52 protein-coding genes (1 of these 52 only partly in view) are annotated in these 57,096 nt (G+C 59.5%); 32 read left to right on the top strand and 20 right to left on the bottom strand.

The genetic code is table 11. The annotated features are described in order from the left end of the window. The 10 genes from PMI36_RS19435 to PMI36_RS19480 all read left to right on the top strand — a co-directional run. Positions 1 to 1,579, top strand: the 3' portion of a protein-coding gene (locus PMI36_RS19435) for a hybrid sensor histidine kinase/response regulator (RefSeq protein ID WP_008070402.1). It extends 710 nt beyond the left edge of the window; the window shows 1,579 of its 2,289 coding nt (coding positions 711-2,289); the start codon falls outside the window, past its left edge; it ends in the stop codon at positions 1,577 to 1,579. Next, the gene (locus PMI36_RS19440) at positions 1,576 to 2,586 is read left to right on the top strand and encodes a chemotaxis response regulator protein-glutamate methylesterase (protein WP_008070400.1); all 1,011 of its coding nucleotides are present in this window, start codon (positions 1,576 to 1,578) and stop codon (positions 2,584 to 2,586) included. Before PMI36_RS19435 ends, PMI36_RS19440 begins: the two co-directional genes overlap by 4 nt. A gap of 48 nt (positions 2,587 to 2,634) precedes the next feature. Continuing rightward, positions 2,635 to 3,636 carry a response regulator gene (locus PMI36_RS19445; RefSeq protein WP_008070399.1) on the top strand — a complete coding sequence of 334 codons (1,002 nt, stop codon included), beginning with the start codon at positions 2,635 to 2,637 and terminating at the stop codon, positions 3,634 to 3,636. Positions 3,637 to 3,915: 279 nt separating this feature from the next. Next, a protein-coding gene (prfB, locus tag PMI36_RS19450; RefSeq protein WP_095920368.1) for a peptide chain release factor 2 occupies positions 3,916 to 5,011 on the top strand; the annotation gives its coding sequence in 2 pieces (ribosomal slippage) (positions 3,916 to 3,987 and positions 3,989 to 5,011; 1,095 coding nt in all). 102 nt (positions 5,012 to 5,113) lie between these two features. Next, on the top strand, positions 5,114 to 6,616 hold the full coding sequence (lysS, locus tag PMI36_RS19455) for a lysine--tRNA ligase (protein ID WP_008070398.1): 1,503 nt from the start codon (positions 5,114 to 5,116) through the stop codon (positions 6,614 to 6,616). A gap of 103 nt (positions 6,617 to 6,719) precedes the next feature. Beyond that, entirely contained in the window at positions 6,720 to 7,436 is a 717-nt protein-coding gene (locus tag PMI36_RS19460; protein WP_008070397.1) for a TetR/AcrR family transcriptional regulator, read from the top strand. A gap of 157 nt (positions 7,437 to 7,593) precedes the next feature. After that, on the top strand, positions 7,594 to 8,148 hold the full coding sequence (locus tag PMI36_RS19465; RefSeq protein ID WP_008070395.1) for a hypothetical protein: 555 nt from the start codon (positions 7,594 to 7,596) through the stop codon (positions 8,146 to 8,148). Between the two features lie 36 nt (positions 8,149 to 8,184). Then, positions 8,185 to 9,462 (top strand): flavohemoglobin expression-modulating QEGLA motif protein, encoded by a 1,278-nt coding sequence (locus tag PMI36_RS19470; protein WP_008070393.1) that lies wholly within the window; start codon positions 8,185 to 8,187, stop codon positions 9,460 to 9,462. A 148-nt stretch (positions 9,463 to 9,610) separates the two neighbouring features. Further along, the gene (locus PMI36_RS19475; protein WP_008070391.1) at positions 9,611 to 10,525 is read left to right on the top strand and encodes an alpha/beta hydrolase; all 915 of its coding nucleotides are present in this window, start codon (positions 9,611 to 9,613) and stop codon (positions 10,523 to 10,525) included. Continuing rightward, on the top strand, positions 10,522 to 10,851 hold the full coding sequence (locus PMI36_RS19480; protein ID WP_008070390.1) for a hypothetical protein: 330 nt from the start codon (positions 10,522 to 10,524) through the stop codon (positions 10,849 to 10,851). Before PMI36_RS19475 ends, PMI36_RS19480 begins: the two co-directional genes overlap by 4 nt. A 204-nt stretch (positions 10,852 to 11,055) precedes the next feature. On the opposite strand, the gene PMI36_RS19485 is transcribed toward PMI36_RS19480, so the two are convergent. The 3 genes from PMI36_RS19485 to PMI36_RS19495 form a co-directional block, all read right to left on the bottom strand. Next, positions 11,056 to 11,844: an OmpA family protein gene (locus PMI36_RS19485; RefSeq protein WP_008070387.1), complete on the bottom strand. Its 789-nt coding sequence runs from the start codon at positions 11,842 to 11,844 to the stop codon at positions 11,056 to 11,058. A gap of 56 nt (positions 11,845 to 11,900) precedes the next feature. Beyond that, positions 11,901 to 12,314, bottom strand: a complete 414-nt coding sequence (locus PMI36_RS19490) for a DUF4398 domain-containing protein (protein ID WP_008070386.1) — start codon at positions 12,312 to 12,314, stop codon at positions 11,901 to 11,903. 363 nt (positions 12,315 to 12,677) lie between these two features. After that, positions 12,678 to 13,022, bottom strand: coding sequence for a hypothetical protein (locus PMI36_RS19495; RefSeq protein WP_007897668.1), 345 nt, complete (start codon positions 13,020 to 13,022; stop codon positions 12,678 to 12,680). 207 nt (positions 13,023 to 13,229) lie between these two features. Here PMI36_RS19495 and ppc point away from each other — a divergent pair, with 207 nt between their 5' ends. The 7 genes from ppc to PMI36_RS19530 all read left to right on the top strand — a co-directional run bounded on the left by ppc (position 13,230) and on the right by PMI36_RS19530 (position 20,750). Then, positions 13,230 to 15,860: a phosphoenolpyruvate carboxylase gene (ppc, locus tag PMI36_RS19500; protein ID WP_008070385.1), complete on the top strand. Its 2,631-nt coding sequence runs from the start codon at positions 13,230 to 13,232 to the stop codon at positions 15,858 to 15,860. Between the two features lie 302 nt (positions 15,861 to 16,162). Then, a complete protein-coding gene (adk, locus tag PMI36_RS19505) occupies positions 16,163 to 16,810 on the top strand; it encodes an adenylate kinase (protein ID WP_008070384.1) in 648 nt (215 codons plus the stop codon). Positions 16,811 to 16,903: 93 nt separating this feature from the next. Beyond that, complete coding sequence (gene tsaB / locus PMI36_RS19510) at positions 16,904 to 17,578, top strand: tRNA (adenosine(37)-N6)-threonylcarbamoyltransferase complex dimerization subunit type 1 TsaB (RefSeq protein ID WP_008070383.1); 675 nt, start codon at positions 16,904 to 16,906, stop codon at positions 17,576 to 17,578. A gap of 297 nt (positions 17,579 to 17,875) precedes the next feature. After that, positions 17,876 to 18,181: a hypothetical protein gene (locus PMI36_RS19515; protein WP_008070381.1), complete on the top strand. Its 306-nt coding sequence runs from the start codon at positions 17,876 to 17,878 to the stop codon at positions 18,179 to 18,181. Continuing rightward, positions 18,181 to 19,041 carry a DUF72 domain-containing protein gene (locus PMI36_RS19520; RefSeq protein WP_008070379.1) on the top strand — a complete coding sequence of 287 codons (861 nt, stop codon included), beginning with the start codon at positions 18,181 to 18,183 and terminating at the stop codon, positions 19,039 to 19,041. Before PMI36_RS19515 ends, PMI36_RS19520 begins: the two co-directional genes overlap by 1 nt. Positions 19,042 to 19,230: 189 nt before the next feature. After that, entirely contained in the window at positions 19,231 to 20,052 is an 822-nt protein-coding gene (locus tag PMI36_RS19525; RefSeq protein WP_008070376.1) for an isocitrate lyase/PEP mutase family protein, read from the top strand. A 2-nt stretch (positions 20,053 to 20,054) separates the two neighbouring features. Beyond that, a complete protein-coding gene (locus PMI36_RS19530; protein ID WP_008070375.1) occupies positions 20,055 to 20,750 on the top strand; it encodes an extensin-like domain-containing protein in 696 nt (231 codons plus the stop codon). Between the two features lie 3 nt (positions 20,751 to 20,753). Here the strand turns inward: PMI36_RS19530 and PMI36_RS19535 are convergent, their stop codons facing one another. Then, the gene (locus PMI36_RS19535; protein WP_008070372.1) at positions 20,754 to 21,374 is read right to left on the bottom strand and encodes a hypothetical protein; all 621 of its coding nucleotides are present in this window, start codon (positions 21,372 to 21,374) and stop codon (positions 20,754 to 20,756) included. Positions 21,375 to 21,467: 93 nt separating this feature from the next. Between PMI36_RS19535 and PMI36_RS19540 the strand changes: the two genes are divergently transcribed. Next, entirely contained in the window at positions 21,468 to 22,250 is a 783-nt protein-coding gene (locus tag PMI36_RS19540; RefSeq protein WP_008012270.1) for a class I SAM-dependent methyltransferase, read from the top strand. Between the two features lie 135 nt (positions 22,251 to 22,385). Here the strand turns inward: PMI36_RS19540 and PMI36_RS19545 are convergent, their stop codons facing one another. After that, positions 22,386 to 23,030 (bottom strand): TetR/AcrR family transcriptional regulator, encoded by a 645-nt coding sequence (locus PMI36_RS19545; protein WP_008070370.1) that lies wholly within the window; start codon positions 23,028 to 23,030, stop codon positions 22,386 to 22,388. Between the two features lie 93 nt (positions 23,031 to 23,123). On the opposite strand from PMI36_RS19545, the gene PMI36_RS19550 reads away from it, so the two are divergent. The 3 genes from PMI36_RS19550 to PMI36_RS19560 all read left to right on the top strand — a co-directional run bounded on the left by PMI36_RS19550 (position 23,124) and on the right by PMI36_RS19560 (position 28,608). Then, positions 23,124 to 24,224 carry an efflux RND transporter periplasmic adaptor subunit gene (locus PMI36_RS19550; protein ID WP_008070368.1) on the top strand — a complete coding sequence of 367 codons (1,101 nt, stop codon included), beginning with the start codon at positions 23,124 to 23,126 and terminating at the stop codon, positions 24,222 to 24,224. Positions 24,225 to 24,230: 6 nt separating this feature from the next. After that, positions 24,231 to 27,302, top strand: coding sequence for an efflux RND transporter permease subunit (locus PMI36_RS19555; protein ID WP_008070365.1), 3,072 nt, complete (start codon positions 24,231 to 24,233; stop codon positions 27,300 to 27,302). Between the two features lie 919 nt (positions 27,303 to 28,221). Beyond that, positions 28,222 to 28,608 (top strand): DUF6124 family protein, encoded by a 387-nt coding sequence (locus PMI36_RS19560; RefSeq protein WP_008070363.1) that lies wholly within the window; start codon positions 28,222 to 28,224, stop codon positions 28,606 to 28,608. A gap of 67 nt (positions 28,609 to 28,675) precedes the next feature. Here the strand turns inward: PMI36_RS19560 and PMI36_RS19565 are convergent, their stop codons facing one another. From PMI36_RS19565 to plsB, 3 genes are read right to left on the bottom strand one after another with little or no spacing between them, the layout of a single operon-like run. Continuing rightward, entirely contained in the window at positions 28,676 to 29,365 is a 690-nt protein-coding gene (locus PMI36_RS19565) for a DUF4197 domain-containing protein (protein ID WP_008070361.1), read from the bottom strand. A 55-nt stretch (positions 29,366 to 29,420) separates the two neighbouring features. After that, positions 29,421 to 29,819, bottom strand: a complete 399-nt coding sequence (locus PMI36_RS19570; protein ID WP_008070359.1) for a YbaY family lipoprotein — start codon at positions 29,817 to 29,819, stop codon at positions 29,421 to 29,423. A gap of 51 nt (positions 29,820 to 29,870) precedes the next feature. Beyond that, positions 29,871 to 32,375: a glycerol-3-phosphate 1-O-acyltransferase PlsB gene (gene plsB / locus PMI36_RS19575; protein WP_008070356.1), complete on the bottom strand. Its 2,505-nt coding sequence runs from the start codon at positions 32,373 to 32,375 to the stop codon at positions 29,871 to 29,873. A gap of 165 nt (positions 32,376 to 32,540) precedes the next feature. On the opposite strand from plsB, the gene PMI36_RS19580 reads away from it, so the two are divergent. Further along, complete coding sequence (locus tag PMI36_RS19580) at positions 32,541 to 32,750, top strand: cold-shock protein (RefSeq protein ID WP_008070354.1); 210 nt, start codon at positions 32,541 to 32,543, stop codon at positions 32,748 to 32,750. Positions 32,751 to 32,890: 140 nt separating this feature from the next. On the opposite strand, the gene PMI36_RS19585 is transcribed toward PMI36_RS19580, so the two are convergent. From PMI36_RS19585 to PMI36_RS19600, 4 genes are all read right to left on the bottom strand, one after another. After that, positions 32,891 to 33,268, bottom strand: coding sequence for a hypothetical protein (locus tag PMI36_RS19585; protein WP_008070352.1), 378 nt, complete (start codon positions 33,266 to 33,268; stop codon positions 32,891 to 32,893). A gap of 84 nt (positions 33,269 to 33,352) precedes the next feature. Next, positions 33,353 to 34,162, bottom strand: coding sequence for a putative RNA methyltransferase (locus tag PMI36_RS19590; RefSeq protein ID WP_008070350.1), 810 nt, complete (start codon positions 34,160 to 34,162; stop codon positions 33,353 to 33,355). Beyond that, entirely contained in the window at positions 34,162 to 35,313 is a 1,152-nt protein-coding gene (gene dapE / locus PMI36_RS19595) for a succinyl-diaminopimelate desuccinylase (protein WP_008070348.1), read from the bottom strand. The genes PMI36_RS19590 and dapE overlap by 1 nt, the downstream gene beginning before the upstream one ends. A gap of 219 nt (positions 35,314 to 35,532) precedes the next feature. Further along, a complete protein-coding gene (locus PMI36_RS19600; protein WP_008070347.1) occupies positions 35,533 to 38,124 on the bottom strand; it encodes a glycosyltransferase in 2,592 nt (863 codons plus the stop codon). A gap of 288 nt (positions 38,125 to 38,412) precedes the next feature. Between PMI36_RS19600 and tcdA the strand changes: the two genes are divergently transcribed. Then, positions 38,413 to 39,225, top strand: a complete 813-nt coding sequence (gene tcdA / locus PMI36_RS19605; RefSeq protein WP_162130623.1) for a tRNA cyclic N6-threonylcarbamoyladenosine(37) synthase TcdA — start codon at positions 38,413 to 38,415, stop codon at positions 39,223 to 39,225. Positions 39,226 to 39,344: 119 nt separating this feature from the next. Here tcdA and PMI36_RS19610 read toward each other — a convergent pair whose 3' ends face one another. The 8 genes from PMI36_RS19610 to map all read right to left on the bottom strand — a co-directional run bounded on the left by PMI36_RS19610 (position 39,345) and on the right by map (position 48,518). Then, positions 39,345 to 39,749 carry a SufE family protein gene (locus tag PMI36_RS19610; protein WP_008070345.1) on the bottom strand — a complete coding sequence of 135 codons (405 nt, stop codon included), beginning with the start codon at positions 39,747 to 39,749 and terminating at the stop codon, positions 39,345 to 39,347. After that, entirely contained in the window at positions 39,746 to 40,951 is a 1,206-nt protein-coding gene (locus tag PMI36_RS19615; RefSeq protein ID WP_008070344.1) for an aminotransferase class V-fold PLP-dependent enzyme, read from the bottom strand. The genes PMI36_RS19610 and PMI36_RS19615 overlap by 4 nt, the downstream gene beginning before the upstream one ends. Before the next feature lie 142 nt (positions 40,952 to 41,093). Continuing rightward, complete coding sequence (gene dapD / locus PMI36_RS19620) at positions 41,094 to 42,128, bottom strand: 2,3,4,5-tetrahydropyridine-2,6-dicarboxylate N-succinyltransferase (RefSeq protein ID WP_008070343.1); 1,035 nt, start codon at positions 42,126 to 42,128, stop codon at positions 41,094 to 41,096. Between the two features lie 33 nt (positions 42,129 to 42,161). Then, the gene (locus PMI36_RS19625; RefSeq protein WP_007907995.1) at positions 42,162 to 42,524 is read right to left on the bottom strand and encodes an ArsC family reductase; all 363 of its coding nucleotides are present in this window, start codon (positions 42,522 to 42,524) and stop codon (positions 42,162 to 42,164) included. Positions 42,525 to 42,789: 265 nt separating this feature from the next. After that, positions 42,790 to 43,521: a M12 family metallopeptidase gene (locus PMI36_RS19630; RefSeq protein ID WP_008070342.1), complete on the bottom strand. Its 732-nt coding sequence runs from the start codon at positions 43,519 to 43,521 to the stop codon at positions 42,790 to 42,792. Positions 43,522 to 43,690: 169 nt separating this feature from the next. Beyond that, positions 43,691 to 44,890 carry a succinyldiaminopimelate transaminase gene (dapC, locus tag PMI36_RS19635; protein ID WP_008070340.1) on the bottom strand — a complete coding sequence of 400 codons (1,200 nt, stop codon included), beginning with the start codon at positions 44,888 to 44,890 and terminating at the stop codon, positions 43,691 to 43,693. 97 nt (positions 44,891 to 44,987) lie between these two features. Continuing rightward, positions 44,988 to 47,690: a [protein-PII] uridylyltransferase gene (locus PMI36_RS19640; protein ID WP_008070339.1), complete on the bottom strand. Its 2,703-nt coding sequence runs from the start codon at positions 47,688 to 47,690 to the stop codon at positions 44,988 to 44,990. 45 nt (positions 47,691 to 47,735) lie between these two features. Next, on the bottom strand, positions 47,736 to 48,518 hold the full coding sequence (gene map, locus PMI36_RS19645; RefSeq protein ID WP_008070337.1) for a type I methionyl aminopeptidase: 783 nt from the start codon (positions 48,516 to 48,518) through the stop codon (positions 47,736 to 47,738). A 373-nt stretch (positions 48,519 to 48,891) separates the two neighbouring features. Here map and rpsB point away from each other — a divergent pair, with 373 nt between their 5' ends. The 9 genes from rpsB to PMI36_RS19690 all read left to right on the top strand — a co-directional run. Further along, positions 48,892 to 49,629 carry a 30S ribosomal protein S2 gene (gene rpsB, locus PMI36_RS19650; protein WP_007907989.1) on the top strand — a complete coding sequence of 246 codons (738 nt, stop codon included), beginning with the start codon at positions 48,892 to 48,894 and terminating at the stop codon, positions 49,627 to 49,629. Positions 49,630 to 49,821: 192 nt separating this feature from the next. Next, the gene (gene tsf, locus PMI36_RS19655) at positions 49,822 to 50,685 is read left to right on the top strand and encodes a translation elongation factor Ts (protein ID WP_008070331.1); all 864 of its coding nucleotides are present in this window, start codon (positions 49,822 to 49,824) and stop codon (positions 50,683 to 50,685) included. A gap of 210 nt (positions 50,686 to 50,895) precedes the next feature. Continuing rightward, the gene (pyrH, locus tag PMI36_RS19660) at positions 50,896 to 51,639 is read left to right on the top strand and encodes a UMP kinase (RefSeq protein ID WP_003172271.1); all 744 of its coding nucleotides are present in this window, start codon (positions 50,896 to 50,898) and stop codon (positions 51,637 to 51,639) included. After that, a complete protein-coding gene (gene frr / locus PMI36_RS19665) occupies positions 51,636 to 52,193 on the top strand; it encodes a ribosome recycling factor (protein WP_007907979.1) in 558 nt (185 codons plus the stop codon). Before pyrH ends, frr begins: the two co-directional genes overlap by 4 nt. Positions 52,194 to 52,206: 13 nt before the next feature. Then, complete coding sequence (gene uppS, locus PMI36_RS19670; protein ID WP_008070330.1) at positions 52,207 to 52,962, top strand: polyprenyl diphosphate synthase; 756 nt, start codon at positions 52,207 to 52,209, stop codon at positions 52,960 to 52,962. Further along, the gene (locus PMI36_RS19675) at positions 52,962 to 53,768 is read left to right on the top strand and encodes a phosphatidate cytidylyltransferase (RefSeq protein ID WP_008070328.1); all 807 of its coding nucleotides are present in this window, start codon (positions 52,962 to 52,964) and stop codon (positions 53,766 to 53,768) included. Before uppS ends, PMI36_RS19675 begins: the two co-directional genes overlap by 1 nt. Beyond that, positions 53,765 to 54,955: a 1-deoxy-D-xylulose-5-phosphate reductoisomerase gene (gene ispC, locus PMI36_RS19680; protein ID WP_008070326.1), complete on the top strand. Its 1,191-nt coding sequence runs from the start codon at positions 53,765 to 53,767 to the stop codon at positions 54,953 to 54,955. The genes PMI36_RS19675 and ispC overlap by 4 nt, the downstream gene beginning before the upstream one ends. A gap of 52 nt (positions 54,956 to 55,007) precedes the next feature. Next, the gene (gene rseP / locus PMI36_RS19685) at positions 55,008 to 56,360 is read left to right on the top strand and encodes a sigma E protease regulator RseP (RefSeq protein WP_008070323.1); all 1,353 of its coding nucleotides are present in this window, start codon (positions 55,008 to 55,010) and stop codon (positions 56,358 to 56,360) included. Between the two features lie 72 nt (positions 56,361 to 56,432). After that, a partial coding sequence (locus PMI36_RS19690; protein WP_008070321.1) for a POTRA domain-containing protein occupies positions 56,433 to 57,096 on the top strand: 664 nt, incomplete at its 3' end.

Genomic DNA, 57,096 nt, shown 5'->3' with positions numbered 1-57,096 from the left:
CAAGGACCATGCCTTGAGTCTCGAAGCCCAGGAAGCCTTGGGCGATGCCCGCCGATTGTTGGCCGAGTCTCAGCAATTGCTGGTGGAAAAAAACGCCGAGCTGGACGAGTTCGCCTGGCACGCCAGCCAGCGTGCGCAGGTGTTGTACGACACGGCGCTGGCCTGTCGCATGCGGCCATTCGCCGACGTGCTGAGCGGGCAAGTGCGCATGGTCCGCGACCTCGGTCGCAGCCTGGGCAAACAGGTGCGACTGGAGATCGAGGGCGATAAGACCCAGGTCGACCGCGACGTACTGGAAAAACTCGAAGCACCGCTGACGCACCTGCTGCGCAATGCGGTCGATCACGGCATCGAAACCCGGGAACAACGACTATTGGCCGGCAAACCGGAAGAAGGCGTGATCCGTTTGCGAGCGTCCCATCAGGCCGGTCTGCTGGTGTTGGAACTCAGCGATGACGGTAATGGTGTTGATCTGGAAAAGCTGCGCCGCAACATCGTCGAGCGGCAGTTATCCCCAGCCGAAACCGCCGCCCAGTTGAGCGAAGAAGAGCTGCTGACGTTCCTGTTTCTGCCGGGTTTCAGCCTGCGCGACGCGGTCACCGAAGTTTCCGGACGCGGCGTCGGGCTGGATGCGGTTCAGCATATGGTTCGCCAATTGCGCGGTGCCGTGGTGCTGGAGCAGACAGCGGGCGAGGGCAGTCGTTTCCATCTCGAAGTGCCGCTGACGCTGTCGGTGGTGCGCAGCCTGGTGGTGGAAGTCGGTGACGAGGCGTATGCCTTCCCGCTGGCGCACATCGAGCGCATGTGCGACCTGGCGCCGGAAGATATCGTGCAGGTCGAAGGCCGGCAGCACTTCTGGTACGAAGGCCGGCATGTCGGGCTGGTCGCCGCCAGTCAGCTGTTGCATCGCCCGGCGAGCCAGAATAACGCGCAAACCCTCAAAGTCGTGGTCATCCGCGAGCGCGAGGCGATCTACGGGGTGGCAGTCGAGCGCTTTATCGGCGAGCGAACGTTGGTGGTACTGCCGCTGGACGAGCGCTTGGGCAAGGTGCAGGACATTTCCGCCGGGGCCTTGCTCGACGACGGCTCGGTGGTGCTGATCGTCGATGTCGAAGACATGCTGCGTTCGGTGGACAAACTGCTCAATACCGGGCGTCTGGAGCGCATTGCCCGGCATGCCAATCAGGCCGTCGAAGCGGCGCGTAAACGGATTCTGGTGGTGGACGACTCGCTGACCGTTCGTGAGTTGCAGCGCAAGCTGCTGCTCAATCGCGGCTATGACGTCGCGGTGGCGGTGGACGGCATGGACGGCTGGAACGCCCTGCGTTCGGAGGACTTCGATCTGTTGATCACCGACATCGACATGCCGCGCATGGATGGCATCGAGCTGGTGTCTTTGGTGCGCCGCGACAACCGTCTGCAATCCCTGCCGGTGATGGTGGTGTCCTACAAGGACCGCGAAGAAGACCGCCGCCGTGGACTGGACGCCGGAGCCGACTATTATCTAGCCAAAGCGAGTTTTCATGATGACGCTTTGCTGGATGCAGTGGTTGAGCTCATTGGAGGCGCGCGGGCATGAAAATCGCTATCGTCAATGACATGCCCATGGCGGTAGAGGCGTTGCGCCGCGCTTTGGCGTTCGAACCGGCGCACGAGGTGGTCTGGGTCGCCAGCAATGGGGCCGAGGCGGTGCAACGTTGCACCGAATACACCCCGGATCTGATCCTGATGGATTTGATCATGCCGTTGATGGACGGTGTGGAAGCGACCCGGCGAATCATGGCCGAGACCCCGTGCGCGATTGTCATTGTCACTGTCGACCGCGAGCAGAACGTGCACCGGGTGTTCGAAGCCATGGGCTACGGCGCGCTCGATGTGGTTGATACCCCGGCTATTGGGGGCGGCAATCCCCAGGAAGCCGCCGCACCGTTGCTGCGCAAGATCATGAACATTGGCTGGCTGATTGGCGAGCAGAGCAATCGGGTGCGATCGGCACCGAGCTCGCACCGCCACTCGTCCTCGCGCCAGCATTTGGTGGCCATCGGTTCATCCGCTGGCGGGCCGGCGGCGCTGGAAGTGCTGCTCAAAGGCCTGCCTCGAGATTTTTCGGCGGCCATCGTGCTGGTCCAACATGTGGATCAGGTGTTCGCCGCCGGTATGGCCGAATGGCTTGCCAGCGCCAGTGGCCTGGACGTGCGCCTGGCTCAGGAAGGCGAACCGCCGCAAAGCGGCGTGATCCTGCTGGCCGGCACCAACCATCACATTCGCTTGCTGAAAAACGGCACGCTGGCCTACACCGCCGAACCGGTCAACGAGATCTATCGGCCTTCGATCGATGTGTTTTTCGAAAGTGTGGCCAGTTACTGGAGCGGTGACGCTGTGGGCGTTCTGCTGACCGGTATGGGGCGCGACGGCGCGCAGGGGCTTAAACTCATGCGCCAACAGGGCTACCTGACCATCGCTCAGGACCAACAAAGCAGTGCGGTGTATGGCATGCCGAAGGCGGCCGCGGCCATTAACGCGGCTGTGGAAGTTCGCCCACTGGACAAGATAGCGCCACGATTGCTGGAAATCTTCTCAAAATGACTATCATTAGCAGCAATCGTGGCCAAGGCAGTACTCAGGTGACCGCACATGAATGAATTACAGCTCGACGACTTCAAAACCGATGAAAACGCCGCCATGGTGTTGTTGGTGGACGATCAGGCGATGATCGGCGAGGCAGTGCGGCGTGGTTTGTCGAACGAAGAAAACATCGACTTCCATTTCTGTGCCGACCCGCACCAGGCGATCGCCCAGGCGATTCGCATCAAGCCGACCGTAATCCTTCAGGACCTGGTCATGCCTGGCCTCGACGGCCTGAGCCTGGTGCGTGAATACCGTAATCACCCGGCGACCAAGGATATTCCGATCATTGTCCTGTCGACCAAGGAAGACCCGCTGATCAAGAGCGCGGCGTTTGCCGCCGGCGCCAATGATTACCTGGTCAAACTGCCGGACAACATCGAACTGGTGGCGCGCATCCGCTATCACTCGCGCTCCTACATGACCCTGCTGCAGCGTGACGCGGCGTATCGCGCGCTGCGGGTCAGCCAGCAACAGTTGCTCGACACCAACCTGGTGCTGCAACGCTTGATGAACTCCGACGGCCTGACCGGGCTGTCGAATCGCCGGCATTTCGACGAATACCTGGAGCTGGAGTGGCGGCGTTCGCTGCGGGACCAGACTCAATTGTCGCTACTGATGATCGATGTCGACTACTTCAAGTCCTTCAACGACAGCTTTGGCCACCTCGAAGGCGATGAGGCCTTGCGCAAAGTCGCCACGGCGATTCGCGACGCCAGCTCCAGACCTTCGGACTTGCCGGCCCGTTACGGCGGCGAGGAGTTCGTCCTGGTCCTGCCCAACACCTCGCCGGGCGGTGCGCGAATGGTCGCGGAAAAACTGCGCCAGACCGTGGCCGGGTTGAAGATCCCGCACATTTTCCCGACCGAGGGTTCGAGCCTGACCATCAGCATCGGCCTGTCGACCATGATTCCGCAGCCGGGCAGTGACTGCCGGCAATTGATCTCGGCGGCGGACAAGGGGTTGTACCTGGCAAAGAACAATGGGCGCAATCAGGTGGGGATCGAGTAGCCCTGTAGCAGCTGCCGAGCCTGCGAGGCTGCGTTCGGCGGCGCAGCCGTCGTAAAATCAGACAACGCGGTCGTTCAGGAAAGCCGCGTACACAGGGTTTGCGAGGACTTCGTCCTCGAACGCAGCCTCGCGAGCTCGGCAGCTGCTACAGGCACCCGCGTTATTCCTGCGTTCAACCCCAAACCATTCGCCGCTAAAGCCGCCGGGCGGGCTGCCGTGACAGCTTGATTACGTTATACTCGCCGGCTTTCAAAAGTTCGCCAACGAGTGCTGCCCGCCATGGAAATCAACCCGATCCTTAACAGTATCAAGGACCTGTCCGAGCGCTCCGAAACTATTCGGGGGTATCTTTGACTACGATCAAAAGCATGAGCGTCTGACTGAAGTCAATCGCGAGCTTGAAGATCCGTCTGTCTGGAACAACCCGTCGTACGCTCAGGAACTGGGCCGCGAGCGGTCGCTGCTGGCTCAGATCGTCGAAACCCTCGACGAAATGCACAGTGGCCTGGCCGATGCCAAAGACCTGCTGCTGATGTCCGCCGAAGAAGAAGACCAGGCCGCCGTCGATGACGTCGCTGCCGAAGTCGAGCGCCTGCGCGAGTCCCTGGAAAAACTCGAATTCCGTCGCATGTTCAGCGGTGAGATGGACGCCAACAACGCCTACCTGGATATCCAGGCCGGTTCCGGCGGCACCGAGGCCCAGGACTGGGCCAACATTCTGCTGCGCATGTACCTGCGCTGGGCGGATAAACGCGGTTTCGACGCGACCATCATGGAGCTGTCGGCCGGTGAAGTCGCCGGTATCAAAGGCGCTACCGTGCACATCAAGGGCGAATACGCCTTTGGCTGGCTGCGTACCGAAATCGGCGTGCACCGTCTGGTGCGCAAGAGCCCGTTCGACTCCGGCAACCGTCGTCACACCTCGTTCTCGGCCGTGTTCGTGTCGCCGGAAATCGATGACAACATCGAAATCGACATCAACCCGTCGGACCTGCGCATCGACACCTACCGCTCCTCCGGTGCCGGTGGTCAGCACGTTAACACCACCGACTCGGCCGTACGGATTACCCACGTACCGACCAACACCGTGGTCAGCTGCCAGAACGAACGTTCCCAGCATGCGAACAAAGACACCGCGATGAAAATGTTGCGGGCGCGCTTGTACGAGCAGGAAGTGCAGAAGCGCAACGCCGCTTCCCAGGCCCTGGAAGACACCAAGTCGGATATCGGCTGGGGTCACCAGATCCGTTCGTACGTGCTCGATGCGTCGCGGATCAAGGATCTGCGTACCAACATCGAACGCAGCGACTGCGACAAGGTGCTCGACGGCGACATCGACGAATACCTGGTGGCCAGCCTGAAACAAGGGCTCTAAGGCCCGCGCCACAGGGTTGTCACCACCCTGTAGGAGCGAGGCTTGCCCGCGAACCCCGGCGAATGCCGGGGGCAACGAACCTGAGATGGAATTTTTAAAGACATGAGCGACCTACAACTCGACCCGCAAGCCCTGCAACAGGAAGAAAACTCCCTGATCGCCCTGCGCAAGGAAAAGCTTGCTGCCGAGCGCGCCAAGGGCAATGCCTTCCCCAACGACTTCCGCCGCGACAATTACTGCGAAGACTTGCAGAAACAGTACGCGGACAAGACCAAGGAAGAGCTGGCAGAGGCTGCAATCCCGGTCAAGGTGGCGGGTCGCATCATGCTCAACCGTGGCTCGTTCATGGTGATTCAGGACATGACCGGTCGCATTCAGGTTTACGTCAACCGTAAAACCCTGTCCGAAGACACCCTGGCCGCGGTGAAAACCTGGGACATGGGCGACATCATTGCCGCCGAAGGCACCCTGGCGCGTTCCGGCAAGGGCGACCTGTACGTTGAAATGACCAGCGTGCGCCTGCTGACCAAATCCCTGCGCCCGCTGCCGGACAAGCACCACGGCCTGACCGACACCGAACAGCGCTACCGTCAGCGTTACGTCGACCTGATCGTCAACGAAGAGGTGCGTCAGACCTTCCGCGTTCGTTCGCAAGTGATTGCGCACATCCGCAGCTTCCTGATGAAGCGTGACTTCCTGGAAGTGGAAACGCCGATGCTGCAAACCATTCCAGGCGGCGCGGCGGCCAAGCCGTTCGAGACGCATCACAACGCGCTGGACATGGAAATGTTCCTGCGTATCGCGCCTGAGCTGTACCTCAAGCGCTTGGTCGTCGGCGGTTTCGAGAAAGTCTTCGAGATCAACCGCAACTTCCGTAACGAAGGCGTTTCGACGCGTCACAACCCTGAATTCACCATGTTGGAGTTCTACCAGGCTTACGCCGACTACGAAGACAACATGGACCTGACCGAAGAGCTGTTCCGCGAACTGGCTCAGCTGGTTCTGGGCAGCACCGACGTGCCGTACGGCGACAAGGTGTTCCACTTCGGCGAGCCGTTCGTGCGTCTGTCGGTGTTTGACTCGATCCTCAAGTACAACCCTGAGCTGACCGCTGACGACCTGACCGACATCGACAAGGCCCGCGCCATCGCCAAGAAGGCTGGCGCCAAGGTGCTGGGCTTTGAAGGTCTGGGCAAGCTGCAGGTGATGATTTTCGAAGAGCTGGTCGAGCACAAGCTGGAACAGCCGCACTTCATCACCCAGTACCCGTTCGAAGTGTCGCCGCTGGCCCGTCGTAACGACGAGAACCCGAACGTCACCGACCGTTTCGAACTGTTCATCGGTGGCCGTGAAATCGCCAACGCCTACTCCGAGTTGAACGACGCCGAAGACCAGGCCGAGCGTTTCATGGCGCAGGTGGCCGACAAGGACGCCGGCGACGACGAAGCCATGCACTACGACGCCGACTTCGTTCGCGCGCTGGAGTACGGCATGCCGCCAACCGCCGGTGAAGGGATCGGCATCGACCGTCTGGTGATGTTGCTGACCAACTCACCGTCGATCCGCGATGTGATTCTGTTCCCGCACATGCGGCCACAAGCGTAAGTGTTTCAATTAAAAAGCCGCCTATAACAGGCGGCTTTTTATTGCCTGTCTGGTACAAACGTATCAATTGGTTACTTTTGACGTTTAGAGAGGAATACCTGTCGTGAATCGTGCAATGGCTCAAGAAGGTGCAGCGGGTATCGCCACTGCGGTCGCTGAAAGTGTTCAGTACCAGGGCCGCAAGGCCAGCCGACAGGGCAGCGAACAGCGTCGACAGGACATTCTCGACGCTGCGATGCGCATTGTCGTGCGCGATGGCGTGCGGGCCGTGCGGCACCGTGCAGTGGCCGCTGAAGCGGGTGTGCCGCTCTCGGCGACCACTTACTATTTCAAAGACATCGATGACTTGCTCACCGATACCTTCGCCCAATACGTGGAACGCAGTGCGGCGTTCATGGCCCGGTTGTGGGCCAGCAACGAAGGCCTGTTGCGCGAGATGGTTGTCAGCGGCGATGGCACTCCCGAGTCCCGCTCACAGTTGGCGGACGATATCGCCCGGCTGATGGCTGACTATGTTCATCGGCAATTGATCAATCGCCGCGAGCATTTGATGGCCGAGCAAGCCTTCCGCCAGGAAGCCTTGCTCAACCCGCGTCTGGCGTTGTTGGTACGCTCCCATCAGCAAATTCTCCTGCAGGGCACCTGCCAGCTTTTCGAAGTATTGGGTTCCCGTGAGCCACAACAGGATGCCAAAGTGTTGACGGCGATTATCGGACGGATGGAATATCAGGGCCTGCTCAACGACGCCGAGCCTGTGGCCGAAGAGGAAATGCTCGGCATCCTCAACCGCTACATGCATTTGGTGTTGGCGTCGGTGTAATCCCTTATGGGAGCTCAACCCTGTGGGAGCGGGCTTGCTCGCGAAGGCGGTGTGTCAGACAACGAAAATGTTGAATGTTAAACCGTTTTCGCGAGCAAGCCCGCTCCCACAGGATAGTGGTCAGTTGAGGGCGTCGTGTGTTCATAGGGAGTGTTGAATGAAAGCCTGGCGCGTCATTGTGATCGCCTTGTCGATCCTGCTGCTCAGTGGCTGTCTGGTGACCTTCAAGGAGCCGCTGCCCGCCAGCGAGCCCGCGCCCAAAGGGCTGCTCGGCAAATGGACCAGCACCAATGCCTGGGGCGAGCCGATGAACCTGGAACTGACGCGCATCGGCGACAATCGCTATCAGGCGGTCAGCTACTTCAAGGCCAAGCCCCATGAGCGTGAAGCCTATCCCTTTACCGTGTCGCGCCATGGCAATCGCTGGTACTTGTCGGCGAAGGTGCCGGCGCAGTTCGGCGGGAACTTCACCATCACCGGTTTCGAGCTCAACGATAAGCACGAACTGGTGGTCTACAACCTCGACCTCGAGCAGATTAAACAGGCCATGGGCCAGGAAGCCCTCAGTGGCCAAGGCTTCCGGACCGACGACGGCGACGGGGTGTTGATCAACAACAGCCTGGATCAGGTGTTTGCCTACCTCGATGACCCGGCCAATTCCGATGTTTTCGTCGAAGCGGTGCGCTACCAGCGCCTGGCCAAAACCAAATAAACCCAGCACGTAACGGTTTTACTACAGGAGTTTCGGGTGGACGAATACCAGCAGACGATACGCATATTGTCCGATCGCATAGTGCTGGCGCAGACGCCGATTCGCGTTCTGGATGCGGTCAAGTGGGACGACAGCATTCGCAAGGGGTTCTTCAAAGGCAAGGGCAAGGAAATGCCGGCCGTGGACCGCGACTATTACCTCAATCGACCGCTGGCATTTGATTCCAGCAAAGTGAAGCTGGAATTCCAGAACATCGAGCGCGACATCACCCGCCAACTGGGCCAGTTCAACCCGGTCGGGCAGATCATGCGCCGCATGTGCAAGGAATACCGGATGGTGGTGCGCATGCTCGAAGCACGCGGCACCGAGGATTTCGGGCTGATTTCCCAAGAGTTGTATGGCGCCGCGTCCGATGCGTTTCACGCTGGTGACCCGACCCTGGCCGACCTGGGGCTGATGCTCTCCGATTACCTGAACAACATCGACGGCCGCGGCGACCTCAAGGACGAACCGAAAGTCCTTACCGCCAAGGAAGCCGTCGACCTGCTGCAACATCGGTTGAACAAGGTGTTTGGCGAGAACGAAGAAACCATTCGGGTGTTCGAGTCCGACGGGATCGTCGCCGATGCGGCGGCCGGTGCCGACTACATCAAGATCCGCGCCGACGCGATGTTCAACGACCGTGACGTGCGTGCGCTGGAAGTCCACGAAGGGCTGGTGCATGTGGGCACCACGCTCAACGGCCTGAATCAGCCGATCTGCACCTTCCTGTCCAAAGGCCCGCCGTCGTCTACCGTGACCCAGGAAGGCTTGGCGATCCTGATGGAAATCATCACCTTCGCCTCCTACCCGAGCCGCCTGCGCAAACTGACCAACCGTACCCGCGCCATTCACATGGTGGAGGAGGGCGCGGACTTCTTGCAGATCTACGAGTTCTTCTGTGAGCAAGGCTTCGAAATGGCCGAAAGCTACGGCAACGCCAGTCGGGTTTTCCGTGGCTCGGTGCCGACCGGTCTACCGTTTACCAAAGACTTGTCCTACCTCAAGGGCTTTATCATGGTTTACAACTACATTCAGTTGGCCGTGCGTAAAGGCAAGCTGGAGCAGATACCGCTATTGTTTTGCGGCAAGACCACGCTGGAAGACATGCGGACCTTGCGCCAGTTGGTGGACGAAGGCCTGGTGGTGCCGCCCAAGTACCTGCCCGACCAATTCCGCGACATGAACGCGCTATCGGCCTGGATGTGCTTCTCCAACTTCCTCAACCACCTGAGCCTGGACCGGATCGAAGCGGATTATTCCAACATCCTTTAACAATGGCGCAGTCCAAATGTGGGAGCGGGCTTGCTCGCGAAAGCGGTGTGTCAGTCGACATCAATGTTGGATGGAAAACCGCTTTCGCGAGCAAGCCCGCTCCCACATTGGATCGTATTCCAACCCTGTTTTCGCGAGGCTTCACCGGATGAGAATCCTCGGCATCTTTTGCCTGCTCCTGGCCCTCGGCGGTTGCAGCTCTTTGCTGTTCTACCCCGAGCCCGGCCAGCCGTTCACCCCGGAAAAAGCCAAACTCGAATTCCGCGACGTCACCCTGACCACCGCCGACGGCCTCAAGCTGCATGGCTGGTGGTTGCCGGCGAAAAAAGGTCTCGAGGTCAAAGGCACAGTGCTGCATCTGCACGGCAACGGCGGCAACCTGGCGTGGCATTTGGGGGGGAGCTGGTGGTTGCCGGAGCAGGGCTACCAAGTGTTGCTGGTGGACTATCGCGGGTACGGTTGGTCCGAAGGTAAACCGGCGTTGCCGGCGATCTATCAGGACATCGATGCCGCGTTCAAATGGCTCGACCAGGCCCCGGAGGTCAAGGGCAAGCCGCTGATCCTTCTCGGTCAGAGCCTTGGCGGTTCAATGGCCGTGCATTTCCTGGCCCAGCATCCCGAGCGCCAGCGGCAACTCAAGGCGTTTGTGCTCGATGGCGTGCCTGCCAGTTACCGTGATGTCGGGCGTTTCGCCTTGAGTACGTCGTGGATGACCTGGCCGTTCCAGGTGCCGTTGTCCTGGTTGGTGCCGGACGGCGACAGCGCGATCCATTCCATGAAACAGCTCAACGGCGTACCAAAACTGATCTATCACAGTATTGATGATCAACTGGTGCCCCTTTCCAACGGCATCCGACTGTATCAAGCTGCGCCGCCGCCGCGAGTGCTGCAACTGACCCGGGGCGGTCATGTGCAAACCTTCGCCGACCCGGTCTGGCGAAAGGTCATGCTGCGCTACCTCGAAGACCCGCAGCATTTCGACGGCCTGCGCCGCCTGGGTGAGATCCCCAATTACCCGGCACCCCCGAATTCTGAAGATGAACCACCAGAGAGTCCGCAATGAGTGAAGAACGTAACGCCATCCCGCTGATCATCACCGGTATTTGCAGCATCCTCGGCACCGTTGGCGCCCTGTGGTGGTACGGCTACCTGCACTTCGCCAAACCCGAAGATGCGCTACTGCTCAGCGACTTCACCATGCTCAAGACCGTGCCGGGCGAAGACTATAAAGTCTCCCTGCAACCGGCCCCGCAAGTGGCCCAGTGCATCGATGGCGTGCTGGTGCTGTTCGACACCGAACAGAAAGGCCTGACCGGCGTGCTGATCAACAACAAGAAAAAGGCCGTGCGCTGCATGGGCGAGGAAACGCCGCAAAAACTCGAACAGTAACCCGGTCGTACACAAGTACTGCGTTCACCGAAGATCCAATGTGGGAGCGGGCTTGCTCGCGAAAGCGGTATAACATTCAACATCTCTGTTGTTTGACAGACCGCTTTCGCGAGCAAGCCCGCTCCCACAGGTTCAGTGATCGTCAAATAAAAAAGCCCCGCCTGATCAATTCAGGCGGGGCTTTTAAGTTTCAGCGTGGTCAGCTTACTTGGCGCTGATCGCCGAACGCGGGATGACCGGCTGGTTGTCATTGGAAATGGTCACTTCCACCCGACGGTTCATCGCACGGCCCGAGACGCTGGAGTTCTCCGCAATCGGGTATTCCTTGCCATAACCCTGGGCCACGATCCGCGCAGGATCTACACCCATCTTGATCAGGGCCACTTGCACCGAGGTCGCGCGACGCTCGGACAGCGACTGGTTGTACGACGCCGAGCCAGTGCCGTCGGTGTAACCCTCGACAATCACTTTGCGGTCCGGGTTTTCCTGAAGGAACTGCGCCAGTTTGTTGATATTCACCAAACCGTTGGACTTCAGGTCCGCCTTGTTGGTGGCGAACAGCACATCACCAAACGTCACCAGCGTGCCGCGATCGGTCTGTTTGGCGTTCAGACTGTCCTGCAGCTGTTTGATCTGCTGGTCGCGGGCATCCAGACGAGCCTGGGCCCGTTGTGCCGCGGCATTTTTCAGGTTGTTTTCAGCGGTGCGCAGGGCGATGGTCTGCTTGGCCACTTCAACACGCTGATTGGTCAGGTAAGCCAGTTGGTCGACCTTGGCCTGGTCTTCCCTATCCAGGTAAGCCTTGTCGGCCTTATCCAGGTATTCGCTGGCGTCTTTGGTTTCCAGCGCCGCGACTTTGCTGGCTTGCGGGTTGGCTTGCAGGCCGGTGTAGTTGGTGCGGGCTTGCTCCAGGTTCGCGTTGGGCGGGGTGGAGCAGGCAGCCAGTGCAACACTTGCGGCCAAGAGGGCGGGGATCATCAATTGTTTGCGCATAATAGTTCGTCCTTTCTATCGATAAGTGTTTCAGGTCTGAAAATCGGGATGGGCGCTTACTGCACGGTGCGCTGACTTTCCTGACGCAGTTCCTGAACACCTTTCTGGGAATCCTTCACAGCTTGTTCGGCTTTCATCGCCTGGGCCTTGCGCTCGGCGACGCGGGCGTCCCACTCGGCTTGCTCGGCCAGCATTCTGGCTTCGTCATACTTGTTGTCGTGCATGGCGATTTCGGCTTGTTTGAGCTTGTCCTGAGCGGCCTTCATTTCCACAGCGGCGAATTCGGTACCGCCGGCGCTGACAGCGCTGTTCACGGCGGATTGGGTCACGGCGTATTGCTCGCTCGGCGGGTTACCGGCGCAACCGGCCAGAACCAAGCTGCCGCCGATGGCCAGGGCCGCCAGTTTGAGACCGCGCAGAGGGGGGAACGAGGATGATGCGATGCTGGTCTTCATGGTCTTCAACTCCATTGGATAACTCCTGAAAAACATCTGAATCCATCCTGGGCAAGGAGCCGCAACCATCAATTTCCAGAGTGCTTTTTGAAACGGCCGTCCCAGGCGTGGTTACTGGGTTGACCCGAGGCGTTTTTCAAAAGTTCAGAGAAAATGACTATCGTCCGAAAAAACCTGATCGAGTGGACAATGGGCTAAATCGGGAATTTTCGCGATGTGTAGCAGTATCCCCCGACCGCTTCATGACCCGGGAATATGCAGTTGGCGAAGGTATATGCAAGCCAGTGTGGGAGCGGGCTTGCTCGCGAAAGCGGTGTGTCAGTCAGCATTTATTTCAACTGATACGGCCTCTTCGCGAGCAAGCCCGCTCCCACAGGTTCAGTGTTTCTGCTTGTCGTTATCGCCCGACAAATCATGCAAATGACGCCGGGACAAGGCGAGAAAGCGCGGGGTCGGGCCGACGTCTTCGTACAGCGGATCACCTTCTTCATCGGTGGCCACCACCGTGGACCCTTTCACATACGGAAAACTCGCTTCGAGTTCTTCCAGGGCGGCGCCGATCAGCTCACCGAGCAGTTCTTCGGGGTGCCGTTTAGGGTACATGTCGATAATCGCCGCCAGCCGTGCGGCGGCTTCCACGTCCAGATGAATCGCGTAGCCAGAGTCGGTCAGACGACCCTTGGCGTTTTCTTCCCAATGCTTGGCGAGCTCGCGGATTTTCATGATGACCTCGTTGCGCACCTGCTCGTGGCAGGCCGGGTGAGTGTCCGGCAGTGGCCGGTGATACGCCGTTGTACGGCTTATGGTTGAGATTAGCTTCAGTTGAGGTCCCGTCGTCTGCTTGTAAGAAGCGCTTTACGACGGCACTCTCTATATCAGAGCTTCTAACAACAAAGCATAGCCGCCCGGATTTTCGCTGGAGAACTGCTGATGACCGACATTGATGCACGCTTGCGCGAGGACGTTCACCTGTTGGGTGAGCTGTTGGGCAACACCATTCGTGAACAGTACGGGGACGACTTTCTCGACAAGATCGAGCAGATCCGCAAAGGCGCCAAGGCTGATCGTCGCGGTTCGATGGACGCTGAACTCAGCGCCAGCCTCAACCAGTTGAGCGAAGACGAGTTGCTGCCGGTGGCGCGGGCGTTCAACCAGTTCCTCAACCTGGCCAATATCGCCGAGCAATATCAGCTGATTCATCGCCGTGAAGAATCGCAGCCTGAGCCGTTCGAGGCCCGGGTGTTGCCGGAATTGCTCGCTCGCCTGCTGACTGCGGGCCATGACCCCGAGTCCCTGGCCCGGCAATTGGGTCGACTGGAAATCGAGCTGGTATTGACCGCGCACCCCACCGAGGTGGCGCGTCGCACGCTGATCCAGAAGTACGATGCGATCGCCGCGCAACTGGCCGCACAAGACCATCGCGACCTGACCACCGCCGAACGCGAGCAGATCAAAACGAAGTTGCAGCGCCTGATCGCCGAAGCCTGGCACACCGAAGAAATCCGCCGTACCCGTCCGACACCGGTGGACGAAGCCAAGTGGGGCTTCGCGGTGATCGAGCATTCGCTGTGGCAGGCGATTCCCAACTATTTGCGCAAGGCTGATCAGGCCCTGCATGCCGCCACCGGCCTGCACTTGCCACTGGAGGCCGCGCCGATTCGCTTTGCCTCATGGATGGGCGGCGACCGCGACGGCAACCCCAACGTCACTGCCGCAGTGACCCGCGAAGTGTTGCTGCTGGCGCGCTGGATGGCCGCCGATTTGTATCTGCGCGATGTTGATCACCTCGCCGCCGAGTTGTCGATGCAGCAGGCCAGCGACGAGCTGAAAGCCAAGGCCGGCGACAGCGCCGAGCCTTACCGCGCAGTGCTCAAACAATTGCGTGAACGCCTGCGCGCGACCCGTAATTGGGCCCACGCATCCCTGACGGCAAACACGTCAGCATCCACCGATGTGCTGCAAAACAACCGCGACCTGCTGGACCCGCTGGAGCTGTGCTACCACTCGCTGCATGAGTGCGGAATGGGCGTCATCGCCGATGGCCCGTTGCTCGATTGCCTGCGCCGTGCGGTGACATTCGGGCTGTTTCTGGTGCGCCTTGATGTGCGGCAGGACTCGTCGCGCCACACGGCGGCCATGACCGAAATCACCGATTACCTCGGTCTGGGCCGTTATGAGGATTGGAGTGAGGAAGAGCGCATCGCCTTCCTGATGCGCGAACTGAACAATCGCCGCCCGTTGCTGCCGGCGTACTTCAAGCCGTCTGCCGACACCGCCGAAGTGCTGGCGACGTGCCGGGAAATCGCCGCGGCACCGGGGGCCTCCCTCGGGTCGTATGTGATTTCCATGGCCGGTGCCGCTTCCGACGTGCTGGCCGTGCAATTGCTGCTCAAAGAATCCGGCGTATTGCGGCCGATGCGCGTGGTGCCGCTGTTCGAAACCCTCGCCGACCTCGACAACGCGGGGCCGGTGATCGAGAAACTGTTGCTGCTGCCGGGCTATCGCTCGCGCCTGCAAGGGCCGCAGGAAGTGATGATCGGTTATTCCGACTCGGCCAAGGACGCGGGCACTACAGCGGCGGCCTGGGCGCAGTATCGGGCGCAGGAGCGTTTGGTCGACATCTGTCGCGAGCAGCAAGTGGAGCTGCTGTTGTTCCACGGTCGCGGTGGCACCGTGGGCCGTGGGGGTGGTCCGGCGCACGCGGCGATTCTGTCGCAGCCGCCAGGGTCGGTGGCGGGGCGTTTCCGCACCACCGAGCAGGGGGAAATGATTCGTTTCAAATTCGGCCTACCGGACATCGCCGAGCAAAACCTCAATCTGTACCTGGCAGCGGTGCTGGAGGCGACCTTGTTGCCGCCACCACCGCCTGAGCCTGCCTGGCGCCACTTGATGGACGAATTGGCCGCCGACGGGGTCAAGGCTTACCGCGCCGTGGTGCGGGAAAATCCGCAGTTCGTCGAGTACTTCCGCCAATCGACCCCGGAGCAGGAGTTGGGGCGTTTGCCGTTGGGCAGCCGCCCGGCCAAGCGCCGCGCTGGCGGCATCGAAAGCCTGCGTGCCATTCCGTGGATCTTCGGCTGGACCCAGACGCGCCTGATGTTGCCGGCCTGGCTTGGCTGGGAAGCGGCATTGAGCAAGGCGCTGGAGCGCGGCGAGGGTGAGCTGCTGGGGCAGATGCGCGAGCAGTGGCCGTTCTTCCGTACCCGCATCGATATGCTGGAAATGGTGCTGGCCAAGGCCGACGCCGACATCGCCCAGTCTTACGATGAGCGCCTGGTCGAGCCGGATCTGCTCCCTTTGGGTGCGCATTTACGCGACCTATTGTCGCAGGCGTGTGCGGTGGTCCTGGGGTTGACCGGTCAGTCGCAGCTACTGGCACATAGCCCAGCTACCCTTGAATTCATCCGTCTGCGCAACACTTACCTCGACCCGCTGCATCTATTGCAGGCCGAACTGTTGGCACGTTCGCGGCAACAGGATGTGGCCCAGGGCAGCCCGGTAGAACAGGCGTTACTGGTGTCTGTGGCGGGGATTGCCGCCGGTTTGCGAAATACCGGCTAAGGTTTTCGTCGTGGAGAACAGGCACCCGGCGCGAGCGTCGAGTGCCTGCTGGCGAGCGGTCGAAAAGGTCTGTCACGCGACAGTTAATGATGGGGTTGCGACTTGGGTTACCCCTTCGCAGGGTCTCGTAAGGGGCGGGTTTCTCCGACTTTCGGCGGCTTGTGTGGGCAGGGCCTGCTGTGTATCTTGATCAGCCTTTGGCCGTTTGGGCGGTCACGACCCTATTTCTGAGATTGGCCCCACGTGGCGAATCCATTGTTTTGTTTAAGTTATTCTAAATAAAAAATTGAGGAGCACATCTAATGCGCGTCATTCTGCTGGGAGCTCCCGGGGCCGGTAAAGGTACTCAGGCTAAGTTCATCACCGAGAAATTCGGCATTCCGCAAATCTCCACCGGCGACATGCTGCGTGCTGCTGTAAAAGCCGGTACCGAGCTGGGTGTTAAAGCCAAAGGCATCATGGATGCCGGTGGTCTGGTCTCCGACGATCTGATCATCGCCCTGGTCAAGGACCGTATCGCGCAGCCTGACTGTGCCAACGGTTTCCTGTTCGACGGTTTCCCGCGCACCATTCCGCAAGCTGAAGCGCTGGTAGAAGCGGGTGTGGAACTGGACAACGTGGTCGAAATCGCCGTCGATGACGAAGAAATCGTTCAGCGTATCGCCGGTCGTCGCGTTCACGAGGCCAGCGGCCGCGTGTACCACACCGTCTACAACCCGCCGAAAATCGCCGGCAAAGACGACATCACCGGTGAAGAGCTGGTGCAGCGCAAGGACGACACCGAAGAAACCGTGCGTCATCGCCTGTCGGTCTACCACTCCCAGACCAAGCCACTGGTAGAGTTCTACCAGAACCTGGCCGCTGATCAGGGCAAGCCGAAATACAGCCATATTCCGGGTGTTGGCTCGGTTGAAGTGATCACCGGCAAGGTGCTTGAAGCACTGAGCTGAAAAGTCTGATCGGCTTCATCTTCTACGGCCCGCTTGCGGGCCGTAGTTGTTTATACTGGCGCACTTTTTCTGACCTCTCTTACGGAAACATCGATGAGCACCTTGCTGGCCCTGGACACCGCGACTGAAGCTTGCTCCGTTGCTTTGCTGCATGACGGTAAAGTCACGAGTCATTACGAGGTGATCCCGCGCCTGCATGCGCAGAAGCTGCTGCCGATGATCCAGCAACTGCTGGCCGATGCCGGGACCACGCTGCAAGCGGTCGATGCCATTGCGTTCGGCCGTGGTCCGGGCGCATTCACCGGTGTGCGGATCGCCATCGGCGTGGTGCAGGGGCTGGCGTTTGCGCTGGATCGCCCAGTGTTGCCGGTCTCCAATCTCGCCGTGCTCGCCCAGCGGGCTTATCGCGAACACGGCGTCAGCCAGGTCGCGGCGGCCATCGATGCGCGCATGGATGAGGTGTATTGGGGTTGCTACCGCGAAACGGCGGGGGAGATGCGGTTGGTGGGCAACGAAGCTGTGTTGCCGCCCGAAGTCGCCGCATTGCCGGCCGATGCCAGCGGCGAATGGTTCGGCGCGGGCACCGGTTGGGAGTATGCCGAGCGCATTGCCGTCAACCTGAGCGGGCAGGACGCGGGCATGCTGCCCCACGCCGAAGACCTGCTGACCTTGGCGCGCTTTGCCTGGGAACGCGGTGAAGCGATCGTGGCCGATCAGGCGCAGCCGGTGTATTTGCGCGATAAAGTCGCGACGCCAAAAGCGCGTTAATCCACGCCGTCCTTGTGGCATCAGGGCCTTCTGTGGCGAGGGAGCTTGCTCCCGTTCGGCTGCGGAGCAGTCGTAGAACCTGACGGCGCGGTGTACCTGTCTGCGCTCGGGGGCAGCTTCGCAGCCCAGCGGGAGCAAGCTCCCTCGCCACAAAGTGTTCCAACCGCAGCCAATCGTCAGTTTTCTACCCTGCGCTTTTAAACCTTTTCACTTTTCTGTGTTCTAGTTATCACTCGGCAGTTTGCGAAGTGGGCTATGTGCCACTAAGCTGCCATCATTGATACCGGACATGTACTCATGCGTATAGACGGCGTTTCCTCCCAGTCCTACCCCATCAAGCGCAAGCCCCGCAAAGGCCCTGTGGCGGATGACGACTACGTCGATATCGACGGTGAGCTGGAAATTCCTTCCGAAGAGCAGTTGGCCGCTCGTGCCGCCAAAGCTTCCGCACAACGTCTGAGCAATCTCCCCGCGCGTCAACAAGACATGATTTATCACCGCGCCATGAGCAAAAGTGCGGCGATGGCGCTGGCCAGTTACCTGAGCACCGCCACGTTTGTCGATTGGGAAGCGGATGTACTGGGTGTCGACCTGTACATCTGATGCGGCTGCCTTACTACCTCGGCTGCCCGTCCTGGAGTGAAAACGCCTGGCGCGATTACTTGTATCCACAAGACGCCAGGCCCACCGAGTTTCTCAATCTTTATTCCCAAGTGTTCAACGCCGTAGAAGGCAATACGACCTTCTACGCGAGCCCCTCTGCCGCCACTGTGCAGCGCTGGGCCGAGACCATGCCCGAACACTTTCGCTTCACCGCCAAGTTCCCCGGCGACATCAGCCATAGCGGTGACCTGCGCGAACAGCTGATCGCCGCCGAAACCTTCCTGCAATTGCTCAGCCCCCTGGGTGAACGGGTTTCGCCGCTATGGCTGCAATTATCGAAAAGCTTCACCCCTCAACGCTTGTCCGAGCTGGCCGGTTTTATCGATGCAGTGGACCGGCCCTTGGCGGTCGAAGTGCGACACGATGAGTTCTTCGCCAAGGGCGATGCCGAGCGGATGCTCAATCGCCTGTTGCTGGACCGTGGAGTCGAGCGTATCTGCCTTGATCCGCGAGCGCTGTTCAGCTGCACCTCGACCGATCCTTCGGTGCTCCACGCCCAATCGAAAAAGCCCAGGGTGCCGCCTCGTCCTGCTGCGTTTACTCAGTTCCCACAGGTGCGTTTCATCGGCCATCCTGTGCTTGAAGCCAACGATCCATTCCTGGTGCCGTGGGTCGAGAAAATCGCTGCCTGGATCGAAGAGGGCCGCACGCCCTATATCTTCCTGCACACCGCCGATAACCTGCTGGCGGCAAAACTCGCCCAACGTTTTCACGCACAACTGATGCTGCGTTTGCCTGGCTTGCCGCCGCTGCCTGAGCTATACAGAGAGCCCGCCGCCGAGCAACTTGGCTTGCTCTGAAGCGGCCCGTTCCCTGATGCCAGTCAGCTGAGACGCGAAACCTGTGGGAGCGGGCTTGCTCGCGAAAGCGGAGTGTCAGACGACAACAATGTTGATTGTGCCGCCGTCTTCGCGAGCAAGCCCGCTCCCACAGGGATTGCGCTTAACTGACTGGTATCAGCTTCGCTTCCCCTTTTCAGGAGTCTGCCAATGGATGCGCAAACCCTTCGAGCCCAGGCGTTCAAAGCACTGCACGTACGCGAGGGCGCTTTTGTCATTCCCAACCCTTGGGACGCCGGCTCGGCGAAAATGCTCGCCAGCCTTGGCTTCGAGGCGCTGGCGACCACCAGTGCCGGTTACGCCTTTTCCCGGGGGCGTCCCGATGGTGGGTTGACGCTCGACGAGACCCTGGCGAACGTTGAAGCGATTGTCGCAGCCACTGATCTGCCGGTAGCGGTGGATCTCGAAAACGGCTTCGCTGACGCTCCCGCCGACTGCGCCCAAAGTATTCTGCGGGCAGCCAAGGCCGGTGCCGTTGGCGGTTCGATCGAAGATGCCACGGGGCGTGAGGACGGTCCGATCTACTGCTTCGAGCATGCCGTGGCGCGTATCGAAGCGGCTGTCGCGGCGGCTCGCAGTTTGCCTTTTCCCTTCGTGCTGACGGCGCGTGCCGAGAACTTTCTGCACGGCAATCCTGACCTCGACGACACCATTCGCCGCTTGCAGGCATTCGCCGAGGCGGGAGCTGACGTGCTTTATGCACCGGGCCTGCGCAGCGCTGAAGAGGTCTTGGCGGTGGTTCGCGCCGTGGCGCCGAAACCGGTCAATGTATTGATGTCCGGCGGGCTCAAACTGACGGTAGAGCAGTTGAGTGAAATGGGCGTCAAACGCATCAGCGTCGGTTCGGCCCTGGCCTTGGCGGCGTATGGCGAGTTCTTCCGCGCCGCCGAGGAAATCCAGCAACATGGGACCTTCGGCTTTACTTCTCGCTCGATGCCGTTCCAGAAGGCCAATCAACTGTTCAAAGGCTGACGATGCGGTTTCGGTGGGGGCTGTTGATGGTGCTGTTGATCATCGGCGCTGCCGGGTTGAGCGTCTGGCGGGGTTGGGTTCCCATTCCCCCGCAATGGAACCCGTGGGCGCCGCTGGACGTGAAGGCCGAACCGAACCTGCTGACCCGCTACAAACTAATGCGCCTGCGCGATGATCCGCAGTTATGCGGCCAGGTCCTGAGCGGCTCAGGCTTGCGGGTGGCCCGTCAGGTCGATAGCCCGGACGCGACTTGCCCATTGACCAACACCTTGCGTGTGCAAGGTGGCGAGGTGGCGCTGAGCAGCAGTTTCCTCGCCAGTTGCAGCCTGGCGGTAGCGTTCGCCTTGTTTGAGCGCCACGCCCTGCAACCGGCGGCTCAGGCCGTCTACGGGCAGGCGGTGAAACGGGTCGACCATCTCGGCAGTTTCGCCTGTCGCAACGTCTACAACCGCGAAAACGGCAGACGCAGCCAGCATGCCACGGCCGATGCACTGGATATCAGCGGATTCCGGCTGGCGGACGGCCGATCGATCAGCGTACTCAGGGATTGGCCGAAGGATAACCAGGACGCGCGATTTCTGCGTCAGGTCCGCGACGGCGCCTGCGATATGTTCAGTGTGGTGTTGAGCCCGGACTACAACGCCGCCCATCGCAACCACTTTCATGTGGATGTCGGGCCGTGGTGGCGGTGCCGCTGAGGGTTATGCGGCGATGCGCAGGTTCTGCAGAACGATCGGGCGTGCCCAGCCGTTATCGAAATCGAGTTGTTTCTGTTGTTCCACCAGCTCTTCGGGCGAGAAAGGCGGGAACGGCTTGTCCAGCAAGTCGAGCTCGAACTCGGCGATCGGCAAGCGCAGCGGACGCGGTTGCGGTGCGATGCCAGGCTCTGGCAGCGGTTGACCGGCAGTGAGCACGATCGGGCGTACCCAGCCGCTTTCGAAGTCCTGTTGTTTCTGTTGCGCGACGATTTCTTGCGGCGGGAACGGCGGGGAAGGTTTGTCGGTCAGGTCCATTTCGAACTCGGCAATCGGCAGAAACAGTGGCTCTGGCGGGCGGACTGGCGTTTCGATCACATCACATTCGCGCTGGGAAACGATGTGCGCCAGCAACTCACTGCCAACGGTCGGTTCGACCGGGCTGTCGAGATCGACCGGCGGAAAGTTGAGAGACTCCGGCACGACATCGCCCGACTGATCGGCCAGGGCTTGGGCAAAAAAATCCTGCCACAGGTGACTGACGCCGCTCAGTGCTTGGGAATTTCGCAGGCCAAAATCGCCGTGGGGCGAGATGTAACCTATCGATGTGCGTTGAATGTCTGACATTTCTCTCGGTCGACGCTCAGCTCTGGCAAAATGCTCGATAGTTTGGTTATCGGCCGTTTTTGCCGATCATTAATTTTTTGAGCGTGTTTTCCCATGATTGAGCAACCTGCGGCCTGCCGCATCCATGTCGAGGCCTTGGGCACGACCTTTCAGCCACAGGCCGAGCAATGGGCCGAGCGCCTGGGGTTGCCGTTACAGGTGGATGACGGCGAGTTTGCCTTGCAGGTGGGCGAGCAGGGGTTGCAGCTGCAACAACTGGGGCCGGATGCACCGGGACCGGTGCGGGTGGATTTCGTTGAAGGTGGCGCGGCCCATCGTCGGTTGTACGGCGGCGGCAGCGGTCAGATGATCGCCAAGGCGGTCGGCGTCGCCCAAGGCGTGCGCCCGCGCGTGCTGGACGCCACGGCGGGGCTGGGCAAGGACGCGTTCGTGCTCGCCAGCCTGGGCTGTGAGATGAGCCTGATCGAGCGCCAGCCGCTGATCGGCGCCTTGCTTGAAGATGGCCTGGCGCGCGGCGCGGAAGATTTCGACGTGGCGCCGATCGTGGCGCGGATGCGTTTGCTCAAGGGCAACTCGATCGAAGTGATGCGCAACTGGGAAGGCGAGCCGCCGCAGGTGATTTACCTCGACCCGATGTTTCCCCATCGTGAGAAAACCGCGTTGGTGAAGAAGGAAATGCGCCTGTTCCGGCCGCTGGTCGGTGATGACCCGGATGCGCCGGCATTGCTTGAAGCAGCATTGGCCCTGGCCAGTCACCGGGTGGTGGTCAAGCGCCCACGCAAGGCGCCGTGCATCGACGGGCCGAAGCCGAGTCATGCGCTGGATGGCAAGTCCAGCCGGTATGACATTTATCCGAAGAAAGCGCTCAAGCCTTGAGACCGTGTCGCCTGCTTCGCGAGCAAGCCCGCTCCCACATTGGATCTCCTGCGTACACAAAATCTGTGAACGACAAAGGTCCAATGTGGGAGCGGGCTTGCTCGCGAAGGCGTCAGTCCGGTCACTAAAAAACTATCAGACCGACTCCGGCCGATAAGCCCGCATAAACAACCCCACCACTTCCCGCACATGGGCCTCGGCCGCATCCCCGGTCACCGGCTCGCCGCAGCCATATAGCAGCCGGAAATTTCCCGCGCCCTTGAGCAGGCAGAAGAAATGTTCCGCGGCATTGCGCGGTTTGTCGATACTCAATGCGCCGCTCTGATTGACCTTACTCAGCAACCCCTCCATACCGTGAAGTACGCGTTCTGGCCCGGCCTGGAAGAAAATCAGTGAGAGTTTCGGATCCTGGCTACCCAGCGTCATCATCAGTCGATGCAGGTTCACCGATTCGTCGCTGTTGATCAGCTGATGAAAACCGCGCGCGATGTTCAGCAGCACGGTTTCCACTGCAATGCCGTCCGGCAATTCAAAAAACAGCGTTGGCAGTTGCTCCTCGCACTTGGCCATCACTGCGGCGGCAAACAGCGTCTCTTTGTCATTGAAATGGCTGTAGACCGTCAGCTTTGACACACCGGCCTCGGCCGCCACGGCATCCATGCTGGTGTTGGCGTATCCCTTACTCAGAAACAGGATTTTCGCCGCATCGAGGATGGCCTGGCGCTTGGCCAGATCCTTGGGACGGCCCGGACCGCTGGGTGTTGAAAGATTGTTAGACATTCTTCGCTTTAATACTGGACTGGTGAGTTTGCTATTAATAACATACTGGTCAGTATAATTATTCAAAGCACCATTAGCGAAAGGTCCTTCACCATGTTCCGCTATGCCTTGCCCCTCGCATTGCCGGTCAGTCTGGCTTTTTTATTGTCTGCGTGTGGCCATGAAGAGGCGCCTCAAGTCACCGTCCGCCCGGCCATGGTCGTACAGCCAGAGCCCTCGGCCCAGGCCATGGAAAGTTATCCCGGTGAAGTCCGCGCGCGCTATGAGCCAGATCTGGCCTTTCGCATTGGCGGCAAAGTCAGCCGACGACTGGTCGAGGAAGGCCAGCGGGTCAAGGCTGATCAACCCTTGGCGGAACTGGATCCTCAGGACGTGCGCCTGCAACTGGAAGCCACCCGTGCCCAAGTCGCCGCCGCCGAAGCCAATCTGAACCTGGTGCGCGCCGAGCGTGATCGCTACAAGACCCTGATGGAGCGGCAGATGGTCAGCCGTTCGCAATACGATAATGCGGAAAACCTCTACCGCTCCGGTGAAGCACGCCTCAAGCAAATCAAAGCCGAATTCAACGTATCGACCAATCAGGCCAGTTACGCGGTGCTGCGCGCGCCGCAGGATGGCGTGGTGGCCAAACGTGCGGTTGAAGTCGGGCAAGTGGTGGCGGCCGGGCAAACCGTGTTTACCCTCGCCACCGATGGCGAGCGCGAGGTGTTGATCAGCCTGCCGGAGCAGAGCTTCGGTCGTTTCAAGGTCGGCCAACCGGTCTCGGTGGAACTCTGGACCCAACCCGATCAACGTTTCCCCGGACGCATCCGTGAGTTGTCACCTGCGGCCGACCCGAAATCCCGCACCTTCGCCGCCCGTATCGCTTTTACCGCTGGCAAGGTTCCCGCCGAACTCGGCCAGAGCGCCCGGGTGTTCATCCAGACTGCCGAAGTCGTGGCGTTGTCGGTGCCGCTGTCGGCGGTCACTGCGGAAAACGGTGCCACTTATGTGTGGGTGGTCGGCGCCAACAACACCCTGAAGAAAGCCCCGGTGCGGGTCGGTGCATTCGGTGAGAAAACCGTGCCGGTACTCGAAGGCCTGAACGCCAGCGACTGGGTGGTGGCGGCCGGTGTTCATGTGCTTCACGACGGGCAGCAAGTACGCCCGGTGGATCGCTCCAACCGTGTGGTCAATCTGGCGCACAAGGAGTAATCCCCGATGGGTTTCAATCTTTCCGAATGGGCGCTGCGTAACCGCCAGATCGTACTGTTTCTGATGCTCTTGCTGGCTGTCGTCGGCGCGTTGTCCTACACCAAGCTGGGCCAAAGTGAAGACCCGCCGTTCACCTTCAAGGCCATGGTTATTCGCACCAACTGGCCGGGGGCCACGGCCGAGGAAGTGTCGCGCCAGGTTACCGAGCGCATTGAAAAGAAACTGATGGAAACCGGCGAGTACGAACGGATCGCTTCGTTCTCCCGCCCGGGCGAATCCCAGGTCACGTTCGTTGCTCGAGATTCGATGCATTCGGTGGAGATCCCGGAGCTCTGGTATCAGGCTCGCAAGAAGATCAGCGACATTCGCCACACCCTGCCGCCGGGCATCCAGGGGCCCTTCTTCAATGATGAATTCGGCACCACCTTCGGCAACATTTACGCCCTGACCGGCGAAGGTTTTGATTACGCGGTACTCAAGGACTACGCCGACCGTATCCAGATTCAGCTGCAACGGGTCAAGGATGTGGGCAAGGTCGACTTGCTCGGGCTGCAGGACGAGAAGATCTGGATCGAGCTTTCCAACGTCAAACTGGCCACCCTCGGATTGCCGTTGGCGACGGTGCAGCAGGCGCTTGAAGAGCAGAACTCGATGTCCAATGCAGGTTTCTTCGAAACCACCAGCGAGCGTTTGCAGCTACGGGTTTCGGGGAATTTTCAGACGGTCGAGGAGATCAAGAACTTCCCGATCCGGGTCGGTGATCGCACGTTCCGCATCGGCGATGTGGCGAACGTTCGTCGTGGCTTCAACGATCCACCGGCGCCGCGCATGCGCTTCATGGCTGAAGACGCCATCGGCCTGGCCGTGGCCATGAAAAGCGGTGGCGACATTCTGATTCTGGGCAAAGCGCTGGAAGTCGAATTCGCCCGGATCCAGAAAAACCTCCCTGCTGGCATGCAACTGCGCAAGGTGTCCGATCAACCCGCCGCGGTGAAAACCGGTGTCGGCGAGTTTGTTCAGGTACTGGTGGAGGCGCTGGCGATTGTGTTGCTGGTGAGCTTCTTCTCCCTCGGTGTGCGCACCGGCATGGTCGTAGCACTGGCGATTCCGCTGGTGTTGGCGATGACGTTCGCCTGCATGTATTACTTAGGGATAGGCCTGCACAAGATTTCCCTCGGCGCGCTGGTACTGGCGCTGGGGTTGCTGGTGGACGACGCGATCATCGCCGTGGAAATGATGGCGATCAAAATGGAGCAGGGCTTCGACCGGGTCAAAGCCGCCAGCTACGCCTGGACCAGCACTGCGTTCCCGATGCTCACCGGAACGCTGATCACCGCTGCCGGTTTCCTGCCAATTGCCACCGCGCAATCGGGCACCGGCGAATACACCCGCTCGATTTTCCAGGTGGTGACCATCGCGCTGTTGGCGTCGTGGGTTGCCGCCGTGGTCTTTGTGCCTTATCTGGGGGAAAAACTCCTGCCGGACCTGGCGAAAATTCACGCCGCCAAACATGGCACCGGCGACGGCCAACCCGACCCCTATGGCACGCCGTTCTATCAGCGCGTCAGGCGCCTGGTGGAGTGGTGCGTGCGCCGGCGCAAAACGGTGATCGTCCTGACCATCGTGATGTTCGTCGCGTCAGTGGTGCTGTTCCGTTTCGTGCCGCAGCAATTTTTCCCGGCTTCGGGGCGGCTGGAGTTGATGGTCGATCTGAAGCTGGCCGAAGGTGCCTCCCTGAGTAACACCGCCGATGAGGTCAAACGCCTCGAAGGCCTGCTCAAGGATCACGCCGGGATCGATAACTACGTGGCTTACGTCGGCACCGGTTCGCCGCGTTTCTACCTGCCGCTGGATCAGCAACTTCCGGCAGCGAGCTTCGCCCAGTTTGTCGTCCTGGCCAAAACCATCGAGGACCGCGAAACCCTGCGCACCTGGCTGATTGAAACCCTCAACGAACAATTCCCGGCGCTGCGCTCGCGGGTTACACGGCTGGAGAACGGCCCACCGGTTGGCTATCCGGTGCAGTTTCGGGTCACGGGTGAGCACATCGAGGAAGTCCGCGCATTGGCCCGTAAAGTCGCGGCCAAGGTTCGCGAGAACCCACACGTGGCCAACGTGCATCTGGACTGGGAAGAGCCGAGCAAAGTCGTTTACCTGAACATCGATCAGGACCGCGCACGAGCGCTGGGTGTAAGCACGACGAACCTCTCGGGTTTTCTGCGAAGCTCGCTGACCGGTGCCAGCGTCAGCCAGTACCGCGAAGACAATGAGTTGATCGAGATCCTGCTGCGCGGCACGGTGCATGAGCGCACCGAATTGGCGTTGCTGCCAAGCCTGGCCGTGCCGACCGACAACGGTCGCAGCGTGGCGCTGTCGCAGATTGCGACGCTGGAATACGGCTTTGAAGAAGGCATCATCTGGCACCGTAACCGCCTGCCCAACGTGACGGTTCGCGCCGACATCTACGGCAAGGAACAACCGGCGACGCTGGTGCAGCAAATCATGCCGACCCTCGATCCGATTCGCGCCGAACTGCCGGACGGCTATCTGCTGGACGTCGGCGGTACGGTGGAAGACTCGGCACGCGGGCAGAACTCGGTGAAGGCCGGTGTGCCGCTGTTTATCGTGGTGGTGCTGACGTTGCTGATGCTGCAACTGCGCAGTTTCTCGCGCACGGTGATGGTGTTTCTGACGGCGCCACTGGGGCTGATTGGTGTGACGCTGTTTCTGATGGTGTTCCGCCAGCCGTTCGGTTTTGTGGCGATGCTCGGGACCATCGCCTTGTCCGGGATGATCATGCGTAACTCGGTGATTCTGGTGGATCAGATTGAGCAGGATATCGCTGCCGGGCTTAAGCCTTGGCAGGCGATTATCGAGGCGACGGTGCGGCGGTTCCGACCGATTGTGCTGACCGCGCTGGCGGCGGTGTTGGCGATGATTCCATTGTCGCGCAGTGTGTTTTTCGGGCCGATGGCGGTGGCGATCATGGGCGGGCTGATTGTGGCGACGGCGTTGACGTTGCTGTTTTTGCCAGCGTTGTATGCGGCTTGGTTCAGGGTCCGTAAAGAGTCTGTGTGATTGTTTGGTCTTGGCGGCCTTCGGGCCGACCATGCTCTTGGTTGGGTTGTGTACATATCCGTTGCTGCGGTAACGGCGGCTTAGGGTTTCGCCCTTACGGCGACTCACTTTTCCAGACGCCGAAAAGTAAGCAAAAGGCTTCGCCCCAAGCGTCGGGCCCCTCGCTAAGGCTCGGCGTTCCTTCGCTCCGGTATCCATCTGGGGGCATCGCCCTACGGTCTGCTTCGCTACGACCTACATGCGATGGGTTCGACTGCGTCGAACGGCGCTGCGCGCCAATCCCCAGATGAACACCTGCACTCAGCCTCCCGAAGGGGCGGGTGGATCAAGATCAAGAGCTGCAGGCGAGCTAACGCTCGGCCTGTTGAGTGGTGAGGGGCGGGTGTACGCCGATGGCTTTTTGTAGGAGCGAGGCTTGCCCGCGAAGGCGGCCTGACAGCCGATCAATCTATCGCGGGTGTACACAACCCCACGTAGGAGCTGCCGAAGGCTGCGATCTTTTGATCTTCGCGGCCTGACAGCCAACCAATCCCTCTCAGACATACGCAGCCCCACTTGTAGAAGCGAGGCTTGCCCGCGATGTGGCGTCCTGAAAGTCGACGATGTTTATTGGGCAGTCAAATTATCAGAACCTTCCCACATAATTTTCAGGTTGTCCGTCGGAAGTGCGACCTCTAGCCTTTGACTGTCGCTGCAAAAAGCAGCGACCGGGTTTCGCAGCCCGGTTAAACTTCAGACGCACAGCGTCCACCATCCGAAAGCGGGCGCTTTTTTACGCCTGTGTTATGGCGGTTGTGCGCGGGATACCTTCGGGTATGCCGGGTTCCTGAAGTCCCGGTCTGCGAACCTGCGTACAGCTGCCACCTTAAATTCGTTTCGCAGCGATCGGTGGCAGCTCCATTACTTCAGGAGCTACACAATGATCAAAGACAGTCCAAATCCCCCCGAAGCAGAATCAGAAATAGAAACAGAAACTGATCCGGTTTCCCCCTACGCTTTCCTCAATTCCAGGAAACTCCACGACGCGGCGATCCGCGCGCTCGATCATTATCTCGCCCCAGCCGAAAAAAAGGCCAAAGCCGATCGTCGTCCCAGTACGATTTTCGTCATCGGTCCAAACGTCGATTCCGAAACTCTCCTGGCTCATGCCTGTGAAACCCTTGCCACGGCCAATGTCATGGCCAGTGAGTTAGCCTTCGACCTGACCGGCCCCACGTGCAACTTGGTGCTGGGGATTCAACAAATGATTTCACTAGCGGAGTTGTCGGTAAATCGCGTGCTGGATAATCTGGATCCGCAACAGTAGCGCAAAAAAAAGCCCGCTGAACCTTCAAAGGTCAGCGGGCTTTTCGTGATGAGTTGCACTTGGAAAATTACAACGTACCAAACACCTTCTTCGCCAAACTGGTTGCCGCCGCCGCAGGGTTCTGGCGAATGGTTTCTTCCTGTTTGCCAATCATCTCGAACAAACCGTTCAACGCTTGCTCGGTCACGTAGCTTTCGATGTTGGCATTTTTCGCATCCAGCGCGCCCAGGGTTGCGGCTTGTCCGGCGAATGCGTTGTACTGCTGGGCCAAACCGACCTGGTCGGTGGCTTGTTTGACGATCGGCAGGAACTTGATGCGGATCTGCTCGCGGCTGGTTTTGCTCAGGTACTGAGTCGCCGAGTCCTTGCCGCCGCTGAGGATCCCCTTGGCATCTTCCACGGTCATCTTCTTCACCGCATCCACCAGAATCGGCTGAGCCTGTGTCACGGCCGTTTCAGCCGCTTTGTTCATACTGGTTTCCAGTTGATCGACTTGATCGCCCATGCCGAACTGTTTCATTTTCTTGGCGACTTTACCCAGCTTGCCCGGCAATTCGATCTTCACGTCCGGGTTGTTGCTGAAGCCGCCGGGTGTGCCGAGTTGTTTAACGGCCAGTTGCGCGCCTTGGGTCAGAGCGTCCTTGAGACCTCCGCTGGCGTCTTGTTGCGACAGGTCACTGAGAGACCCTGCCAGGGCGTTGGCGCAGATCATCAAGCCTGCGCACAGGCCGGCGAAGCGAAGGGTACGACGGAGCATGGCGGCTTCCTTATTCAGAAAAAAAGGCACAGAAAAAAAGGTTCAGCAAAGAGAGTTAGCGGGCGGCGTCGACGCGGATTTTCAGGGGTTGCCGATCTTTGCCGTCCAGTTGCACGGCGTGATTTTCAGTGGTGATGAACATCAGTTCGCCATTGACTTCGATACGCGCGCTGACCGAGTAGCGGTGGCCGGGTTTGACCTGTGCCGGATCGTAGCTCAAATGGAACGGCAACGGCACCTGGCCTTTGACCGGGCCTTTCTGTTCGTCGAGCACTACCGCCGGAGCGTCGGCCAGAGAAACATCTTGCAAGCTGACGCTCAAGGTTGCACTCGGTGGCAGGGCGATGCGTTGCAAGTAGAACACTTCACCGTCGAGGCTGGCGTTGGCGGTCGGTGGTGTCGACTGGCAGGCACCGAGCAGGGTAGTCAGCAGGACGAGAGAGAGTTTTTTCATCGAAGATCTCCGTATCGAAGGCGCCAGAAGAAGCCTGGCGCCTGTAGGAATTTAGACGGTCTGCGCTGGAGCCGCGACTTGATCCGCCGCATCTTCACTGCGATGCAGCGCCACCTGACGGATCGACAAACGAATCTCCGCCGGCAATACCCGTTTGGCCGCACCTTCGGCCAGTTCGCCGAGCAGTTTGTGATAGCTCAGCTTGCCGGCTTCGTCGCGGCGCAGCACGTCGAGGTCCAGCATTGTCTGGATGAAGTGACGGAACAGGCTCTTGTCGAAGAACTCCGGGGCGTTCAGGCCGTGGAGGATCGACAGGCGCTGGGCCATGACCGTGCACAAATCTTCCAGTTCTTCGGCGCTGATGCTGTTCTGGCCGCTGTTGAGCAGCAAGGAAACAGTCATGTAGAAGCGCTGCAAGGTCTGGGCGATGCTTTTCGACAGTAGCGTCAGTAGTACGAAATGCCGTGAGCTCGGTGCCGGACGCAGGTACACGTCTTTTTCGAAACGCAGCAGGCCTTGCTCGACGAAAGCTTCGAGCCATTGATCGATAACGGCATCGAGTTCGTCCATCGACCAGCGAATGAACAGCTCCGATTGCAGGTACGGATACAGCGCGCGGGTGTAGCGCAGGATCTGCTCGCGGCTCATGCGCGAGGTGCTCTGGAAGAAACTCGCCAGCAACGACGGCAACGCGAAGATGTGCAGCACGTTGTTGCGGTAGTAGGTCATCAGGACGGCGTTTTGTTCGTCCAGGTACAGAATCTTGCCCAGCGCATCGCTTTGCTCGGACAGCAGGTCCATGTCCTTCACATGCTCTATCAGCGCCCGTCCGTCACCTTCCGGCAGGGTGGTATGCGAGGAGTAGGGAACCTTGCGCAACAGCGCCAGATACAGATCGAGCACCCGCGCCATGGCGCGATCGTCCAGGGCCAGGCGGCTGGTGGACAGCAACGCCAGGGCCACCAGATTCACCGGGTTGATCGCCGCCGCTTCATTCAAATGCTGTGCGACTTTCTCGCCGAGGCGGTTGGTGGTTTCGTTGAGCCAGGTGGGTTTGAACTGCGGACCGAGTTCCTGTTGGCGCCAGTCTGGTTGTTCGCTGTCGAGGAATTCCGCCAGTTTGATCGGCTCGCCAAAGTTGACCGCGACCTGACCGAAGCGCTGTTTGAGCGCGCCGATGACTTTGAAAATGTCGAAGATCGATTCTTTCTTCTTGCTCGCACCACGTAATTCGCCGAGGTAGGTGCGGCCTTCCAGCACGCGCTCATAGCCGATGTACACCGGCACGAAGACGATCGGCATGCGCGACGAACGCAGGAAGCTGCGCAGGGTGATCGCGAGCATCCCGGTTTTCGGTTGCAGCATGCGCCCGGTGCGCGAGCGGCCGCCCTCGACGAAGTACTCGACCGGGAAGCCTTTGGTGAACAGGGTGTGCAGGTATTCGTTGAACACCGAGGTATAGAGCGGGTTGCCCTTGAAGGTGCGGCGCATGAAGAACGCCCCGCCACGGCGCAGCAGGCTACCGATCACCGGCATGTTGAGGTTGATCCCGGCGGCAATGTGCGGCGGGGTCAGGCCGTTGCGGAACAGCAAATAGGAGAGCAGCAGGTAGTCGATGTGGCTGCGGTGGCACGGCACGTAGATCACTTCGTGACCCTGGGCGACTTTCTGCACACCTTCGATGTGGTTGACCTTGATCCCGTCGTAGATCTTGTTCCAGAACCAGCTCAGCACCACTTCCAGAAAGCGGATCGCGGTGTAGGTGTAGTCCGAGGCGATCTCGTTTCCATAGCGCAAGGCCTGGGCCTTGGCTTTTTCCGGGGAGATGTTCTCGCGCTCGGCTTCGTCGAGGATCGCCTGTTTGACCGAGGGCTGATTGAGCAGGCCTTTGACCAGGTTGCGGCGGTGGGAAATATCCGGGCCGATGACGGCGGCTTTCAGGTTGCGAAAGTGTACCCGCAGGATCCGCTGAGCCATGCGAACGGTGCGCTCGTGGCCTTTGTTGTGATCGATCAGTTCACGCAGATGAATCGGCGCCGAGAACTGCACCCGGGTTTTGCGCCCCAGAATCATGATGCTCAGCAGTCGACGCAACCGCCCGGTGACGGCCCAGCTGTCGGCGAACAGCAGTTTCCACGGGCTCGATTCGCTGTCTGGCGACTGGCCCCAGAACACGCTCACCGGAATGATCTGCGCGTCTTCGGCGGCGTTCTGGCTCAGGGCGCTGACCAGACGGGTCAGGGTCGGTGGCGCACCGCGTTTGTCCTGACGGCCGAGCCAGTCGGGCTCCGGCGTCAGGTAAAAGAACGCTGCGGGCTCCACCAGCGCACCCACCGATACCGGCAACACCGGGCGCGGCAGGCCGGCCTTGCTGCATTCGGTATCGACCACGGCGAGGTCGGTCAGTGAAGGATTTTGCAGGACGTAGAACACCGGCCGGCTGCGGTCGAGGTCAAGGGTGAACGACGACTGATTGATCGTCTCCGAGCGAACCCAGAGGTACAGCAGTCGGCGCAGGGTGCCAAACACAAGACGGCGGAACGGGGAACGGGTCATACGGCTTCTGCGTGAGTGGATAAAACCAAGCAAATGCTCGGGCGGCCGATAGTGTGCCGTATTCGCCGAAAATCGGCAAAAAAGCGGCTAAGTAAAGTGAGTTGAGAGTTTTTGCGTCTGTCATATACTCGGCCCTTCAAAATAAAAATAAGGGGGTAACTAGATATGGGTACACGCGAAACCGGCAATGTGAAGTGGTTCAACGACGCCAAGGGCTATGGCTTCATTCAGCGTGAGGACGGGGTGGACGTGTTCGTGCACTACCGCGCGATCCGCGGTGAAGGTCATCGCTCGCTGACTGAAGGTCAGCAGGTTGAGTATGCGGTGGTGACCGGGGAGAAGGGCTTGCAGGCTGAGGATGTGGTGGGTCTGTAAACCCGACCTTCGGATCACACAAAACCAATGTGGGAGCGGGCTTGCTCGCGAATGCGGTGTGTCAGTCAATGTTAATGTCGACTGACACACCGCATTCGCGAGCAAGCCCGCTCCCACATTTGATCCGCGTTGTACGGGATTTAAGCGGTTTTCCAGGTGATCTCTTCTTCACCATCGGCGCTGATGCGCATCCAGCGATCGGCCGTTTCTTCGCCTTCTTCCTCGACCCAGCTACCCGGCGCGCAACGCACTTCGACGTTCAGCGCGGCAAAGGCTGCGCGGGCGCAGGCGATGTCGTCTTCCCATGGGGTCTGGTCGCTTTCCAGATACAGGCTGTTCCATTTGCCAACGGCTTTCGGCAGCCAGGTGACCGGCACGCTGCCGGCCTTGCACTTGTAGGTCTGGCCTTTCTGAACCCAGTCGGTGCACGGGCCTAAAGCCGCGCCGAGCCAGGCCGCGATGGCCTTGTAGTCGACGTCGGCGTCTTTCAGGTAAATCTCGATATCGGGTTGGCGCATGGATGTCCTCACTGCGGTTCTGAAAAATCCATTCGCGGATTTAGCCGGCCTCAAGCTGTTTGCTCAAGACCAAATTTTAAGAGTTTATTGAAGAACAAAATAATCGTAGCGCATCGAAACAGTGACCTCGAACGGCTCGGCCTGTTCGATAACCGCCGCGCGGCGTTCGGCACTGGCGCGCCAGCCGTGGGGTGTCATGGCCAACAGGTTCGCGCGATCCTGACCACTGACCAACGTCAGTTTGAACTCCAGGGTTTCGCTGTGCTGCAGCGCCATGCCTTCCGGCACCAGCGCCAAATGCTTGTCATCGGTGTACTCGCGGACTTCGTCGTACAGTCGCTCGCGCAATTCCATCAGATGGCCGCTGGTCGGCCCGACTTTCATCAAGCCGCCGCCGGGGCTGAGCAGGCGCTTGGCTTCTTCCCAGTCCAGCGGGCTGAAAACGCTGGCGAGAAACTGGCAACTGCCTGAGGCCAGCGGCACTCGGGCCATACTGGCGATCAACCAGGTCAGGGCAGGGTTGCGTTTGCAGGCGCGTTTGACCGCCTCCCGGGAAATGTCCAGGGCGTAGCCGTCAGCGTTGGGCAAGGCTTCGGCGATTTGCGCGGTGTAGTAACCCTCGCCACAACCGATGTCCAGCCAGCGTTGGGGCGCGTACTGCGCCGCCAGTTCCGCCAGACGCTTGGCCACCGGCGCGTAATGGCCGGCGTTCAAAAAGTCGCGACGGGCTTCGACCATCGCCAGGTTATCCCCAGGGTCGCGGCTGTTTTTATGCTGCACCGGCAACAGGTTCAGGTAACCCTGCCGCGCACGGTCGAAACGATGCCCGGCGGGGCAAGCCACGCCGTTGTCCACCGCGTTCAGCGGTTCGCTGCAGATCGGACACGCGAGCATCAGGCGAGCAACTTGATCAGGGTCTGGTAGTAGATTTCGGTCAGCACGTCGAGATCGGCCGCCAGTACGCGCTCGTTGACCTGGTGAATCGTCGCGTTGACCGGGCCCAGTTCGACAACCTGAGTGCCCATGGTCGCGATGAAGCGCCCGTCGGAAGTACCGCCGCTGGTGGAAGCTTGCGTTTCGCGGCCGGTGATGTCCTTGATGCTCGCCGACACCGCGTCGAGCAGGGCGCCCGGTTCGGTGAGGAACGGCAAGCCGGACAGCGCCCAGTCGATGTGCCAGTCCAGACCATGTTTGTCGAGAATATCGGCGACGCGTTTTTGCAGGCCTTCGACGGTGGACTCGGTGGAGAAGCGGAAGTTGAACACCGCCACCAGATCACCCGGGATCACGTTGGTCGCGCCGGTACCGGAATTGACGTTGGAAATCTGGAAACTGGTCGGCGGGAAGAAATCGTTGCCGTGGTCCCAGTGTTCGGCGGCGAGCTCGGCCAGCGCCGGGGCAGCGAGGTGGATAGGGTTCTTTGCCAGGTGCGGATAGGCCACGTGACCCTGCACACCGCGCACGGTCAATTTGGCGCCGAGGGAGCCGCGACGGCCGTTCTTGACCACGTCACCGACCAAGGTGGTGCTCGACGGTTCGCCGACGATGCACCAGTCCAGACGTTCCTTACGGGCGGCGAGGCGTTCGATCACAGCCTTGGTGCCGTGATGCGCCGGGCCTTCTTCGTCGCTGGTGATCAGGAAAGCGACCTTGCCCTTGTGATCCGGGTAGTCAGCGACGAAGCGCTCGGCTGCCACGGTCATGGAGGCCAGGCTGCCTTTCATGTCGGCCGCGCCACGGCCGCAAAGCATGCCGTGTTCGTCGATCACCGCGTTGAACGGGTCGATCTGCCAGGCGGTTACCGGACCGGTCGGAACCACGTCGGTGTGGCCGGCGAAGCACAGCACCGGGCCTTCGTGTTTACCGTGGGTCGCCCAGAAGTTATCCACATCTTCGATGCGCATCGGTTCCAGCTTGAACCCGGCATCGCCCAGGCGCTGCATCATCTGCTTCTGGCAATCGGCGTCGACCGGCGTCACGGATGGACGGCGGATCAGGTCGATGGCGAGTTGAAGGGTCGGCGAAAGGTCGGCGTGGGCCGTCATGGAAAGCTCCGGAAACATGAAATATGGGCGCGGGCTAAATGTGGGAGCGGGCTTGCTCGCGAAGGGGCCATCACTGACGCCAAAAGCTTCGCGAGCAAGCCCGCTCCCACAGGTATGGCATTCGGCCGTTGGTACGTGCCCGGCCAAGGCCTGCAAAATGGCGGTTATCTTAAAGCAAAACGGCGGCCATTGGCCGCCGTTTAGTGCATCTGTACTGATTTAGACAGCCGGTGCGGTCGTGGCTTCAGCCACCGGTTTGGGCAGCGACGACAGGAACGCCATGATCAGCGCCGCCAGGTATGGCAGCGACTGCACCAGCAACATGGTCACCCAGAAGCGCATGTCGTTGCTCGGCAGGCCCTGCACCAGGAAGATCCCCAGCGCCGCGCCCCACAACAACAGCATGATGAACACCTCTTCGCGCGCTTCCGAAATGGCTACCCAGAAGCCGTGATTATCGGCGTTTTTCGGGGTGCGGAAGAACGGAATGCTGCTGGTGAAGAAACCGTACAGCACCGCTTTGGCGATGGTGTGCGACAACGCCAGCCCTGCCAATGCCGCGCAGAACGCATCCTTCAGGTTGACTCCAACCGCACGGCGGTACAGGAAGATGATCTTGCCGACCTTGAACACGAACAGCGCCAATGGCGGGATCGCGAAAATCAACAACGGCGGATCGACCCGTTGCGGCACGATGATCATCGCTGCCGACCACAACAGCGCGCCGACGGTGAAGAAGATGTTCATGCCGTCCGCCACCCACGGCAACCAGCCCGCGAGGAAGTGGTAACGCTGGCCACGGGTCAGTTCGGTGTCCTTGCCGCGCAGCAGGCTGGCGGTGTGACGCTTGATGATCTGAATCGCTCCGTAGGCCCAGCGGAAACGCTGTTTCTTGAAGTCGATAAAGGTATCGGGCATCAGGCCTTTGCCGTAGCTGTCGTGGTAATACGCCGCCGACAGACCTTTTTCGAACACGCGCAGACCCAACTCGGCGTCTTCACAGATGCACCAGTCGGCCCAGCCCAGTTCCTCGAGCACCGAGCGCCGGGTCATGGTCATGGTGCCGTGCTGGATAATCGCGTCACGGTCGTTGCGGGTGACCATGCCGATGTGGAAGAAGCCTTTGTATTCCGCATAGCAGAGCTTCTTGAAGGTGCTTTCGTTCTGGTCGCGGTAATCCTGTGGCGACTGCACAACGGCAATTTTCGGATCGGCGAAGTGCGGCACCATGTGCTTGAGCCAGTTCGGGTCGACGCAGTAGTCCGAGTCGATCACCGCAATCACTTCGGCGTCCTTGGCGGTATGCGGAATCAGGTAATTCAGCGCGCCACCCTTGAAACCGGCCAACGGTGCCACGTGGAAGAACTTGAAGCGCGGGCCGAGGGTTTCGCAATAATCGCGCACCGGTTCCCAGACCGCCGGGTCTTTGGTGTTGTTGTCGATGATCAGGACTTCGAAGTCCGGATAGTCGAGGTTGGCCAGGGCGTTGAGGGTCTGTTTGACCATCTCCGGCGGCTCGTTGTAGCAAGGTACGTGAATCGACACTTTCGGTCGGTAGTCCGAATCACCCACCACTGGCAGGAATTCACGCCGGCGTTTGTGAGTCCAGACCGCTTCGGCCAGTTCATGGGCCTCGGTCAGCAGAACGATAAACACCCCGAGTGCACCGAGGGCGAGCAAGAAGCCCACCGTCAGGCTGAACCAGGTGCTGTATTGCTGGCTGTAGTCGTAACCGATCCACACCAATACCGAACCGCAGAGGAACGCGATAAAGGTCAGGAAGGTGCGGCCGCGTTGACGCAGGGCCGAGCCGTCGATCATCAGCAGGGTCAGCGACAGTAGTGCCAGCACTACGGAGCCGATAGCCAATACGCGCCATTGCGGGATCGCGACGACCGGGCCTTCGAAGTTGAATTTCTGCTGGCGTGCGGCGTTGAACACGCCCCAGTACGCGCCCACTGAACCTTCGTCACTGGCCTTCCACGGTTGGTCGAACGCTTCGATCACGAAGTAGTTGAAGCCTTGGCGGTTGAGCTTGTTGACCAATGTGCGCAAGTAAATCGCCTGGTCCGCCGGCGACGCATCGGCGCCACCGCGCATGCGGCCGTTGCTCGGCCAGCCGACCTCGGAGAGCAGCAGCGGTTTTTTCGGAAACATCTTTTTCAGGTCACGGGCGCGGTCGAGAACGAACTGACCGGCCTTGTCCACCGGAACGAACTCCCAGTACGGCAGGACGTGAGCCGCGATCAGGTCGACGTGCTTGGCCAGGCTCGGGTTTTCTTCCCAGACGTGCCACTGTTCAGAGGTGGTGACCGGAACCTTTACGGCCGCGCGGACGCGATCCAGGATCAGGCTCAGCTCTGCTGCAGTGATTTCCTTACGGAAGATCGCCTCGTTACCGACAATCACGCGAACCACGCTGCGCGAGGTGTTGGCGATTTCGATGGCGCGGGTGATCTCGCGCTCGTTGCGCTCTTCATCCGGGCTGATCCAGATACCCAGGGTCACCCGCAGGCCGAATTCTTCCGCCAGTTTGGGAATGTTCTCCAGCGTGCCGTCGACCGAGTAGGTCCGGATGTTGTCCGTCAGCTTGCTCATGATCTCCAGGTCGCGACGCATTTCATCGTCGGTCGGGTACTGGGCTTTTTGCGGGTACTGGCCTTGTTGAAACGGCGAGTACGAAAAGCCGGAGATCTGCTCAGGCCAGTTGGGGGCGGTGACGGGGCGATTGACCAGCGCCCAGAAACCGGTGAACAAGGCGGCGATTGCTAGAACCACGACCAGGTTGAGTCCAAATTTACGCGATGACATAGCTATTTCAGGTTCCAGGGGCTACTGAACGAAGGAACGGTCGGCGGCCGGCTGCCAAGGGGCGGGGGCGCGCATCCTACACTGGGCGTTCACTGACCGTACAGCGGACAGGGAAATGCCGGACGTTGGGCAATCCAAGTCGACTTAAGTTCTTTGACCGGGGCGTTGTAGCCCAATTCCAATAAATTTGTAGGCAATTAAGGCAGTCAAGACCGCCGTTTATAGACCCAAAGATGCTCTTGGCTGCCGACGGCCCTATAATGCGCGCCGGTTTTTGGGGTAATGGTCATGAGTACAGAAGATCCGCGGTTTGCTGGCATTGCCCGCTTGTATGGCATCGAAGGCCTTGAGCGCTTGCGCGCGGCCCATGTGGCGATCGTCGGCGTCGGTGGCGTCGGTTCCTGGGCGGCGGAAGCTGTCGCCCGGTGTGGCGTGGGCGAGATTTCGCTGTTCGACCTGGACGACGTCTGCGTCAGCAACGTCAACCGTCAGCTGCATGCGCTGGACAGCACCGTCGGCAAACCCAAGGTCGAGGTGATGGCCGAGCGTCTGCGCGGGATCAACCCGGACTGCACGGTGCATGCGGTGGCGGACTTCGTCACCCGTGAAACCATGGCCGAGTACATCACGCCGAACATCGACTGCGTGATCGACTGCATTGACAGCGTCAACGCCAAAGCCGCGCTGATCGCCTGGTGCAAGCGGCGCAAGATCCAGATCATCACCACCGGCGGCGCGGGCGGGCAGATTGACCCGACACTGATCCAGGTCTGCGACCTGAACCGCACGTTCAACGATCCCCTGGCCTCGAAAGTGCGCTCCACGCTGCGCCGCGACTACGGCTTCTCCCGCACCGTGACCCGTCACTACAGCGTGCCCTGCGTGTTCTCCACCGAGCAACTGCGCTACCCGAAACCGGACGGCAGCATTTGTTTGCAGAAGAGTTTTGTCGGTGATGGCGTGAAGCTCGACTGCGCTGGGGGCTTTGGCGCGGTGATGATGGTGACGGCGACGTTCGGCATGGTCGCGGCGACCAAGGCTGTGGATAAGATTGTGGCGGGTGTGCGTCGCCCCGCCGATCGCATCAAACCTGAGGTTTAATGGTTGTTGCTGATGGCCCCTTCGCGAGCAAGCCCGCTCCCACATTTGATCGGTGTCGGATACAAAAAATCGGAGACACCACACATCCAATGTGGGAGCGGGCTTGCTCGCGAAGGCGATTAACCAGCCAACTCATTCATCCGCTGTAACACGGCATTGAGGCCATTACTGCGGGACTGGGACAACTGGCGACCCAGCCCCAGCTGATTAAACCAATCCGCCAAATCCACCTGCTGCAACTCAACGGCGGACAAGCCGTTGACCCGTGCCAGCAGCAACGCCACCAACCCGCGAATCAACCGCGCATCGCTGCTGGCGCTGAATTGCCAGTGCCCGTCCTGCAACGTGCCGACCAGCCACACCTGGCTCTCACAGCCATGCACGCGGTTGGCTTCGACTTTATCCACATCACTCAACGGCGGCAGACGGTCACCCCATTGCATCAGCAACCGCGCCCGCTGTTCCCAGCTTGCAGCCTGCTGAAAAGTATCCAGCGCGGTGACGGCATCGTCAGGCAAGCTCATCGCAACAACTCCAGGGCCTGATCCAGCGCTTCAAAAAAACGCTCAAGGTCTTCGGAGTCGTTGTACAACGCCAACGACACCCGAATCGCCCCGGCCAGTTCAAAGCTTTTGAGCAACGGCATGGCGCAATGATGACCGGCGCGTACGGCGATTCCCTGTTCGGTCAGCAAATGCGCCAGATCAGCGTTATGCACACCCTCGACGACAAAACTGGCCAGTGCCAGTTGCGGCTTGCCCAGCAACCGGATTCCGTTGCGCGCTTCAAGGCCTTTGAGCAGATAGTCATGCAGCGCCGCTTCGTGGGCGGACACGGCGTCCTGATCCAGCCCGGCCAGATAGTCCAGGGTCGCCCCCAAGCCAATCACGCTGGAAATCGGCGGCGTACCCGCCTCGAACCCCAGCGGTGCAGGACGAAAGCGGGCGTCGTGGTAGTTGGCATCCAGCACCATTTCGCCGCCGAACTGCCACGGGCGCAGTTGTTCGAGCGCTTCATGACGACCGAACAGCGCACCCAGGCCATCCGGGCCGTAGAGCTTGTGGCTGGAAAACACATAGAAGTCGCAACCCAGCGCCTGCACGTCATGCCGACCATGCACCACGCCTTGAGCGCCGTCGACCACGGTCAGCGCGTTGTGCGCTTTGGCCATCGCCAGTAACGCGGGCAACGGCTGCCAGGCGCCGAGCACGTTGGACAGCTGACTGACCGCCAGCAGACGGGTAAGCGGGCCGATCAGGTGAGCGGCGGCTTCAAGGTCAATCAAGCCGTCGGCATCCAGTGGCAGGATCACCAGTTTCAAGTCGCGACGCTGGGCCAGTTGCTGCCACGGCAACAGGTTGGCGTGATGCTCCAGAGCGCTGATGACAATTTCATCGCCCGGATTGAATACGTGTTCCAGGCCATAGGCCAGGAGGTTCAGCGCGGACGTCGCGCCGTGGGTAAAGATGATCTGCCCGCAATCGCCGGCATTGAGCCATTGCGCGACTTTGCTGCGGCTGTCTTCGAACGCCTGGGTGGCATGGGCGCCGGGCAAGTGTTGCGCCCGATGCACGTTGGCCGCGCCGTTGGCATAGTAATGCGCCAGGGCATCCAGCAGGGCTTGAGGTTTTTGCGTGGTGGCGGCGTTGTCCAGATAAGTCTGGTCTTGCCGTTGCAGGGCGGCGATGGCCGGAAAATCGGCGCGCCAGGGAGAGGGAATCATCATGCTATCGGGCCCTGGTGAACATGGGCGGTGTGTACGCCTGACCCTGTGGGAGCGGGCTTGCTCGCGAAGGCGTCCTTGAGGTCGCCAAAAGCTTCGCGAGCAAGCCCGCTCCCACAGTTGATCGGTTGGGTTGCTGCAGCAATCAGTTGTGAGCGTGCAGCGCTTCGTTCAGTTCGATGGCCGATTTATGGGTTTTGCATTCCACGGCACCGGTCTCCGAATTGCGACGGAACAGCAGGTCAGGTTGACCGGCCAGTTCACGCGCCTTCACGACTTTGACCAGTTTGTTGTTTTCGTCCAGCAGCGCCACTTTAGTACCAGCGGTCACGTACAGGCCCGACTCAACGGTGTTGCGGTCGCCCAGCGGGATACCGATACCGGCGTTGGCGCCGATCAGGCAGCCTTCGCCGACCTTGATCACGATGTTGCCGCCACCCGACAGGGTGCCCATGGTCGAGCAACCGCCGCCCAGGTCCGAACCCTTGCCGACAAATACGCCAGCGGAAACGCGGCCTTCGATCATGCCCGGGCCTTCGGTGCCGGCGTTGAAGTTGACGAAACCTTCGTGCATCACGGTGGTGCCTTCGCCCACGTAAGCGCCCAGGCGAATACGCGCCGCGTCAGCGATACGCACGCCGGCCGGTACCACGTAGTCGGTCATTTTCGGGAACTTGTCCACCGAGAACACTTCCAGCAGCTCGCCGCGCAGACGGGCTTCCAGTTGATGTTCGGCCAGTTCGGCCAGATCGATCGCGCCCTGGCTGGTCCAGGCCACGTTCGGCAGCAACGGGAAGATCCCGGCCAGGTTCAGGCCGTGGGGCTTGACCAGGCGATGGGACAGCAGGTGCAGCTTGAGGTAAGCCTCAGGCGTGGAGCTCAGCTGTGCATCTTCGGCCAGCAGCGTGGCGACCAGCGGCTTGTGGCTCTCGGCCAGACGGGTCAGCAGTGCCGCTTGTGCAGCGTCGACGCTTTTCAGCGCTTCGGCCAGTTGGGACGCCTGAGCGGTGCTGAAGGCGATGGCCTGATTGCCGTCGGTGTAGCCCAGAACCGGCGCAATGGCGGCGACCAGTTCGGCCGACGGGTTGAGCAGTGGCTGCGCGTAAAACACTTCCAGCCATGCGCCTTGACGGTTTTGAGTGCCGACACCAAAGGCCAGGCTGAACAGGGTAGTGGACATGTTGATACCTCTAACAAAATGGAACGGGCTGCCTTACTTGAGCGCTGCCGCGTAGATATCTGGCTTGAAGCCAATCAGGGTTCGGTCACCGAGATCGAGCACCGGGCGCTTGATCATCGAAGGTTGTGCGAGCATCAGTTCGATGGCTTTGCGCTGGTCGAGATCGGCTTTGCGTTCGTCGTCGAGCTTGCGAAAGGTCGTGCCTGCACGGTTCAACACCACTTGCCAGCCGTGCTCGTCGCACCATTGGCTCAGGTGTTCACGGTCGATTCCGACCGTTTTGTAATCATGGAAGTCATAGCTGACAGCGTGTTCATCGAGCCAGGTGCGCGCCTTTTTCATGGTGTCGCAGGCTTTGATGCCGAAAAGGTGCAACGTTTTGCTTGAAGCGGTCAAGGAATTGCCCCCTTTGCAGGTGCTGAAAATAAAAGGTGACGGATTATGCCATGACCGAACGGTTTCGCGTCGGCTGTGGTCGGGTTTGTCTGTAGGCCATGGCGATCAGCTGTGTCGTGCGACATGGGGGCAACAGTCAGCGGCATCGGACGGCTGCCCCCCTGCAGCCGCCGCTGGTACAAATCTGTGGGGGCAACGGCTGGAGTGGCATAGCCTCGGTCGTCATCACCAGATCGGTGATGACGCATTGCGGGAAGTTGGGCTGTCAGCGTTTTGGATAAAGCAACTTCATGAGTTGTTTGTCTTTTCTACTGATCTTGCGGTTGATAGGAATTTCCCAATCGCCCAGTGTCAGTGTGTTAGCCACGGGGTGATGCATGATGGACTTCCTGTCGTAAGGCGTATAAATCGCTTCGATGGTATCGAAGGGCTGAAACAGGTTCATATCGACTTGTTCTTTGGTCAGTGGATTCATCTCTCGATTCTGGTAGAACTCATACACTTTCGGTTTATCCCAAGGAATATTGGCTTCGGGGTGTTGATGTTCGTGCATCGCCCCTAATGCATGTCCGAATTCATGAGTCACGATCACTTCGAAATCTTCATGTTCAGGTTCGACGCCCAGATCCATGGTTGGCCAGTCTGGATGAATCAATAGCGCATCGGTGCCCAACATCGAGCTGTTAATAGGGTTTTTTGTCGCAATTCGGATATCACCTTCCAGCCCTTCGACGAAATCGAAACTCAGATTGATATAGGGCAGCCACTGACTGGCCGCCCTGATGATCTTCTGTTTGTGTTCATCGTCGGGATCGTCGATAAATGCGATTTTGAGCGTGCGTCCATTTGCCCACAACTTCGAATAAGCGATCAGAGAGCGCTTGCGACGTGTGCCGAGGGTGGATCCTGCATTTCCGGGGTTTTCATTGATAGCCGCGTCGTAGGATTGCTGGTCGTCGGGCCATTGGATAAGGGTGCAGTTTTCAATATTGTTCATTAGGTACTTCTTCCATGAAGTAAAGGCTAAAGTTGTGTGTGAGTGCGCACAGTGATGCGCTGCATGAGAGTAAGAGGTCTCTGCAGTTCAGTGAATTTTAATTGCGAGTGATGTGTTACTGGTTATAAAAAAGCCCCCGCACTGTATTGCACAGTGCGGGCGGGGGAGACTATTTGTTGCGGGTAATGAACGCGCGAATGCGCTCGGCCGCTTCCACGCATTCAGCCAGCGGCGCAACCAGCGCCATGCGTATGCGTCCGGCACCCGGGTTGACGCCATCGACATCGCGGGACAAGTAGGAGCCCGGTACCACGGTCACGTGTTCCTGTTCGAACAGGTCACGGCAGAACGCCGCGTCATCACCGTTCACATTCGGCCACAGGTAAAAACCACCGTCCGGACGCTGTACGTCCATCACTGGGCTGAGGATCTCCAGCACCGCATCGTATTTCTCGCGGTACAGCGCACGGTTGGCGCGTACATGCACTTCATCATTCCATGCGGCAACGCTGGCCAGTTGGGTCTGAACCGGCATCGCGCAGCCGTGGTAGGTGCGATACAGCAGAAAGCCTTTGAGAATATCGGCATCACCGGCCACGAAGCCCGAACGCAGGCCGGGCAGGTTGGAACGCTTGGACAGGCTGTGGAACACCACGCAACGCTTGAAGTCCTTGCGACCCAGTTCGACGCATGCACTGAGCAGGCCGGCCGGTGGGGTTTGTTCGTCGAAATACAGTTCGCTATAGCATTCGTCTGCGGCGATCACGAAGTCGTATTCGTCAGCCAGGGCGATCAGCTTCTTCAGGGTTTCGACCGGAATCAGCGCACCGGTCGGGTTACCCGGCGAGCACAGGAACAGGATCTGGCAGCGTTTCCAGATGTCCGGCGAAACAGCGTCGAAATCCGGGTTGAAGCCGTTTTCATCCAGGCACGGCAGGTAATGCGGCTTGGCGCCGGCGAGGAATGCCGCGCCTTCGTAGATTTGATAGAACGGGTTCGGGCTGACCACCAACGCGTCGTCACCACGGTTGACCACGGTCTGGGTAAACGCGAACAGCGCTTCGCGCGTGCCATTGACCGGCAGCACATTGCGCGCCGGGTCGAGCCAGCCGTTCGGGACGCTGAAGCGGCGTTCGCACCAGGCTGCGATGGCTTCACGCAAGGCAGGGATGCCGAGGGTGGTCGGGTACACGGCCATCTGATCCAGATTGCTTGCCAGGGCTTCGGCGACAAAAGCTGGCGAGCGGTGTTTCGGTTCGCCGATGGACAGCGCGATGGCGCGCTTTTCCGGGTTGGGCGTAACGCTGCCGAGCAGGGCGCGGAGCTTTTCGAACGGGTAGGGCTGCAACTGGTTCAGAGCGTTGTTCATGGGGGCCTCGTTCAATGCAGGAGGGCTAGTGTGGTGTGGGGGGGCAACAAGCCCCCTCTCCACAGGAAGTCCATTCCCACAGGGGAAAATGGTTGGTTCAGATACTGATGCGCGACAGTTTGATATCGGGTTCCTGGCTGACGCTCAGCTGTTCGACGATGGCATCCTGCAAGCGGCTGCACAGCAACGGGTCGGACAGCGGCTGGTTGTTCGCATCGGTGATGAAGAACACGTCTTCCACGCGCTCGCCCAGGGTGGCGATCTTGGCGTTTTGCAGCGACAAGTCGAATTCCAGGAAGATCGTGCCGATCCGCGCCAGCAACCCCGGACGGTCGGGCGCACTGAGCTCCAGCACGGTCACCGGACGCTGAGCATCGTTGTGGATTGTGACCTGTGGCGCAAACGCGAAATGCTTGAGCTGGCGCGGTACCCGACGCTGGATGATGGTCGGGTAGTTGTCCGGGTTGCGCAGGGCTTCGGTCAGGCCTTCGCGGATCTGCTTGACCCGCGCCGGGTTGTCGCCGATCGAGTCGCCATCGGTGTCGAGCACGATATAGGTGTCGAGAGTGAACTGGCTGCTGGAGGTGATGACCCGGGCATCGTGAATGTTCAGGTTGAGCTGGTCCATCGCTGCCACGGTCACGGCGAAAAAGTCGTGCTGGTCCGGTGCATAAATGAAGATCTGCGTACCGCCCTCGAACTCGCGCTGGGTGGTTTCCTTGATCAGCACCAGCGGGCCGCCGTCGGCCGGCTGCTGCAAAATCGCGTCAGTGTGCCAGGCCACGTCGCCGGCGGTGTGACGCAGGAAGTAGTCATCGCCCAATTGCGCCCAGAGCTGCTCGACATCGTCCGGATCGTTGCCGCCGCGTACGAGAATGTCCAGCGCCGCGCTCTGGGTCTGGCGGATCTGCTCTTCGCGATCCACCGGGTTTTCCAGGCCACGACGCAAGGCGCGCTTGGTCTCGGTGTAGAGCTGGCGCAACAGGCTCGCGCGCCAGGAGTTCCACAGCGTCGGGTTGGTTGCGTTGATGTCGGCAACGGTCAGCACGTACAGATAATCGAGGCGGGTTTCATCGCCTACGGTCTGCGCGAAATCGTGGATCACGTGCGGGTCGGACAGGTCTTTGCGCTGGGCCGTGGTCGACATCACCAGATGGTTCTGCACCAGCCACACGATCAGGCGGCTATCCCAGATCGGCAACTGGTGGCGCTGGCAAAAAGCTTCGGCATCCACCGCGCCGATTTCCGAGTGATCGCCATGCCGGCCCTTGCCGATGTCGTGATAAAGACCGGCCAGGTAAATCAGTTCGGGTTTGGGCAGTTTGGCCATGAGCTTGCTGGCCAGCGGGAATTTTTCCGACACCTGGGTGTACTGCAGCTTTCGCAAGTGCTTGATCAGGTTCAGGGTGTGCGCGTCGACCGTATAGATATGAAACAGGTCATGCTGCATCTGCCCGACAATGAAGCCGAACTCCGGCAGATAGCGCCCAAGGATGCCGTAACGGTTCATCCGCCGCAGATTGCGGTGGATGCCGATTTTGCACTTGAACAGCTCGATGAACAGGCTGGTATTACGAATATCGTTGCGGAAGTCGTCATCAATCAGATGACGATTCTCGCGCAGCAGGCGGATGGTATCGGCGCGTACACCTTTGATTTCCGGTTGCTGGGCCATCAGCACAAAGATCTCGAGCATGGCGAATGGCGTACGGCGGAACACGTTGTCGCTACGCGCCTCGATGTAGCCATCGTGCAGCTGGAACCGCGAGTTGATCGGCTGTGGTGGTGCTTCGTCTTCGGGGGCCAGGATCACTTCTTCAAAGTGCTGGATGATCAGGTCGCTGAGCTGGGCAATGCTCATGACTACCCGGTAATACTGCTGCATGAAGTTTTCGATGGCTTGCTTGGCATCGTTACCTTCGAACCCCAATAGCCCGGCGATGGAGCGCTGGTGGTCGAACAGCAGGCGGTCTTCGGAACGGCCAGCGAGCATGTGCAGTGCGTAACGTACCTTCCACAAAAACTCCTGGGAGGAGGCCAGCAGGGCGTTTTCGCTCTCTACCAGGAAACCTTCGCCCGCAAGGGCCCGCAGGTTCAGGGTGCCGTACTGACGCCGGGCGACCCAGAGAATCGTCTGAATATCCCGCAGTCCGCCTGGAGAACCTTTGACGTTGGGTTCCAGGTTGTATTCGGTGTCGTTGTACTTGTGGTGGCGGGCTTTCTGCTCGGCGCGCTTGGCCAGGAAGAACTCCTTGCTGGGCCACATGTGCTCGGTGCTGGTGACATCCAGCATGCGCTGGCGCAGGCGTTCGGGGCCGCAAATGGTGCGGCTTTCCATCAGATTGGTGACGACCGTCAGGTCGGCGCGAGCCTCGACGGCGCATTCATCCACCGAACGAACGCTCTGGCCGACTTCCAGGCCGATGTCCCACAGCAACGTCAGAAAGCGTTCGATGGAATCCCGAAAAATTTCGTGATCGGCGCTGTCCAGCAAAATCAGCAGATCGATGTCGGAATAGGGGTGCAACTCGCCGCGACCGTAGCCGCCGACTGCCACCAGGGCGATATCGGCGTCTTCGCTCCAGTTAAACTGTTCCCAGGCTTGTTGCAGGATGTTGTCGACAAACCAGGCGCGATCCTCGATCAGCCGGCGAATGTCCCGGCCACTGCGGAACCGCTCGTCGAGCACCTCGCGGGCCTGACGGATCGCCTTCTTGAAAGCAGCAATAGGGCTTGCCTTCAGGGCCAGTTCAGCCTGGAACTGGCCGCGGTCGAAGAGTTCGGGATCCACCTGCGGCATCGATTGGCTTTCCTTTCTATAAGGCTGGGAACGGAGCGGGCGGGATCAGGCCGAAACGCGCGCGATGGTATCGTCGTTGCGCAGGGTGAAGATCTCGTAGCCGGTTTCGGTCACCAACAGGGTGTGCTCCCACTGCGCCGACAGCTTGCGATCCTTGGTGATAGCGGTCCAGCCGTCGCCCAATACCTTGGTATCGGCCTTGCCCTGGTTGATCATCGGCTCGATGGTGAAGGTCATGCCGGCCTTCAGTTCCATGCCGGTGCCGGCGCGGCCGTAGTGCAGGATTTGTGGTTCTTCGTGGAACACCTTGCCGATGCCATGACCGCAAAACTCGCGAACCACCGAGAAGCCGTTCTTTTCGGCGTGCTTCTGGATCACTTCACCGATATCGCCCAGGCGGCAGCCGGGTTTGACCAGTTCGATGGCCTTGTACATGCATTCCTGAGTCACCTGGGACAGACGCTCGGCCCAGACCGGCACGGTACCGACGTGGAACATGCGGCTGGTGTCGCCGTGGTAACCGTCCTTGATCACGGTGACGTCGATGTTCAGCGTGTCGCCATCCTTCAACGGTTTCTCGTTCGGGATGCCATGGCAGACCACATGGTTGATCGAGGTGCAGATCGACTTCGGGAAGCCCTTGTAGTTGAGCGGGGCAGGGATGGCTTTCTGCTCATTGACGATGTAGTCGTGGCAGATGCGGTCCAGTTCTTCGGTGGTGACACCCGGCTTGACATAATCGGCAATCATTTCCAGCACATCGGCGGCCAATTTGCCGGCGATCCGCATTTTTGCGATGTCCTCTGGGGTTTTGAGGGTGACGGTCATACAGGCTCTCTCTGCGCTCAATGGCGCCTTCTAAAACGAAATGGGCATTGCGTGAGCGATCTTCGCAGCCCTGAAAAACGCGATTCTACCAGACGATCAGCGCAAATCTGAGCCTCTGTGCATCGCTTCTCTCTATAGGATGGCGCATTCTGGGAAGATTCCAAGGCAGGGGTGAAAAGCATTCCTCAGGTTTTCAGAATCCGGGTTCCGTTTTTTTCTGCCTTGTGATATAAAATGCGCCGCTTTCCGGGGATACCCTGGGAAGCTTAAATCCACACACGTGTCGACACGATGACCTGGGTGCCTTCAGCTGATGCTGCTGGTTGGTCATTGGGATACGTGGAGGCCAAACCCGACTTATTAAGGAACTATCATGTCCCAAGTCAACATGCGCGATATGCTGAAGGCCGGTGTGCACTTCGGTCACCAGACCCGTTACTGGAACCCGAAAATGGGTAAGTACATTTTCGGCGCGCGTAACAAGATCCACATTATCAACCTTGAAAAAACCCTGCCAATGTTCAACGAAGCTCTGACTTTCGTAGAGCGTCTGGCCCAGGGCAAAAACAAGATCCTGTTCGTCGGCACCAAGCGTTCCGCTGGCAAGATCGTTGCTGAAGAAGCAGCACGTTGCGGTTCGCCGTACGTCGATCACCGCTGGTTGGGCGGCATGCTGACCAACTTCAAAACCATCCGTGCTTCCATCAAGCGTCTGCGTGACCTTGAAGTACAAGCCGAAGACGGTACTTTCGCCAAGCTGACCAAGAAAGAAGCGCTGATGCGCACTCGCGATCTTGAGAAGCTGGATCGTTCCCTGGGTGGTATCAAGGACATGGGCGGTCTGCCAGACGCTCTGTTCGTTATCGACGTTGATCACGAGCGCATCGCGATCACCGAAGCCAACAAGCTGGGCATCCCGGTTATCGGCGTAGTCGATACCAACAGCAGCCCGGAAGGCGTTGACTACATCATCCCAGGCAACGATGACGCAATCCGCGCTATCCAGCTGTACATGGGTTCGATGGCTGACGCTGTTATCCGCGGTCGCAACCACGTTGCTGGCGGCACCGAGCAGTTTGTTGAAGAAGCTCCGGCAGCTGCAGCTGAGTAATTGACGCCCTGGCGTTGACTCAGTAAGCAAAAAGGGGGCTTGGCCCCCTTTTTGCCACCTCGAAAACCATTTGTGAGCAGCGCAGCTACAGCATCTGTAACGTGCAGCGGCTAACAAGGGTGGTTCGGGAAGAATTGAACGCCCGTTCGATCGGGTGGAATGGTTGAAAACCTATCCAAGAGGAATTTGAAAATGGCAGAGATTACTGCAGCGTTGGTCAAAGAACTGCGCGAGCGTACTGGCGAAGGCATGATGGACTGCAAAAAGGCCTTGACCAAGGCCGGCGGCGACATCGAAAAAGCCATTGATGACATGCGTGCTTCGGGCGCCATCAAGGCTGCCAAGAAAGCTGGCAACGTTGCCGCTGAAGGCGCGATCGCTCTTAAAGAAGACGGTAAATCCGCCGTTCTGCTGGAAGTGAACTCGCAGACCGACTTCCTGGCTTTGCAGGATGATTTCAAGGCATTTGTTGCTTCCAGCGTAGAAAAAGCGTTCGCTGACAAGCTGACTGACGTCGCTCCGCTGATCGAAGCTCAAGAAGCCGATCGTCTGGTTCTGGTCGGCAAGGTTGGCGAAAACGTCAACATCCGTCGCCTGGCTCGTGTTGAAGGTGATGTTGTTGGTGGTTACCTGCACGGCAACAAGATCGGTGTCGCGGTTGTTCTCAAGGGCGGCAACGTTGAGCTGGCCAAAGACATCGCTATGCACGTAGCGGCGACCAACCCTGAATTCCTGCTGCCGTCGGAAGTTTCCGCTGAAGCGATTGAGCGTGAGAAGGGCGTGTTCCTGACCCTCAACGCTGACAAGATCGCCGGCAAGCCAGAAAACATCGTTGAAAACATGGTCAAAGGCCGTATCAGCAAGTTCCTGGCTGAAGCGAGCCTGGTTGAGCAGGCGTTCGTCAAGAACCCTGAAATCAAGGTCGGCGAACTGGCCAAGAAAGCCGGTGCAGAAATCGTTTCGTTCACCTACTTCAAAGTAGGCGAAGGCATTGAGAAGCCGGTCGACAACTTCGCTGAAGAAGTTGCTGCCCAGCTGGCTGCTGCCAAGCAATAAGACGGTTTTTTAACTGTCGCCCTGAAGAGGCTGCCCGCTCACGCGCGCAGCCTCTTTTCAGATGGGGATGCCAATTTATTTGGCTTCTCGTCGGAACTGGCTTACAAAGCCGTGTTCCGATGGCGCTGTGATAGCGTCAAGCTAGAGTGAACGCAGGCTGCAAACAGCCCGCAAAGAATTTTTTAAAATACGCCGCAGGAGAGATTCGCAATGGCTCAGCAGGGCAGTGGTTATCAGGCTCGCTATAAACGCATTCTACTCAAGCTTAGCGGCGAGGCCCTGATGGGCTCGGAAGAGTTCGGGATCGATCCGAAAGTTCTGGATCGCATGGCGCTGGAAGTTGGCCAACTGGTCGGCATCGGTGTTCAGGTTGGTCTGGTGATCGGCGGGGGTAACCTGTTTCGCGGTGCGGCGCTCAGCGCGGCCGGCATGGATCGGGTCACTGGCGACCACATGGGCATGCTGGCCACTGTGATGAACGCCCTGGCGATGCGTGATGCGCTGGAACGTGCCAATATCTCGGCCATCGTGATGTCGGCCATTTCCATGGTTGGCGTGACCGATCACTATGATCGCCGCAAAGCCATGCGCCACCTGAACGCCAAGGAAGTCGTGATTTTTGCGGCCGGTACCGGTAATCCGTTCTTCACCACGGATTCGGCAGCTTGCTTGCGTGCAATCGAAATCGACGCTGACGTCGTGCTCAAGGCAACCAAGGTCGATGGCGTTTACACGGCTGATCCATTCAAAGACCCGCATGCCGAGAAGTTCGATCATCTGACTTATGATGAAGTACTGGATCGCAAGCTGGGCGTGATGGATCTGACGGCTATTTGCCTGTGCCGCGACCACAAGATGCCGTTGCGCGTATTTAACATGAACAAGCCCGGCGCCCTGCTGAACATCGTACATGGCGGCGCTGAAGGGACTCTGATCGAGGAAGGCCAACAATGATCAACGAAATCAAGAAAGACGCTCAAGAGCGCATGAAAAAATCCGTCGAATCGCTGGCGCACAACTTCGGCCGTATTCGTACGGGCCAGGCGCACCCAAGCATTCTGGAAGGTGTCATGGTTCCGTACTACGGCTCCGACACGCCGATCAAGCAAGTGGCGAACATCACCGTGAAAGACGCCCGTACCCTGCAAGTAGTTGCCTTTGAGCGCAACATGCTGGGTGCCGTCGACAAAGCCATCGGTAGCGCGGGTCTGAACCTCAACCCGACCAACCTCGGCGAGTTGCTGCTGATCTCCATGCCGGCCCTGACCGAAGAAACCCGCAAGGGCTTCACCAAGCAGGCTCGCGATGTCGCTGAAGATGCCCGTGTTGCGGTGCGCAACATCCGTCGTGATGCGAACAGCCAACTCAAGGATCTGGTCAAGGAAAAGGAAATCAGCGAAGACGAAGAGCGTCGCGCTACTGGCGAAATTGATGATCTGACCAAAAAATACGTGGCTGAAATTGACGCGAATTTGGCGCAGAAAGAAAAAGACCTGATGGCCGTATAAGGGTCACGTTTTAATGGATAAGACAAAGCAGACTGTGCCGTCCGCGGTGCCGCGCCATGTCGCGATCATCATGGATGGTAATAATCGGTGGGCGAAAAAACGCTTTATGCCGGGTGTCGCCGGGCATAAAGCGGGCGTGGATGCGGTGCGTGCGGTGATTGAGGTGTGTGCCGAGGCCAAGGTCGAAGTACTGACCTTGTTCGCCTTCTCCAGCGAGAACTGGCAGCGCCCGGTAGATGAAGTCAGTGCCTTGATGGATTTATTCTTCAAGGCGTTGCGTCGCGAGGCCAAGCGCCTCAACGACAACAACATCAGTTTGCGCATCATTGGCGATCGTTCGCGTTTTCACCCGGAGCTTCAGGCCGCCATGCGCGAAGCCGAGGCGATGACTGTCGGTGCCAACCGCTTTGTCCTGCAGATCGCTGCCAACTACGGCGGTCAGTGGGATATCGCGCAAGCCGCGCAGCGTCTGGCCCGAGAAGTTCAGGCCGGGCATCTGCGTCCGGAGGACATTACCCCCGAGCTGTTGCAAACCTGCCTGGCGACCGGTGATCTGCCGTTGCCAGACTTGTGCATCCGTACCGGTGGCGAGCATCGCATCAGCAATTTCTTGTTGTGGCAACTGGCTTACGCCGAGTTGTACTTCTCCGACCTGTTCTGGCCGGACTTCAAACACGACGCCATGCGCAATGCGCTAGCCGATTTCGCTTCTCGCCAGCGTCGCTTCGGTAAAACGAGCGAGCAGGTCGAGGCTGGAGCCCGGGTTTAATGCTTAAACAACGAATCATCACGGCACTGATTCTGCTGCCGATTGCCCTGGGCGGGTTTTTCCTGCTCGAAGGGTCCGGTTTTGCGCTGTTCATCGGGCTGGTGGTGACGCTTGGGGCGTGGGAGTGGGCGCGGTTGGCAGGTTTCGCTGCTCAGTCGATTCGCCTTGCCTATGCCGCTGTGGTCGCGTTGATGCTGTTTTTCATGCACATCCTGCCGGGGCTCGCGCCTTGGGTGTTGGGTGCCGCGGTGCTCTGGTGGGGCATGGCCACGTACCTGGTGTTGACCTATCCACAGTCCAGTCAACATTGGGCCAGTGCTGCCTGCAAGCTGGTGATCGGTTTGTTGATTCTGTTACCGGCGTGGCAAGGCCTTGTTCTGATCAAGCAGCAGCCCTTGGGTAACTGGCTGATCATGGCGGTGATGGTGCTGGTCTGGGGGGCCGATATCGGTGCGTACTTTTCCGGTCGGGCCTTCGGCAAACGCAAGCTGGCGCCACAGGTCAGCCCTGGCAAGAGCTGGGAAGGCGTGTACGGCGGCTTGCTGGTGAGTCTGGTGATTACCGCAATCGTCGGTTTTGTGCGGGACTGGAGTTTCGCTCAGATGCTGATGGGGCTGTTCGGTGCCGCAATAATCGTGTTCATTTCGGTGGTGGGCGACCTCACCGAAAGCATGTTCAAGCGCCAGTCGGGGATCAAGGACAGCAGTAATCTGCTGCCTGGCCACGGCGGCGTGCTGGACCGAATCGATAGCCTGACGGCGGCGATTCCGGTATTCGCCGTGCTGCTGTGGATGGCCGCCCCGTGAGCCGCCCACAACAGATTACCGTGCTGGGAGCGACCGGTTCGATTGGTCTGAGTACCCTCGACGTCATCGCCCGTCATCCCGAGCGTTATCAGGTTTTCGCCTTGAGCGGTTTCACTCGTTTGAGTGAGCTGTTGGCGCTGTGTGTGCGTCATGTACCGCGCTTCGCCGTCGTGCCGGAGTCTGGCGCTGCCCGACGCTTGCAGGACGATTTGCGCGCGGCCGGTCTGTCGACCCGGGTTCTGGTAGGGGAGGAGGGCTTGTGTCAGGTCGCCTCCGATCCGCAAGTCGATGCGGTAATGGCGGCTATTGTCGGTGCGGCGGGCTTGCGTCCGACTCTGGCAGCGGTCGAGGCTGGCAAGAAGATTCTTCTGGCCAATAAAGAAGCGCTGGTGATGTCCGGTGCGCTGTTTATGCAGGCCGTGCGCAAAAGCGGTTCAGTGCTGCTGCCGATCGACAGCGAACACAACGCGATTTTCCAGTGCATGCCACAGGATTTCGCTCGTGGGCTTGGTGCGGTCGGGGTGCGTCGGATTTTACTGACAGCCTCTGGCGGCCCGTTCCGGCAGACGCCCATGGCCGAACTGGAGCATGTTTCCCCCGAACAAGCGTGTGCCCATCCGAATTGGTCCATGGGGCGCAAGATTTCAGTGGATTCGGCCAGCATGATGAACAAAGGGCTCGAGCTGATCGAAGCCTGCTGGCTGTTCGATGCCACGCCGTCCCAGGTCGAAGTGGTGATTCACCCGCAGAGCGTGATCCATTCGCTGGTCGACTACATCGATGGTTCGGTATTGGCGCAGTTGGGCAATCCGGACATGCGAACGCCGATCGCCAATGCCCTGGCCTGGCCGGAACGAATCGACTCGGGTGTTGCGCCGTTGGACCTGTTTGCCATCGCTCGCCTGGATTTCCAGGCGCCCGATGAGGAACGTTTTCCGTGCCTGCGCCTTGCGCGTCAAGCCGCCGAAGCTGGCAATAGTGCGCCGGCCATGCTCAATGCCGCGAATGAGGTGGCTGTGGCGGCGTTTCTCGACGGGCGGGTTCGCTACCTGGAAATCGCGAGTATTATCGAGGAAGTGTTGAACCTCGAGCCTGTGGTTGCAGTGAATGATCTCGAGGCAGTGTTTACGGCTGATGCGAAAGCACGGGTACTGGCCGGGCAATGGTTGAGCCGTCACGGGCGATAAGTGCTGCGATACGTTGCCCCATGCAGCACTGATAGGATTGCGGAGAAAGTACATGAGCGCGCTCTATATGATTGTCGGCACCCTGGTAGCGCTGGGTGTGCTGGTCACCTTCCACGAGTTCGGCCATTTCTGGGTCGCACGTCGCTGTGGGGTCAAAGTGCTGCGTTTCTCCGTGGGCTTTGGCATGCCGTTGTTGCGCTGGCACGACAGCAAAGGCACTGAGTTCGTAATCGCCGCCATCCCGTTGGGTGGCTACGTGAAGATGCTCGACGAGCGCGAAGGCGAGGTCCCGGCCGAGCAGGTCGATCAATCCTTCAATCGCAAATCTGTCCGTCAGCGCATCGCCATCGTCGCGGCCGGCCCGATCGCCAACTTTCTATTGGCAATGGTGTTTTTCTGGGCGTTGGCAATGCTGGGCAGCGAGCAGGTGCGGCCGGTTATCGGCGCGGTAGAGTCTGGCAGTATTGCCTCCAAGGCAGGTTTGAGCCCGGGCCAGGAAATCATGGCCATCGATGGCGAGCCAACCTCCGGCTGGGCTGCGGTGAATCTGCAACTGATCCGTCGCTTGGGTGAGAGCGGTTCCCTTCAATTGCTGGTCCGCGAACAGGGCTCCACGGTGGACTCACCCCGTGAGCTGGTGCTGAACAAGTGGCTCAAGGGGGCCGAGGAGCCAGATCCGATTCGCTCGCTGGGCATTCGTCCTTGGCGTCCGGCGTTGCCACCCGTCCTGGCCGAATTTGATCCGAAAGGGCCGGCTAAGGCTGCCGGCCTGAAAACGGGTGACCGCTTGTTGGCCCTTGATGGCAAGGCGCTGGACGACTGGCAGCAGGTAGTCGACATCGTCCGTATGCATCCGGATACCAAAATCATGCTGCGCGTCGAGCGCGATGGTGCTCAAATCGACGTCCCTGTGACGTTGGCCGCTCGCGGCGAGAGCAAATCGCCCAGTGGTTATCTGGGTGCCGGGGTGAAAGCGGTCGATTGGCCACCAGAGATGATTCGCGAAGTCAGTTACGGTCCGGTGGCTGCGATTGGCGAGGGTGCCCGACGCACTTGGACCATGAGTGTACTGACCCTCGATTCTCTCAAGAAAATGTTGTTCGGTGAGCTCTCGGTAAAAAACTTGAGTGGACCGATAACCATTGCTAAAGTGGCGGGCGCTTCTGCCCAGTCGGGCGTCGCTGATTTCCTGAATTTCCTTGCTTATCTGAGTATTAGCCTGGGGGTTCTGAATTTGTTGCCCATTCCTGTACTGGATGGGGGGCATTTGTTGTTTTATCTGATCGAGTGGGCGCGTGGTCGTCCCTTGTCGGATCGGGTGCAAGGTTGGGGGATACAGATCGGTATCAGTTTGGTGGTCGGGGTGATGTTACTTGCTCTGGTTAATGATCTGGGCCGACTGTAACGCTTCGCTGAATTGCGAATCTGCCGCATTTTGCGGCAGTTTTTATTGCCAGTTGGAATAAGAAAGGACTTCATGAAACGTCTGCTGCTAACTGCGGTTCTCACCGTATTGATGATCGCCGAAGTTCACGCCGAGTCCTTCACTATCTCTGATATTCGCGTCAATGGCCTACAGCGGGTCTCCGCGGGTAGCGTCTTTGGTGCCTTGCCGTTGAACGTCGGCGAACAGGCGGATGATCGTCGCCTGGTGGAATCCACTCGTGCGTTGTTCAAAACCGGGTTCTTTCAAGATATCCAGCTGGGTCGCGATGGCAACGTCCTCGTCATCACTGTAGTCGAGCGTCCGTCGGTCGCCAGTATCGAGATCGAAGGCAACAAGGCGATCTCCACTGAAGACCTGATGAAGGGCCTCAAACAATCCGGTCTGGCCGAAGGCGAGATCTTCCAGCGCGCCACCCTCGAAGGTGTGCGTAACGAGCTGCAGCGTCAGTACGTCGCTCAGGGCCGCTACTCCGCTACTGTCGATACCGAAGTGGTGCCACAGCCGCGTAACCGCGTGGGCCTGAAGGTCAACATCAACGAAGGCACCGTTGCAGCTATCCAGCACATCAACGTGGTGGGTAACACTGTTTTCCCTGATGAAGACCTCATCGACCTGTTCGAACTCAAGACTAGCAACTGGTTGTCGTTCTTCAAGAATGACGACAAGTACGCTCGTGAAAAACTCTCCGGTGACC

Source organism: Pseudomonas sp. GM79 (genome assembly GCF_000282495.1).
Taxonomy (GTDB): Bacteria; Pseudomonadota; Gammaproteobacteria; order Pseudomonadales; family Pseudomonadaceae; genus Aquipseudomonas.
This window is presented reverse-complemented; position numbering and strand designations above follow the sequence as displayed.

Bases quoted from the DNA above. Each gene is read 5' to 3' on its own strand.
- PMI36_RS19465 (WP_008070395.1), top strand. From the start codon at position 7,594: ATGAAAGCCTGGCGCGTCATTGTGATCGCCTTGTCGATCCTGCTGCTC.
- ppc (WP_008070385.1), top strand. From the start codon at position 13,230: ATGACCGACATTGATGCACGCTTGCGCGAGGACGTTCACCTGTTGGGT.
- PMI36_RS19585 (WP_008070352.1), bottom strand. From the start codon at position 33,268: ATGCGCCAACCCGATATCGAGATTTACCTGAAAGACGCCGACGTCGAC.
- PMI36_RS19550 (WP_008070368.1), top strand. From the start codon at position 23,124: ATGTTCCGCTATGCCTTGCCCCTCGCATTGCCGGTCAGTCTGGCTTTT.
- PMI36_RS19560 (WP_008070363.1), top strand. From the start codon at position 28,222: ATGATCAAAGACAGTCCAAATCCCCCCGAAGCAGAATCAGAAATAGAA.
- PMI36_RS19520 (WP_008070379.1), top strand. From the start codon at position 18,181: ATGCGGCTGCCTTACTACCTCGGCTGCCCGTCCTGGAGTGAAAACGCC.
- PMI36_RS19445 (WP_008070399.1), top strand. From the start codon at position 2,635: ATGAATGAATTACAGCTCGACGACTTCAAAACCGATGAAAACGCCGCC.
- PMI36_RS19525 (WP_008070376.1), top strand. From the start codon at position 19,231: ATGGATGCGCAAACCCTTCGAGCCCAGGCGTTCAAAGCACTGCACGTA.
- PMI36_RS19555 (WP_008070365.1), top strand. From the start codon at position 24,231: ATGGGTTTCAATCTTTCCGAATGGGCGCTGCGTAACCGCCAGATCGTA.
- PMI36_RS19530 (WP_008070375.1), top strand. From the start codon at position 20,055: ATGCGGTTTCGGTGGGGGCTGTTGATGGTGCTGTTGATCATCGGCGCT.
- PMI36_RS19545 (WP_008070370.1), bottom strand. From the start codon at position 23,030: ATGTCTAACAATCTTTCAACACCCAGCGGTCCGGGCCGTCCCAAGGAT.
- rseP (WP_008070323.1), top strand. From the start codon at position 55,008: ATGAGCGCGCTCTATATGATTGTCGGCACCCTGGTAGCGCTGGGTGTG.
- pyrH (WP_003172271.1), top strand. From the start codon at position 50,896: ATGGCTCAGCAGGGCAGTGGTTATCAGGCTCGCTATAAACGCATTCTA.
- dapC (WP_008070340.1), bottom strand. From the start codon at position 44,890: ATGAACAACGCTCTGAACCAGTTGCAGCCCTACCCGTTCGAAAAGCTC.
- PMI36_RS19610 (WP_008070345.1), bottom strand. From the start codon at position 39,749: ATGAGCTTGCCTGACGATGCCGTCACCGCGCTGGATACTTTTCAGCAG.
- PMI36_RS19535 (WP_008070372.1), bottom strand. From the start codon at position 21,374: ATGTCAGACATTCAACGCACATCGATAGGTTACATCTCGCCCCACGGC.
- PMI36_RS19495 (WP_007897668.1), bottom strand. From the start codon at position 13,022: ATGAAAATCCGCGAGCTCGCCAAGCATTGGGAAGAAAACGCCAAGGGT.
- PMI36_RS19570 (WP_008070359.1), bottom strand. From the start codon at position 29,819: ATGAAAAAACTCTCTCTCGTCCTGCTGACTACCCTGCTCGGTGCCTGC.
- dapD (WP_008070343.1), bottom strand. From the start codon at position 42,128: ATGTCCACTACCCTGTTCAGCCTGGCCTTTGGTGTCGGCACTCAAAAC.
- rpsB (WP_007907989.1), top strand. From the start codon at position 48,892: ATGTCCCAAGTCAACATGCGCGATATGCTGAAGGCCGGTGTGCACTTC.
- PMI36_RS19475 (WP_008070391.1), top strand. From the start codon at position 9,611: ATGAGAATCCTCGGCATCTTTTGCCTGCTCCTGGCCCTCGGCGGTTGC.
- plsB (WP_008070356.1), bottom strand. From the start codon at position 32,375: ATGACCCGTTCCCCGTTCCGCCGTCTTGTGTTTGGCACCCTGCGCCGA.
- PMI36_RS19630 (WP_008070342.1), bottom strand. From the start codon at position 43,521: ATGAACAATATTGAAAACTGCACCCTTATCCAATGGCCCGACGACCAG.
- PMI36_RS19480 (WP_008070390.1), top strand. From the start codon at position 10,522: ATGAGTGAAGAACGTAACGCCATCCCGCTGATCATCACCGGTATTTGC.
- PMI36_RS19490 (WP_008070386.1), bottom strand. From the start codon at position 12,314: ATGGAGTTGAAGACCATGAAGACCAGCATCGCATCATCCTCGTTCCCC.
- frr (WP_007907979.1), top strand. From the start codon at position 51,636: ATGATCAACGAAATCAAGAAAGACGCTCAAGAGCGCATGAAAAAATCC.
- PMI36_RS19590 (WP_008070350.1), bottom strand. From the start codon at position 34,162: ATGCTCGCGTGTCCGATCTGCAGCGAACCGCTGAACGCGGTGGACAAC.
- tsf (WP_008070331.1), top strand. From the start codon at position 49,822: ATGGCAGAGATTACTGCAGCGTTGGTCAAAGAACTGCGCGAGCGTACT.
- tsaB (WP_008070383.1), top strand. From the start codon at position 16,904: ATGAGCACCTTGCTGGCCCTGGACACCGCGACTGAAGCTTGCTCCGTT.
- PMI36_RS19515 (WP_008070381.1), top strand. From the start codon at position 17,876: ATGCGTATAGACGGCGTTTCCTCCCAGTCCTACCCCATCAAGCGCAAG.
- uppS (WP_008070330.1), top strand. From the start codon at position 52,207: ATGGATAAGACAAAGCAGACTGTGCCGTCCGCGGTGCCGCGCCATGTC.
- PMI36_RS19615 (WP_008070344.1), bottom strand. From the start codon at position 40,951: ATGATGATTCCCTCTCCCTGGCGCGCCGATTTTCCGGCCATCGCCGCC.
- PMI36_RS19640 (WP_008070339.1), bottom strand. From the start codon at position 47,690: ATGCCGCAGGTGGATCCCGAACTCTTCGACCGCGGCCAGTTCCAGGCT.
- dapE (WP_008070348.1), bottom strand. From the start codon at position 35,313: ATGACGGCCCACGCCGACCTTTCGCCGACCCTTCAACTCGCCATCGAC.
- PMI36_RS19565 (WP_008070361.1), bottom strand. From the start codon at position 29,365: ATGCTCCGTCGTACCCTTCGCTTCGCCGGCCTGTGCGCAGGCTTGATG.
- lysS (WP_008070398.1), top strand. From the start codon at position 5,114: ATGAGCGACCTACAACTCGACCCGCAAGCCCTGCAACAGGAAGAAAAC.
- PMI36_RS19600 (WP_008070347.1), bottom strand. From the start codon at position 38,124: ATGTCATCGCGTAAATTTGGACTCAACCTGGTCGTGGTTCTAGCAATC.
- PMI36_RS19580 (WP_008070354.1), top strand. From the start codon at position 32,541: ATGGGTACACGCGAAACCGGCAATGTGAAGTGGTTCAACGACGCCAAG.
- PMI36_RS19540 (WP_008012270.1), top strand. From the start codon at position 21,468: ATGATTGAGCAACCTGCGGCCTGCCGCATCCATGTCGAGGCCTTGGGC.
- PMI36_RS19485 (WP_008070387.1), bottom strand. From the start codon at position 11,844: ATGCGCAAACAATTGATGATCCCCGCCCTCTTGGCCGCAAGTGTTGCA.
- map (WP_008070337.1), bottom strand. From the start codon at position 48,518: ATGACCGTCACCCTCAAAACCCCAGAGGACATCGCAAAAATGCGGATC.
- adk (WP_008070384.1), top strand. From the start codon at position 16,163: ATGCGCGTCATTCTGCTGGGAGCTCCCGGGGCCGGTAAAGGTACTCAG.
- tcdA (WP_162130623.1), top strand. From the start codon at position 38,413: ATGAGTACAGAAGATCCGCGGTTTGCTGGCATTGCCCGCTTGTATGGC.
- PMI36_RS19440 (WP_008070400.1), top strand. From the start codon at position 1,576: ATGAAAATCGCTATCGTCAATGACATGCCCATGGCGGTAGAGGCGTTG.
- PMI36_RS19675 (WP_008070328.1), top strand. From the start codon at position 52,962: ATGCTTAAACAACGAATCATCACGGCACTGATTCTGCTGCCGATTGCC.